The following is a 57,491-nucleotide window of genomic DNA, read 5'->3' as shown; positions in this document are numbered from 1 at the left end:
GGCGTGCGGGTGTGCACAATGTCCCAACCCGACATTGACCCCACCCGCCCCTCGCGGCGCAGCGGAACGGACAGGCACAACAGGAGGCGCTCCCTTGGAGCTCAGCAGACGTACATTCAGCGCCCTCGCCGGCACCACGGCGCTCGGACTCGCGCTGGGCGGCAGCGGCACCGGGGCGACCAGCGCCTACGCGACCCACACCGTGCCGACCGGCCCGGCGCCGGGCGCACCGAGCGCCGACGGCCGGGAGCACACGGTCGGCTTCGACCGGTACTCGCTGCTGGTGGACGAGAAGCGGCTGGTCCTGTGGTCGGGCGAGATGCATCCGTTCCGGCTGCCGAGTCCCTCGCTGTGGCGGGACGTGCTGCAGAAGATGCGCGCCCACGGCTACAACGCGGTCAGCGCCTACGTGGCCTGGAACTACCACTCCCCCGCGCCCGGCGCGTACGACTTCACCGGTGTCCGCGACCTCGACCTGTTCCTGCGCACGGCGGCCGAGACCGGTCTGTACGTGGTCCTGCGCCCGGGCCCGTACATCAACGCGGAGGTCGACGGCGGCGGCTTCCCCGGCTGGCTGACGGCCACCGCGGGCCGGGCCCGGACGGCCGACCCGGCGTATCTGAAGCACGTCGACCAGTGGCTGACCGCGGTGAACACCATCGCCGCACGGCACCTGTTCACCTCCGGCAAGGGCACGGTCCTGCTCTACCAGATCGAGAACGAGTACGACGTCACGGGGGCGGCCGGGCGCGACTACATGGCCCACCTGTACCGCAAGGTGCGGGCCGACGGGATCGACGTACCGCTGTTCCACAACGACGCGGGCCCGAACGGGAACTGGGTGCCCGGGTCCTTCGACACCGGCGGTGAACAGGGCGGCTGGCTGTACGGCTTCGACGGGTACCCCGCGCCGGACCGGACCCCGCCCGACTGGGGGGACTTCGGTGTCGGCGGGGCCAAGGGCGGGGCGACCGCCAGCCCGAAGACCCCCGGTTTCCTGCCGGAGTTCGGCGGGGGCCGGTTCGACGCGTGGGGCGGGGCCGGGCTCCAGGGGAAGGGGTACGCGGAGGCACGGCGGACCCGGGACGCGGCGTACGAGCGGCGCTCCCACTTCACGAACCTCGCCAACGGGATCACCCTGCACAACGTCTACATGACCTTCGGCGGCACCTCGTGGGGCTGGCTGCCCGCGCCGGTCGTCTACACGTCGTACGACTACGGGGCGGCCTTCGACGAGGGGCGCAACCAGACGCCCAAGCTCGCCCCGATGCACCAGCTTGGGCATCTGCTCCAGCGGGTGCCGGACTTCGCGAAGCTGGACCGGGCGGCCCGGGTGAAGGCCACGGACGAGCGGCTCACGGTCTACCACCTGGTCAACCCCGACACGGACGCCCATGTCTACGTCGTGCGCAACGACTCCGAGGAGCCGGTCTCCTCGCCGCTGCCGGACGCCGGGATCGAGGTGCCGGTCACCGTCCCGGCCCGGGACGCCCGGCTGCTCACCACGGGGCTGTCCTTCGGGGAGCGGACGTTCCGGTACGCCACCGTCGAGCCGATGATGTTCCTGCGCGCCGGGCGGCAGGACGTCGCCGTGTTCACGGGGCGGCACGGCGAGATGGCGCAGATCGTCCTGGAGTGCCCGGAGGAGCCGACACCGGCCCGGCTGGACGCGGAGGTCGCCTGGGTGTACGACCGGGGCCTGCTGCGCATCACCGTGCCGCTCGGCGTCGGCGGACTGAGCCGCATCCTGGTCGACGGCGGCGGCTCCGACCGGCAGTTGCTGATCCTCCTCGCCGACGACGCCACCGCACTGCGCCTGTGGCCGTACGACACACCGTCGGGCTCGGTGCTGGTGTACGGCCCCTCGCTGGTGCGGGAGGTCGCGCTGGAGGACTCCACGGTCCACCTCACCGGCGACACCACGGGGCCGACCGGGGTCGAGGTCTGGGGGCCGCGCGGGATCGACCAGGTCACCTGGAACACGCGCGTGCTGGGCACCCGGGTCAGCGCCTCCAGCAGCCTGCTGAGCCTGCAACTGCTGCCCGGCGCCGGGCCGGTGACCCTGCCCTCGCTGGACGGCGGCTGGCGGCGGCGGACGGAGAACCCGGAGTCGGCGCCGGACTTCGACGACTCGCGGTGGAAGGCCGCCGACAGGAGGACGTCGTACAGCACGACCCCGGTGCCCGAGGGGCAGCCCGTCCTGTTCGCGGACGACTACGGCTTCCACTACGGGGACGTCTGGTACCGGGGGCACTTCTCCGCGGACGTGACCGACGTGGAGTCGGTCTCGCTCGCCTACAGCACGGGCACGCAGGGGCTGCTCATGGCGTGGCTGGACGGGGAGCCGCTGGGCACCCACCGCATGCCCGTGCCGGACAAGAGCACGGTGGAGCGCGGAAGTTGGGCGGCGAAGGCCACTCTGGCGGTGCCGGAGAGGCTGCGGGAGGAACTGCGCGAGAAGGCGGCGGACGGGCGTGGCGCCCGTGACTCCCACGTCCTGTCCGTGCTCGTCCGGCGGATGCAGCACGACCAGGACGGCAAGGCGCTCGACACCCACAAGGCCGCTCGCGGGCTGACGGCGGTCACCTTCAAGGGCGCCTCTCCCGAGGTGAGCTGGCGCCTCCAGGGCGAGGCGGCGGCCGACCCGGTGCGCGGACCGCTGAACAACGGCGGGCTGTACGGGGAGCGGGAGGGCTGGCACCTGCCGGGCTTCGGCGACAGCGACTGGGACACCGTCGAGCTGCCGCGGTCCGACCGCCGGCAGGGGGTGACCTGGTACCGCACCACGTTCCGGCTGGCCGTGGACGCGGGCATCGACGCCTCGGTCGGGCTGATCCTCGTCGACGGTCCGGAACGCGCCTACCGCGCGCAGATCTTCCTGAACGGCTGGAACCTGGGCCAGTACATCAACGATGTGGGGCCCCAGCACACCTTCGTCCTGCCGAACGGGATCCTGCGCACACGTGGCGTCAACACACTGGCCCTTGCGGTCCTGTCGGACGGGACCACACAGTCGGGCCCGGGACAGGTACGGCTGACCCTGCTGGGCCACGCGGCCGGCGGAGTGCCGGTGACCCCGGTGGCCTCACCCGGGCGGTGAGGCCCCACGGGGCGTGCGTCACGCGGGCCGGGCGTCGCCCGGGGCGAGCCGGATGACGTTCCAGGACAGCGGTCGCAGGACGGCGGTCAGGACGCCGTCCGCCAGGCCCGTGCCCTCGGCCTGGTACGGCGTGACCCGCTCGGGCTCGGCGAGGGTGTTGCGGGCGTCCGGGTCGGCGTCGGCCAGCACCGTGTGCTCGACGACGGAGGACAGGTCGAGCCCGTGCAGGGCGACTTCGAGCGGCAGCGCGTCGTCACGGCCGCGGTTGACGGCGAACACCGTGACCGTGCCGTCCTCGGCGCGCACCGCGGTGGCGTGCAGCAGGTCGGTCTCGCCGTACTTCTTCGTCTCGTACGTCGGTGAGTCCACGCGGACGTCGAGGACCTGGCCGCGGCCGTACCGGGAGGCCTGGGCGAACGGGAAGAACGTCGTCTGCCGCCAGGCCGGGCCGCCCGGCTCGGTCATGATCGGGGCGATGACGTTGACGAGTTGGGCCAGGCAGGCGACGGTCACCCGGTCGGCGTGCCGCAGCAGCGCGATCAGCAGTGAGCCGAACACGACCGCGTCCAGCACGCTGTAGTTGTCCTCCAGCAGCCGTGGGGCCTCCGGCCAGTCGGCCGGGTCGGCGGTCCTGGCGTGCTCCTCCCAGCGGGAGAGGTACCAGACGTTCCACTCGTCGAAGGAGAGGTTGATCTTCTTCTTCGACTTCAGCCGCGCGCCGACGTGGTCGCAGGTCGCCACCACGTTCTCGATGAAGGACTCCATGTCGACGGCGGAGGCGAGGAAGGAGTCGACGTCGCCGTCGACGGGCTCGTAGTAGGCGTGCAGGGAGATGTGGTCGACGAGGTCGTACGTCTCCTGGAGGACCGTCGCCTCCCACGCGGCGAAGGTGGGCATGGACTGGCTGGAGGAGCCGCAGGCGACCAGTTCGACGCCCGGGTCGATCTGGCGCATGGCGCGGGCCGTCTCGGCGGCGACGCGGCCGTACTCCTCGGCGGTCTTGTGGCCGGTCTGCCAGGGGCCGTCCATCTCGTTGCCGAGGCACCAGAGGCGGATGCCGAAGGGCTCCTTGTCGCCGTGCGCGACGCGCTGTTCGGAGAGCGCGGTGCCGCCGGGGTGGTTGGCGTACTCCTGGAGCTCCAGTGCCTCGGCGACGCCGCGGGTGCCGAGGTTGACCGCCATCATGGGCTCGGCCTGGGGGCCGACCTTCCTGAGGAAGTCGATGTACTCGGAGAGGCCGAAGCGGTTGGTCTCCGTGGAGCGCCAGGCCAGGTCCAGGCGGCGGGGGCGGCCCTCGGCGGGGCCGACGGAGTCCTCCCACTTGTAGCCGGAGACGAAGTTGCCGCCGGGGTAGCGGACGGTGGTGACGCCGAGTTCGCGGACCAGCTCCAGTACGTCCGTGCGCAGACCGGCCTCGTCGGCGGCGGGGTGGCCCGGCTCGAAGACGCCCGTGTAGACGCAGCGGCCGAGGTGTTCGACGAAGGAACCGAAGAGCCGGGGGTTGACCTCGCCGACGGTGAAGGCGGGGTCGAGGGTGAAGCGGGCGGTGCGCATCTTTTCCTTCCGGGGGGTTCGGGTTCGGGTTCGTCTCGGGGATGCGGATTCGCGTGCGGGTCCTGCTTGGCCGTGCGTGGTCGTGCGTGGTCGTGCACGGCCGGAACTGTTCGAGATTTCGAGTGTTGCCCGCAACTTCGAACGGACCGTAGATTTCGCGGCGCCCGCACGTCAATGGGGCGGACGGAAGTCGGGGTGCCCGGACGGCGCGGAAAACGGCGTGTGGCGGATGACCGATTACCGTCCCCCCAGTGATCGTTTCGGGTTCGTTCCCCGTTGAACAACGGTCGCCGGATCACATGACGCGAACACATCCGGACGCGTACTCTCGAACGACCTGCTGGGCGGCGGTGGATGTGAACGGGGGAAGCGATGGACATCGCGGGCGCGCGGGTGACGGCGGCCCGGATCGCCGCATCGCTGCGGCGCCCCCAGGGCGCCTCGGCGATGCGTGGCCTCGCGGCCGACCTCGCCGCGGCGCTGCGGGCGAGACCCCGGCCACCGTCGGACGTACGGGAGTTGTGCCGGGCGCTGTGCGAGGAGATGAGCGCGCGCCGCGGTGGACGGCCCGTCGAGCTGCGCTTCGAGCGGTTCCCGGACGAGATCGAAGTGACCGGTCTGTGGGTGGAGTTCCAGGACTTCGACCTGGTCATCGTCGAGGAGCGAGCCGAGGCCGTACAGCAAGTGGTCATCCTCGGACACGAGTTGTGGCACATGCACGCGGGACACGGCCATCACCACCGGGCCGGCACGGCGGCCGCCCACGCGCTCGCCGACCAGCCGGACTGGAAGGGCGTCGCCCTGACCGTCGCCGCCCGGGACGGCTCCCGCCAGCGGGACGAGGCCGAGGCCGACGACTTCGGCCACCGGCTGGCCACCGCCTGCCGGGCCCTCCTGTCCGGCGGAGCGGCACACCCGCCGCCCGACCCGCTGCAGCGGGCCCTCGGCTACCGCGGACGCGGAGGGACGACCCGGTGACAGCCGCCCACGGTCTCGGCGGCCTGGCGCTCAGCCCCGCCGGAGTCCTCGACGAGTTCTACATCTCCTTCTGGATCCCGGCCGCGATCCTCACCTCGGCCCTGGTGATCAAGCTGCCCACCATCATCAGGCTGTGGAAGGACCCGTTGCTGCGCGCGGTCGGCGGACTGCTGCTGCTGGCCTGCTCCGTGTTCGTGTTCGCGGCCCCCACCACGATCGCCTGGACCAACCGGGTCACCGGCGTGCCGAACATCGCGGCTCCCCTGGTGTACTCCCTGCTCACCGCCTTCTGCGGGTCCTGTCTGCTGCTGATCATCGCCTGGCGCAACGGTCTGTCCGACCGCACGGCCGCCACCCGCCGAGCCATGCGGTGGGTGATCACGCTGTACTCGGGTGTGATCGTCGCCCTGTGGGTGCTGTTCGCCGCCGCGGACGCGCCCGTCGAGCGGGTCCGGGACCTGGACACGTACTACGCCTCGACGCCCTTCATGCGCGAGGAGATCCTGCTCTACCTGCTCGCGCACACGGTGGCCGTGCTGATCACCTCCCGGCTGATCTGGAACTGGGTCCGCACCGACGGGCTCGACGCCTGGCTGCGCTGGGGCCTGAAACTGCTGGGCGTCGGCTACGCGATGAACCTGGTCTTCGACGCCGCCAAGCTCACCGCCGTCGTGGCCCGGTGGACCGGCCACGCCCCGGACTGGCTGAGCACGGACCTGGCCCCGCCGGTGGCGTGTCTGTCCGCCATCCTCATCGCCGTGGGCTTCATCCTTCCGCACGCCGGCCAGTACCTGCACGACCGCTGGCGCGTCCGGCTCGCCCACCACCAACTGCGGCCGCTGTACGTGCTGATGCGGGCCGTCGACGGCGGCGGCGTGCCCTTCGTCCTGCACGCCACGCCCGAACTGCGCCTGATCCGCAGGGAGACGTTCATCCGGGACGTCCTGCTGCCCCTGGCCCGGCATCTCGACGAGGACCGGCGCAGGCAGGCGTACGACGCCGCGCTCGCCCTCGGCTTCGAGCCGGACCGGGCGAAGGCGCTCGCGGCCGCCGTGGCCGTCCAGGACGCGGTGGAGGCCGGGCGGCGCGCGCCGGACGGCGACGGCTGCGGCGACCCCGACACCACGGACCTGCTCCAGGAGATCGCGGCCCTGTCCCGAGCCCTCCGCCACCCCGACGAGATCGCGGCGGTGCGCACCCGTGCGGCCGCCCCCGCAGAGAGCGTGCCCGTACATGAGTGACCGCCCCACCACCGCCGTCGTCCTCGGCGGCTCCCTCGCCGGCATGCTCGCCGCCCGTGCCCTGACCTCGGTCGCCGACCGTGTCGTCGTGGTCGAGCGCGACGCGCTGCCCGCCGGGCCGGAGCCGCGCCGGGGACTGCCGCAGGCCCGGCACGTGCACCAGCTGTGGTCGGGCGGTGCGCGGGCGCTGGAGGAGCTGCTGCCCGGTGTCACCGGGCGGTTGCGGGAGGCGGGCGCGCACCGGCTGCCGGTCACCACCGACATGGTGGCTCTGTCGCCGAAGGGCTGGTACCGGCGCTGGGCCGAGTCGCACTTCATGCTGCTGTGCGGCCGGGACCTGCTGGACGCGACCGTGCGGGCCCAGGTGCTCGCGGACGACCGGGTGGAGCTGGTCGACCGGGCGGAGGTGCTCGGCCTGGAGGGTACGGACGCCGCCGTCACCGGAGTCCGGATCCGGGCGCACGACGACACCGAACGCACCCTCGTCGCCGGTCTCGTCGTCGACGCCACCGGGCGTACGTCCCGTGCCGCGCGGTGGCTGACGGGGCTCGGGCTGCCCGAACCCGACCGGCGGGAGGTCGACTCGGGTCTGGCGTACGCGAGCCGCCTGCACCGGGCGCCGGAGGCGGCCAGGGACGGCTTCCCGGTGGTCACCGTGATGGCCGATCCGCGCTCGGGCGAGCCCGGCCGCGGTGGCGTCCTCATGCCCGTCGAGGACGGACAGTGGCTGGTCACCCTGCTCGGCACGCGCGGCGGCGAACCCTCCGCCGACCCCGCCGACTTCGACCGGTACGCGCGCGAGGAGCTACGGCATCCGATCCTGGCCGAGCTGATGGACCGCGCCGAGCCGGTGCCCGAGGTGGCGTTCACCCGCACGACCGCCAACCGCCGTCACTTCTACGAGCGGATGCCGGCCTGGCCGGAGAACTTCGCCGTCGTCGGCGACGCGCTGGCCGCCTTCAACCCCGCCTACGGTCACGGCATGTCGGTCGCGGCACAGGAGGCGGTGGTTCTGCGGGACGTCGTACGGCGTCATGGCTGGGGTTCGCCCGGACTGTCGCGGCGGGTGCAGAAGGCGGTCGCCCGGCCGGCCGGGGCGGCGTGGGACCTCGCCGTCGGCCAGGACGTGTTCTTCCCCGGGGCGACCCAGGACGGACCCTCCCGGTGGGAGCGGCTGCTGGCGGCCTACATCGACCGTCTGACCCTCACGGCCACCGGCAACGGGCGGATCGCCCGAAAGGTGACGGACGTGATGTCGCTGGAGCGCGGAGCGGAGGTACTGCTCGCTCCGCGCGTCCTGCTGGCCGCGGCGCTCGGCCCCCTCAAACCACCCCTGTCGGAACCACCCCTGACACCGGAAGAACGCAAGGCGGCGGGCTTGCCGTAGGCCCTCGCGGGCCGGGAGCTCGGCGCCCCAGGCGCTCACCCGCCGGGTCCACGAAGCCCGACGCCACGCGGTCGCCGTAGGCGCCCGCCGGGCGGAAACCGCGAGGCCCACGGGGCCCGGCACCGGGGGGGCAGTCACAGGCACTCGCGGGGGCGATCGCCGGAAGCGCGCACCGGGCGGGGACCGCGAGGCCCGGCGCGACGCGACCGCCGTAGGCGCTCCCGGGCGGGCCGGAACCCCTCGGGGCCCGGCACCACTGGGCAGTCACAGGCACCCGGGGCTCGGCGCCGCGCGGCCGCCCTGGGCGCCCACCCGCCGGGGCCGCGCACATCCGATGCCGCGCGACGGGACCGCCGTAGGCGCTCCCGGGCGGGCCGGAGCCCCTCGCCGGCCCGGCACCGCTGGACAGTCACAGGCACGCGCGGACCCGGGGCTCGGCGCCGCGCGGTCGTCGTGGGCGCCCACCCGCCGGGGCCGCGTGACCCGATGCCGCGCGACCCGATGCCGCGCAGTCGCCGAAGGGGCTCCCCGCGTCGGGGGGTGTGCCGCGTTCAGCCCGTGAAAGGCGGCTGGGTCAGGCCCTTGCCCGCTCCGGGGAGTACGAGCACCGATCCCGCCAGCGGGTGCGGGGACCGGAGGTCCGTGCGGGCCGTGGTGATGTACAGGTCGGTGAGGTCGGCGCCGCCGAACGCGCACGCGGTGATCCGTGGCACCGGCAGGTCGATCACCCGGTCCAGCTCGCCGTCCGGGGTGTAGCGGCGCACCGCGCCGCCCTCCCACAGCGCCACCCACACGCATCCGTCGGCGTCGACGGTGAGTCCGTCGGGGAAGCCCGCGCCGTCCTCGATCCGCGCGAGCGGGCGCCGGTCGACGGGCCGTCCGTCCACGAAGTCGAAGACGTCGACGCGGCGCGTCGGCGAGTCGATGTAGTACATCAGCCGGCCGTCGGGGCTCCACCCCGTGCCGTTGCTGACGGCCACGTCGTCGAGGACGACCTCGACCGAGCCGTCGCCGGTGACGCGGGAGAGGGTGCCGCCGCCCGGTGCCTCGTCGTAGCGCATGGTGCCGGTCCACAGCGTGCCGTCGGGCGCGACGGCGGCGTCGTTGGCGCGGCGGCCGGGGACGGGGTCGCGGTGCAGCCACCGGAAGGATTCGTCCGGGTCGAGCAGGCCCACCCCGTCCCGGAGGTTGAGGACGAGCCCGCCGCCCGCGCGCGGCTTGGCCGCGCCCACGTGCTGGTCGGTCGTCCGGACCGTGCGACGGCCGGACGCCGGGTCGTAGGTGTGCACCCGGGAGCCGAGGATGTCGATCCACAGGAGCCGCCCGGCGACCGCGTCCCAGGTCGGGCCCTCGCCGAGGGCCGCCTCGGCCCGTATCGCCACTTCGTAGGTCATCCCACGCTCCGGTGACCGAGGCGCTCCGACAGCTCGACCGCGCCCTTGGCGGCGAGCTGCTCCAGCTCGATGCGGCGGTCGTCGCTCCAGCGGATCATGGGTACCGAGATGGACAGCGCGGCGACGACCCGGCCGGTGCGGTCGTGCACCGGGGCGGCCACGCAGGAGACGTCCGGGTTGGACTCGCGGCGCTCGACCGCGATGCCCCGCTGACGGATCTCGGCCAGGGCCTCGCGCAGCGCGCCCGGGTCGGTGATGCTGTTCGGGGTCATCGCGATCAGCGTGCTGTCGTCCGGGATGCGGGCGGTCAGTTCCGGCGCCGGGAGCGAGGCGAGCAGCATCTTGCCGACGGAGGTGCAGTGGGCGGGCAGCCGGCGGCCGGCCGCGGACACCATGCGCACCGCGTGGGTGGAGTCGACCTTGGCGATGTAGATGACGTCGGTGCCCTCGAGTATCGCGACGTGCACCGTCTCGTCGCAGGTCTCGGCGACCGAGCGGGCGACCTGCTGGCCCTCGGCGGCGAGGTCGAGCTGCTCGGCGTAACGGCTGCCGAGCTGGTACGGGCGCACTCCGAGCCGGTAGCGTCCGGGCTGACCGGGCACCTGGACGATGTACGACCGGGCGGCGAGTGTGGTGACCAGCTCGTGCACGGTGGTGCGCGGGAGCTGGAGCCGCCGCACGATGTCGGGGGCGGAGAGCGTCCCGTCCCCGTCGAGGAAGAGCTCGAGAATGTCGAGAGCCCGGGTCACGGCAGGTACTAGGCGTCCCACGACCGGCCCCCTCCCTTGGGTTTAAGGCGTCTGTGTTCGAAATTTCAACAGACGATCGGCATGACGAACACAGGCTAGTCATAGTGGTATGTCCGGGCAATGGGCTGGCGTGTACCACCTGTGACTCCGGGTGAGTCAGGGGTGGTTTTGGGCCGGTTCGCACGGGGGTGGCCGCCCCACCGGTGACGCCCGGCCGGGCCGACCGGCCCGCCTAGCCCCGGCTGTCCCCCAGTGTTCCGCGCAGCCGCTGGGCCCTGAGCACCAGTTCCAGTTCGAAGCGGCGGTCCGGGTCGTCGATCTCGTCGCCCCACAGTTCGCGGATCTGGCGCAGGCGGTAGCGGACGGTCTGCGGGTGGACGCCCAGCCGCGCGGCCACCTCCGGCGCCCCGCCGCGCGTCTCCAGCCAGGCGAGGAGTGTTTCCGCGAGCCGCCGCCCGTGCGTGGGCCCGCAGCGGGTGAGCGGGGCCAGACAGCGGTGGGACAGGTCGTCGATCAGCTCCTGGGGCTGGAGGAGCACCAGCGCCTCGGTGTGCTCGGTGCAGTACAGGACCTCTCCGGCCGGCAGCAGCCCGCGCTCCATCAGGTGAACGGCCGCCTCGGCCCACCGAAGCGACTTCGCGGCGTCGGCCAGCGGCACCGGCGGTCCGATGGCGCCCGCCCAGCCGGTCAGTGCCCGGTGCAGCAGTTCGGGGCGGCCGGCGGCGTCCGGCTCGGGCACGACCATGCGGGGCCGCTCGTACTCCAGGTCAAGCAGCACGCCCTGCCCGACCGCGGGCGCCACCGCCTCCCGCGCCGGGCGCAGCAGCACGCCCACCGCGACCTTCCGCGGCAGCGTCCAGCCGATGCGGGCGGCCCGTTCGGTGACCGCGTCGGCGGGGTCGCCCCGATGGTGTTCGGCGAGCAGCAGTTCCGTCAGCCGGCGCTGCAACCGCAGCCGTTCTCCGGCCTGCCGGGCGGCCGCCTCCGCGTAGCCGCGTACGGACTGGTCGACGAGGCCGTCGAGGTACTCGTAGCCCGCGTCGACCAGTTCGTACATCGCCGGCGGCGGGATCTCGACGCGCTGTCCGATCTCGGCGAAGCGGCGCCAGGCCAGCCGTACGCCCATGCGGTAGATGGCCTGGAGCGAGTCGAGGCTGCGGCCGCCCAGGCCCTCGCCGCGGCCGAACTCCTGGAAGACGCCGGGCGGTACGGTCGGGCGGCCCTCGGCGGTCTCCAGGTGCTGGACGAAGACCTCGATCGCTCGCCGGATGCCCACCAGTGCCATCGGCTCGCCCGACTCGTCGAGGACCGCGGGCAGGTGCGGGTACTCGCGGCGGATCTCGCGCAGGATCTCCTCGGCGAGCGCGGGCGCCTCGGCCATGGCGATCGCCGCGAACCGGCGCACCTGGAGGCGGGGCACGTCGTGCCAGGCGGAGCGGTGGGCGGCGGCCGGCGGGCGGGAGCGCGGCGCCTGGTCGGTCGCGGGGGCGCTGTTGCGGCTCGTCACCGCTCAACTCCCCTGGTCTGCTTGCTCGTACGTGATCAGGGGGGTGTCGGGCTGGTCGGGCGTGGCCTCGAGCAGGGCGACGATACCGAACGCGGCACCCACGGCGAGGGCGGCGGCCAGCGCGACGGTGAGTACGACGGCGAGCAGTCTGGACATCGCAGGGTCAGCCTCTCTGTACGGAGGTCGTCCTCACCCCGGCGCCCGGCCCCTGCCCGTCGACCCCAGTCTCGGCAGACATTGACACTCCGTCAAGAGCCGCCTACGGTTCCCGGCCCATAGAGCGGCCCGAGCTCCGTCATCCCACGCCCTGGAGTGCCCGGATGCGCCGTACAACCTCACCCCTTTCGCTGATACTGCTGGGTCTCGGCACGTTTCTGCTGGTCCTGGCGCCGCTGCTCGCGTGGTACGTGACGCCGCGCGCCGCGGTGAACCCCATCGACATCGACACCACCGCCGTCTACTCCGGCACCGGCAGTTACTTCGACACCGCGGAGATCGAGACCGTGCACGACCGGCGGATCACGGTCACGCAGCAGGTCCGCGGGGACGTCGAGGACAGCGAGCGCAGCGGGCGCGCGGTGTGGGACGTGACGACGACCGTCGACACGGACGACTCGCTGCCGGCGGCCGATCCGCACGACGCGCTGGAGTTCTTCCCCAACCGCTGGGTCACCGACCGCCGCACCAACGAACCGGTGCACTGCTGCCGCGAGAACCCGTACTTCGAGGGCGACGCCTACCTGAAGTTCCCGTTCGACGTGCGCAGACACTCCTACCAGTGGTGGGACAATTCCCTCGGTTCCACGGTCACTCTGCGATACGCGGGTACCAGGAAGGTGCAGGGGTACACGGGTTACCGGTTCACCGGGACCGTCGCCCCGACGAGGATCGACACCCGGCTGGTGCCGGGCAGCATCGTCAAGCGGCCGAACCGGCCGCAGGTGCTGGCCGAGGAGTGGTACTCCAACCACGGCATCGAGCTGGTGGTCGACCAGCGCACGGGCCGTGTGGTCTACGCGCAGGTGGGTCCGCGCCGCACGCTGCGCGCCCCCGGCGCGAAGAAGGACGCGGTGGTGCTGCTGGACAGCCGGAAGCTCGCGTTCACCGAGGACACCCAGAAGGACCAGGTCGAGCTGGCGAAGGACGAGAGCGGTCAGCTGCGCATGGTGAGCGAGACGTTGCCGATCGGTGCCGCTGTGACCGGATTCGTCCTGGCGACCGTGGGGAGCGTTTTGGTGGCACGCGGGAGGAAGCGTCCGGAAACGTCCGGGACATCCGGGACCACGCTCACGATGTGACGTGACGTCAGCTACAACAAAGCCCGAACTTGTCACGCCGGTGAGTAGCCGTCACGAACCCGTGGGCGAAAACTGTCCCATCCCACCCGGACACAACCGGTCCACATCCCCCTCCCAGGAAAAGCTCGGACACCCCACAGAAATCCGCACCGCGAGTCCGCCCGACTCCGCACCGTGCCCTGTCCCCCCACGCTGAGTTCCGCACCCCGAGACGAGTTGGAGCACGCATGCCCCAGCACGTGCCGTCTTCGCTGCGCGCCGCGTTTCCCCGGGCGCCGCAGCACCTTCCGGCGCTCCCCCCACCGCGCCGTATCGTCTTTCTCGCCCATCGTGACCTGCGCAGTCCGGCCGCCGGCGGCTCCGAGCTGCTGGTCGACCGGCTGGCCGACGGCCTGACCCGGCTCGGTCACCAGGTGACCCTGCTGCACGGCGGCCCCGCCCTTCCGGCGGCCGGTTCCACCCGACCGGACGGTGTCCCCGAACGCGCCTACCGCGTCGTGTCGGCGGGCGGCGAACTGGGCCACTACCTGCGCGCCCGCTCCGCCTTCGGCCGCCGCGTCGGCGACTGCGACCTGCTGGTCGAGGTCTGCGACGGAATGCCGTACCTCGCGCCCCTGTGGCACCACGGCCCGACCCTGTGCCTGGTCAACCACGTCCACACCGACCTGTGGCGGATGCGGTTCGGCGGTCCGCTGACGCCGGCCGCCCGGATCGGCCGAAGACTCGAACACTGGGCGCTGGCCGGTACCCGGCACCGGCGTCTGCTGGTCGCCGTGTCGCCGTCGACGGCCCAGGCGCTGCGCGCGATCGGCGTCGAACGCGAGCGCATCCGCGTCGTGCACAACGGCGTCGAGGAACCGGGCCCCCGGGCGGACCGTTCGCCCGAGCCGCTGTTCCTGGCGGTGGGCAGGCTCGTCGAGTACAAGCGGATCGACCTCCTGCTCAGACTGTGGGAGCGGGTCCGCCCGGTGACCGGTGGCCGGCTGCTGATCGTCGGCGACGGGCCGGAACGCGAGCGGCTCGAACGGCTCGCCGGACCCGGCGTCGAGTTCACCGGCCATGTCTCCGAGGCGGAGAAGCACCGTCTGCTGTGCGCGGCCTGGCTGCTGCTGCATCCCTCGGCGGTGGAGGGCTGGGGCCTGGTGGTCACCGAGGCGGCCGCGCGCGAGACCCCGGCCGTCGCCTTCGACGTGCCCGGACTGCGTGACTCCGTGGCGGACGGCGAGACAGGGGTCCTCGCCCACGGCGAATCGTCCTTCGCTGCGGCCTGGTGCACGCTCGCCCTGTCCGCGCACCGCCGCGAGCTGATGGGCAAGGCGGCCCGCGAGCGCGCGGCGCGCTACCGCTGGGACCGTACGGTCGGACAGTTCCGCGCGGTGGCCGCCGAGGCGGTGCGGAACCCGGCGCCATGATGCCCGCGCGCCGCCTCAAGGACGCCGTCCTGCGCCTGCGGGTCCGACCACGCCCACGGCGGGGGTGCCCCCGCACGGGCGACGCCGGGAGCGGGGGCGGAGCGACACCCGCCACGGCCCCGCGCCCCTTCCGGGACGCCGCACAGCGCCGGAGCCCCATGAAGGACCCCTCCTTCCGCCGGTCGCTCACCCTCTTCCGCGCCTTCCTGCACGAGCAGGACGACCCGGAGTCCTGCTACACGCTGCTGGCCCGGGACGCCGTCGACCAGGTCGAGTCCTACGACGGCCCGGTCGCCGGCCGCACCGTGGTGGACGTCGGCGGCGGCAGCGGCTGCTTCACCGAGGAGTTCCGGCGCCGCGGCGCCCACGCCCACCTCTTCGAGCCGGACCCGCGGGAACTCGGCCCGAAGCCGCCCGGCGGGACGGTGATCGCCGACGGCTATCTGCTGCCCCTCCCCGACGGGGTCGCCGACGTCACCTTCTCCTCCAACGTGCTCGAGCACGTGGCCGACCCGCAGACCTTCCTCAGCGAACTGGCCCGGGTGACCCGGCCCGGCGGGCTGATCTACGTGTCGTTCACCAACTGGCTGTCCCCCTGGGGCGGTCACGAGTGGGCGCCCTGGCACTACCTGGGTGCCGAGCGGGCCCGCGCCCGCTATCGGCGCCGTACCGGAAGGGCCGCCAAGCACACCCTCGGCGAGAACCTGTTCGCCGTGCACATCGGGCCCACCCTGCGGCTGGTGCGCGCCCGCGACGACGTCACGGTCGTCTCGGCGCGCTCCCGCTACTGGCCGTTCCTCGTGGAGACCGTCGTCAAGGCGCCCGGCATCCGCGAGCTGGCCACCTGGAACCTCCTCCTCATCCTCCGGCGGTGTCCACCATGACGACGTCCACGGTCCAGGCCCCTCCTCCGTCAGCCGTCCCCGCCACCGCGGTCATGGTTGGCCCGCCGGAGGGCCCGCGGTCCCGGCGCTGGCTGCTGGGTTTCTGGGCCGTGGTGTTCGTGCTGTTCCTGGCGGCGCACCCGGGCCGGCAGACCTTCGACACCAAGCTCGGCGTCACCGTCGACCCGGGGCGGTTCCTTGCCGACCTCGGCCAGTTGTGGCACGACCAGGGCTCCTTCGGCGGCATCCAGGACCAGTACGCCGGCTATCTGTGGCCGATGCTGCCGTTCTACTGGCTGTGCGAGGTGGCCCTGCATCTGCCGGTGTGGCTGGCGGAGCGGCTGTGGCTGTCACTGGTCGTCTCGGTCGCCTTCTGGGGGGCGCTCAGGCTGGCCGAGCGGCTGCGGATCGGCAGCGGCGCCTCCCGGCTGCTCGCCGCCGTGGCGTACGCGCTGTGGCCGGTGTTCACCGTCGTCGTCGGCTCGACCTCGGCGGCGGCGCTGCCCGGCGCCTTCCTGCCGTGGGTGCTGCTGCCGCTGACCGACGACCGGTACAGCGCCCGCGTCGCGGCCCTGCGTTCGGCGCTCGTCGTCCCGTTCATGGGCGGCGTCAACGCGGGCTCGACGCTCGCCGCCCTGCTCCCGGTCGGCCTCCATCTCCTCTCCCGCCCGCCCGGCCCCCGGCCGCGCAAGCTGATCGCCTGGTGGGTGCCGGCCGTGCTGGTGGCGACGGCCTGGTGGTGGATACCGCTGCTGCTGCTCGGTGTGTACGGGGAGAACTTCCTGCCGTACGTGGAGAGCGCGCGGACCACGACGGAGACGATGTCGGCGACGGAGGCACTGCGGGGCGCCGGGAACTGGGTCGCCTATCTGCACTTCGGCGAGGCGTGGCTGCCGGCCGGCTGGACGGTCGCGTCCTCGGTGATCGTGACCGTCTGCTCGGCGCTCGCGGCGGGACTGGGCCTCGCGGGCCTGGCCAGACGGGACCTGCCGGAGCGCCGCTGGCTGGTGCTGACCGTCCTCACGACGGCGCTGCTCCTGCTCGCCGGGTACGGCGGCGCCTTCGGTGCCCCCTTCCACGGGGTGGTGCGGGACTGGCTGGACGGCTGGCTGGTGCCCTTCCGCAACATCTACAAGTTCCAGGTGGGCACGGCCCTCGCACTGGTTCTGGGCCTCGCCCACCTGGTGGGCGTGGCGGCCGAGCCGCGCGGGGCACGCGCGGTGCGCGGCCGGCGGTTCGCTCCGCTGGTCGCGGCGGTCGTGATCCTGCCCGGTCTTTTGTGGCCCTACCTCAACGGCTCCATCCTGAACCCGGGCTCCTTCCAGAAGCTCCCCACGTACTGGCAGGCCACCGCGGGCTGGCTGGAGAAGTTCTCCCCCGACTCCCGCGCCCTGCTCGTCCCGGCCACCGCCCACGGCCTCTACACCTGGGGCTCGCCCGTGGACCAGCCCCTCGACGTCCTCGCCGAGTCCCGCTGGGCGCAGCGCGACTACGTGCCGTTCGGCACTCCGGGCAACCGGCGGGCCATGGACGCGGTCGAGCAGGCCCTGGCGAGCGGCGGCCAGGTTCCGGGGCTGGCGGACTATCTGAGCCGGGCCGGCATCCACTACGTCGTCGTCCGCAACGACCTCGACCCCGACCAGATCGGCTACGTCCCGACCACCACCGTGAAGCGGGCCCTGGAACAGTCCGGCTACGTCCGGACGAAGGGCCTCGGCCCGGTCATGACCGGCGGCCGGATCGCCCACGACACCCCGCTCCAGGTCGAGGGCCTGTACCCGCGGCAGCGTGCCGTGGAGATCTACCGGCCGCCCGCCGACACGCCACGGCCGGGGCAGGCCGGGCTGGCGCCGGTCGCCGACACCGCCGTGGTCTCCGGTGGCCCGGAGGCGCTGCTGCCGCCGGCCTCCGAACTCCGCGGCCGTCCCACGGTGCTGACCGGCGACAACCATCCCGGGGTCGGCTCCCCGCCGCTCCAGGTGGCCGGCGACGGCCTGCGCCGAGCGGACACGCGGTTCGGCCTGGTCGGCGCGAACACCTCGTACCCGTACACCCGCGACGAGCGCAACGCGCCGGACGCCGCCCAGGACGCGGGCGCGAAGCCGCACCAGATCCTGCCCACCGAGGGAATCGGCCACCAGACGGTCGCCGAGTTGCGCGGCGCCCGCTCCGTCACGGCGTCCTCCTACGGCAACTGGCTGTTCCACCTGCCGCAGTTCGACCCGGTGAACGCCTTCGACGGCGACCCGGACACCGCGTGGGCGGAGGGCGCGCCGGGTTCGGCGAACGGCCAGTGGCTGCGGATCGCCTTCGCCGGCGGCGGGTACGACATGCCGTCGTCGGTCAAGGTCACCCCGCTGCCGCAGCAGAGCGTGCGGTCGGCGCCGACCCGGGTGCGGGTGGAGACGGAGAAGGGGACGGCGACGAGTTTCCTCCGCCCCGACGGCATGACCCAGGCCATCAAGTCGCCGCCTGGTGAGACACGTTGGATGAAGCTGACGATCGTCGACTCGGTGGCCCGCCGCTCCGGCCTGACCGGTGCGGGCTTCGCCGAGATCGGCCTGCCTGACGTGCAGGTGACCCGCCTGCTGCGACTGCCCACGGACACGGACGACGCGGCCGGCGCCGAAGCCACCCTCGTCTCCCTGCACCGCACGCCCGACCCCACCGGGCTCTCCCCGACCGGCACCGAGACGGGCCTGCACCGCCGCTTCTCGACGGCCACGGCGGGGACGTACGAGGTGCGGGCCAGCGCGGTACCGGTGCCGGGCGAGGCCCTCGACAAGCTGCTCTACCAAGCCGCGCCCGACCAGCGGAGCCGGGTGACCGCGACCGCTGACTCGACGGCGGGTCTCGGCGCCGGCCTGTCGGCACGCAACCTCACCGACGGCGATCTGACCACGGCCTGGATCGCCGGCGACCGCCCGACGATCCACCTGCGGTGGGACGTCAGGCAGCCGATCGGCGAAGTGGTGCTGGCCCCGGCGGGCGGCCTGTCGACCCGCCCCACCGAGGTGCACATCAGCTCCCCCGACGGCGCCACGATCGCCGGCGCCGACGAGAACGGCGTGGTCCGCTTCGACCCGATCATCACGGACCGGCTGGACATCACGATCACCAGGACCGCCGCGCTGACGCTGCACAACCCGGTGGCGGACGAGGACCTGCAACTCCCGGTGGGCCTCACGGAGGCGTACCTCCCCGCCCTCCAGGACCAGTACCGCACGCCGCAGCCGAAGGGCACCCGGAGGTTCTCGCTGCCCTGCGGGCAGGGCCCGGTGCTGGCGGTGGACGGCAAGCTGTACCGGACCGGTGCGCGGGGGACCGTCCGGGACCTCACGGAACGCCGCCGGGTCGAGGTGACGGTCTGCCAGGGCAGGCGCGCCGACAGCGCGTTGTCGCTGGGCTCGGGCACACACCGGCTGGAGGCCGGCGACACCGGCCCGCTGGCCCTCACCGACGTCACGCTGACCCGCGGCACGCTCACCGAACCCGCCCCGGGCGCCCGTGAGCTGCGCGTCCGGGACTGGCTCGGCGACCGCCGCGAGCTGAGCGTCGGCTCGGGCCCGGCCACCTACCTGACGACGTACGAGAACTACAACGACGGCTGGCGGGCGACACTGAACGGCCGGGAACTCACGCCGCTGCGGCTGGACGGCTGGCAGCAGGGCTGGCGGATACCGGCCGGAGCCGGCGGCACGGTCAAGCTCTCCTACGACCCCTCGACGACGTACAAGGCCGGGCTGATCGGCGGCGGAGCGGGCCTGGTCGTCCTGGTGGGCCTGGTCGTGTGGCGGCGGCGCGCCCCGAACCCCGACAAGCCGCAGCCGCTCCCGCCGCCGCCCGGCCTGTGGCTCGGCACGGTGGCGCTCACGCTGGTGGGCGCGGTGATCGCCGGATGGCTCGCCCTGCTGGTACCGGCCCTGGCCCTGCTCGCGTACCGGCGGCACACCCTGCTCGTCCCGATCGCGCTCGCCGCCCTCGCCGGCGCGGGGATCGCGGCGGCGACCGGGGCCGGGGAGCCGGTGGCCGCGAGCGGCGGGGCGTTCGGGCACACCGCTCAACTCCTCGCGCTGATCGGCCTGTTCGCGGCGGTGGTGAGCGTGCGGGAGCCGTCGCCCGAGCCTGGGCCCGGGTCGGCACCGGAGCCGGAGAGGAAGCCGGATCCGCACCCGTACCCGCACCCGGATTCGCGCCCCTACCCGAACCCGAACCCGTATCCGCGCCCGGAGGAGAGGGGTGAGGGCGTATGACCGCGGCTGGGCAGCCGGTACGTGTTCCGTTCCCGGTGGTGGACGAGGTGGCACGGCACTGCATGCAGGAGGAGGAGCCGGAGACCGTCCACATCGAGATCCACCTCCCCGGCCCGCTGGACGCGCCCCGCCTCCGCAAGGCGTTCACCGAGGCCCTCCACCGCCACCCGCGCGTCCTCATGCGCGAGGCACCCGGCCCCTGGTACCGGCGCCGCTACGAGTGGGAACTCACGGCGGAGCCGGACGTGGAGGTCATCCGCTTCGCACCGCCGGGACCGAACGCCCTGCGGGACGCGAGGACACGGGCACTGACCGGCGCACCGCCCCTGTCGACGTCACCACCGATACGGCTCGAGGTGGTGGAGGTGGCGGGCAACGAGGCCACGGGCCTGGCCGGCGGTGGCGGACCGACGAGGCCGCCCGCCGTCGGCGCGACCGGTCGACGGCCGCACGGCACGGTCCTCTTCCTCACCATCAACCACACCGCCCTCGACGGTCCGGCCTGCCTCCGTGTCCTGGCCACGGCCGCGGAGCTCTACGGCGGCAGGGACAACGCGCCCACCGCACCACCCGTACGCCCTCCCGACGCGCCCCAGGAACCCGTGGACGCCCCGTCCAACTGGTCGCCGCCCGCCCGGGTCGCCCCCGGCACCCCGGGGACCATCCCGGGCAACGGCCTCCTGGTCACCGAACTCGCCCTCCCCCACCGCCCCAAGGGCTCCCCGTACACGGTGAACGACCAGCTCATGGTCACCACCGCGCTGACGATCGCCCACTGGAACCGGGAACACGGCGCCCGTCCCCGCCCCCTGCGCATCACTATGCCCGTGGACGACCGCCCGCGCGACGCGGACATGCCCATCGGCAACGGCACCCGCCTGGTGGAAGTCACCTTCGCGCCTGAGGAGTTGGCCGGCGCCCCGGACGGCATGCCCGCGCTCCTGGGCCGTACGGCGACCCGTACCCGCGCCCTCAAGGCCCTCCCCCGTCCCCAGCTCGGGCACGGCGCCGCCCTGCTCACCACCCCGGTCACCCCGGTGGCCTGGCGGGCCGCGCTCACCCGGGGTCTGCGTCGCGCGGCCGCGCCGTGGACGTCCACCACGCTGCTCAGCAACATCGGCCGCGTCCCGTACGCGCTGGACTTCGGCGAGGAGGCCGGCCGCGCGCTCGCGGTGTGGTTCTCGGCCCCCGCCCGGATGCCCCGCGGCCTCACCGTCACCACCGCTTCCACCGCCGGCCGGCTGCATCTCGCCCTGCGCTGGTCGTGCGCCCTGCTCGGACCCGACGACGGCGCGCACCTGAGGGACCTGTTCGAGCACCACCTGCACGCGACGGAGGTGACCCCGTGACGGCCACCGCCCCCGTCCGGCGCACCGGACTGCGCGACTTCTACGAGAACCCGGCCGTCCCCGTCGCCTCCGGCACCCCGCGCAGCCTCCGCCAGGCCCGCATGCTGGCCGCCGCCCTCGGCCCGGCCGGCCGGACACCGCGCACGATTCTCGACATCGGCTGCGGCGACGGCACCGCCGCCGCGACCGCCGCCCCCCTGCTGTCCGGCCACCGCCTCGTCGGCGTCGACTGGTCGCAGGACGCGCTCAGCCGCGCCCGGACCCGCCTGGCGCACGCGGTGCGCGGTGAACTCGGGGGCGGGGGGCTGCCGTTCGGATCCGGCTCGGTGGACGCCGTGCTGTTCAGCGAGGTGATCGAGCACCTCGTCGACCCGGACGCCGCCCTCGACGAACTCCGCCGCGTACTGCGCCCGGGAGGCCACCTCATGCTGTCCACGCCGAACCTGGCCGCCTGGTACAACCGCGCCCTGCTGCTGGCCGGTGTGCAGCCCGTCTTCTCCGAGGTCAGCCTGCGCGCGATCCACGGCCGGCCGGGCCGGGAGGTCGTGGGGCACCTGCGGCTCTACACGGCCCGCGCGCTGCGGGAGTTCGTCGCCGCGGCCGGCTTCGAGGTCGTACGGCTCGAAGGGGCCCCCTTCCACGGCGTGCCGCGCCCGCTGCGCCCGCTCGACCGGCTGGCCTGCGCCAGACCGCAGCTCGCGTCGATCCTGCTGCTGCACGCACGGAAGACCTAGGGGGCCCGGCGCATGTGGTGGGGAGTGACCGCGGCCCTGCTGGCGAACGTGCTCTACAGCACCGGGTTCGTGCTGGAGAAACGGGCGCTCGCGGCCCTGCCGGAAGTCAGCATCCGGCAACCCGCCCGGCTGCTCGGACTCGTGCTGCGCAGCCCCCTGTGGCTCGGCGGGTCACTCGCTCTCGCCTCCGGTTTCGGCGCGCAGCTCGCCGTCTACCGCACGCTGCCGATCGCCGCCGCCCAGGGCATCTTCGTCTCCGGCCTGGTACTGCTGGTGCTGCTCTCCGCCCGGTTGCTGGGCGAGGAGACCACCGGCCGGGAGCGGTACGCGCTGGCCGCGATCCTGGCCGCGCTGCTCATGGTCGTCCTGTCCCTGCGGGAAGGCTCCGACACGGCGGGGCGCGACGCCCCGTACCCGCTGATCCTGCTGGTCTGCGTGCCGTCGCTGGCGGCGGGCGTGTGGCTGTACGGGGCGGCCGAGCGCCGCTCCCGGCACCGCCACCGGGTGCCGACCACGGGGGTGGAGTACGGCGTGGCGGTGGGCCTGCTCTACGGCGTCAGCTCGCTCGCCATCAAGGGCGTCTCCACCTACCTGAGCGGCGGCGATCCGGCCGGTGCGCTGCTTGCCGTGCTCCGCTCCCCGTACCCGTACCTCCTGCTGTTCACCGGCGCGTTCGGCCTGGTCATGTCGCAGGCGGCGCTGCAGCGCTGCCGGGCCTCCCTGATCGTGCCCGTGTGCACGACGGTGACCTGTCTGTTCACGGCGGTGCTCGGCACGCTCTCGTTCGGCGAGGCGCTGCCGCACGACCCGCTGCGGCTGGCACTGCGGCTGGCGGGCACCGCGCTCGCCGTGACCGTCCTGCTGGCCATGCCCAGGCACGACTCCGCGCCTGAACCCGCCCCCGTCACCGAGGAGTTGACGCCACCGTGAACCCGGACGACCCACTGCTGAAGATTTTGGCCTGCCCGCTCGACAAGGGACCACTGCACCTCCTCGCCCCGGACGAACCGAACACACCGGCTGGACCGGCTGGACCGGACGACCCCGACGGACCGGCCACGGCCGAGGCCCTCTACAACCCGCGCCTGCGCCGCCGCTACCCGATCCTCGACGGCATCCCGCAACTCCTGCCCTCCTCCGGGGAGCAGGTCTCGGACGACGAACACGAGGACCTCCTCAAACGGATGAGCCCGTGACGGCCCGCACCACGCCGGCCGCCCGGGTGGCCCGGCTGCTGCCGAACCGTCTGGTGGCGGCGGCCGCCGTGGCCGTCTACCCGCGGTTCGAACCGGAGCTGGCCCGGCTCGCCGACCTGTGCCCGGCCGACTGCGGCACGGCCGTCGACGTCGGCGGCTGGTACGGCCCGTGGACCCGGCGCCTGTCCGCGCGCGCCCGCCGGGTAGTGACCGTCGAACCGGTCCCCCATCTGGCGCGGCTGCTGACTGCCGGTGCCCCGGCGAACGTCCGCGTGATCCAGGCCGCCGCCGCGGACCGCCCCGGCACGGCCCGCCTGTGGCTGCCGCCGGGCGACGCGGGCGACCGGGGCGTGTCGTCCCTGGTCCGGCGTGACATCCACGCCCACGCGCTCCAGGTCCCGCGCGTCACCCTCGACGGCCTCGGACTGCGTGACGTCGGCTTCATCAAGATCGACGTGGACGGCAGCGAGCTCGCGGTGCTGCGGGGCGCGACGGCACTCCTGGCCCGCGACCGCCCCGCCCTCTTCGTCGAACTGGAGGCCCGCATCCAGCCGATCGCCCCCGTGGTGACCCACCTCGCGCTGCTGGGGTACTCCGGCTGGGTGCTGCCCGGCGACACCTGGGTGCCGCTCGCCCGCTTCCCGCTGGAGGCCCACCAGGCGCGCACCGCGCACGTCGCGTCCGCCGGCCTGCTGCGCCGCGTCCTGCCCTTCCGCAGCCGTCCGCGCTACGTCAACTCGGTGCTCTTCCTCCCGGACGGCCGCCGTCCGGGCGCCCCCGCCGAGCCGGAGGGCGCGCCGGTGTCGAAGGGCTGAGGGTGGCCGCCGTCCCGGCACGGCCGAGGCACCCGGACGGAGCACCACGGAGCGGGGCCCCGTCCAGGGGAGGCGGCGCGCGACCAGGGGCCGTGGGCGACGATGGTTCCCATGCCGCCCTCCGCGAAACGCCCCGCCGGAACCGCCGGTCCCTTCACTCCCCGCGATTTCCAACTCGTCCTGCTCCGTCGCATGGCCGACCACAACCCCGACCTGGTGGACGACGCCCGCCGCGGGCTCGGCGCCTCGCTCGCGGACATGCGTGAGGCGAACAAGCGGTGGCAGGCGATGCTCCGTTCCCCGCGCGCGAGGGCGGCCGCCTCGCGCTACCGCTCGGTCCTCGGCCCGCCCGAGTCGGTGACCGCCCGGACGATCGGCGACCTGGAGTGCGAGGCCCGGCAGTGGCCGCTCTCCCTCTGGCCGGATCTGCGCTTCGAGGTGCTGGTCGCGCCGAACGGCGTGGTCTGGAACGAGTGGCTGGTCCGCGCGCCGGGCGCCCCGGCCCCCGAATTGCGCACCCTGGAGGACCTGACCCCCTGGTCCTGCGTGGTCGACGAGGCCGCCCGCGCCTTCGCTCCCGCCCGGCCCCTGGAGGGCACGGCCCCGACCCGCTGGGGTCTGGCGTTCACGGCACCGGACGCGGACGGTGTCCGGCGCAAGGTCGCCGCCGAGTTCACCTGGGGGCTGCTGCAACGCACGGCGGTCGGCCCCGTCCCCGTCCCCGCGACCGACTCCACGGACGACTCCGTCACCGACCCTGGGCAGCCGCCGTCAGAATCGCGGTGACGACCGCCGGCACCGAGTCCGGGTGCAGGAACAGGAAGAGGTTCGGCTCGACCAGCTCCAGTTCCATCACCCGCGGGGCGCCGTCCTCCCCGTCCACGAGGTCGACGCGGGCGTACAGCAGCTCCGGTGCGTCCGGTACGGCGGCCAGGGCGTCCCGCGCCACGGCCAGTTCGGCCGGGGCCGGGGTCCAGCGCTCCAGGCCGGGGTGGGCGACCTTGTCCGCGTCGAAGGCCGTGCCGGGGGACAGGACGGCCCGTTTGCGGCTGGCGTGCAGGAGCCGGCCGCCGAAGAACTGCAGGGCCCGCTCGCCGCCGGTGTCGATGCTCCGCATGTACGGCTGGATCATCGCCGTCAGCCCCTCCGCGTGCATCCGCGCGAGGTGCCGTACGGCCGTCTCGTGCTGCCCGGGCGTGTAGCGGGCGGCGTACCGGGCGCCCGCCCCGGAGGTGGGCTTGACGACGTACTCGTGGTCGTCCGGCAGGTCGGCCGGGTCGCCGGGGGCGAGGTAGCGGGTCGGGACCACGGGCACCCCGGCCGCCGCGAGGTCACCGACGTACCGCTTGTCGGTGTTCCAGCGCACCACTCCGGCGGGGTTCGCGAGCCGCGTCGCCTTGCCGCACCGCTCCGCCCACGCCGCGAACTCGGCCGCCCGCCAGCTGTAGTCCCAGGTGGAGCGGATGACGGCGAGGTCGTAGGCGGCCCAGTCCGCGTCGGCGTCGTCCCAGCACACCGCGTCCGCCTCGGCCCCTGCCTCCCGCAGGGCCCGCAGCAGCACGGGGAGGTCCGCGTCCCTGCTGGGCTCCGGGCGGGGGTCGTAGGTGACAAGGGCGACTCGGGGCACGGGGGCTCCATTCGGGGTCGGTCGTACGGCCGGGTGTCCCGGCAGGCTAACCGCCGCCCCCGCAACCACGACAACCCGTTTGACCTTCCCCTTCGGTGAAGCCCCAGCATCGGTGGCGAGGAACCGCGGCGCCGGGAACGGCCAACACGGAACAGGACGGAGTGCACATGGAGTGGCTGACGATCGGCGCCTTCGCGAGAGCGTCCCGGCTGTCACCCAAGGCGCTGCGGCTGTACGACGAGCTGGAGCTGCTGCCGCCCACGCGGGTCGACCCGGACACCGGATACCGGTACTACACGGTCGAGCAACTGGAGCGGGCCCGTCTGGTGGCGTGGCTGCGGCGGCTCGGGATGCCGCTGGCCCGCATCCGTGACGTCTGCGCCCTCGAACCGGCCGCCGCCGCCCGGGAGGTCCGCGCCTACTGGGCGCGGGTCGAGGCGGAGACGGCGGCCCGGCGGGATCTCGCCGCGTTCCTCGTCCATGAACTGATGGCAGCACCGAGGAAGGACACCAGCATGCTGGAACTGCGCTACTCCGCCCACTCGGACCGGGGCCGGGTCCGCCCCGCCAACCAGGACACGGCGTACGCGGGCGGGCGACTGCTCGCCGTCGCCGACGGATACGGTCCCGCGGGCGGGCCCGCGAGCAGCGCCGCCGTGGAGGCGCTGAGGTTCCTGGACACACGGGAACTCCCGGCCGGGGACGTCCTCAACGTCCTCCAGGACGCGGTGCGGGGCGCGACCGAGGCGGTACGGGACGCGGCCCGGGGTGAGACCGAGGCGGGCACCACACTGACCGCCCTGCTGTGGACGGGCTCCGGGCTCGCGCTGGTCCACATCGGCGACTCGCGCGCGTATCTGCTGCGCGAGGGCGGGCTGTTCCGGATCACCCACGACCACACCGTGCTCCAGTCGATGATCGACGAGGGCCGGCTGACGGCGGCGGAGGCCGCGACCCACCCCCGGCCGGCCCTGCTCCTCAAGGCGCTGACCGGCGACGGCACCTCGGCGCCTCCGGACCTCCGCCTGCACGACGCCCGCCCCGGCGACCGCTACCTCCTGTGCTCGGACGGCCTGTCGAACGTCGTCCCCGACGACCGCATCCGGCAACTCCTGTCGGACGTCCCGGCACCGGACGACGCGGCCCGCACCCTGACCGACACGGCGAACGAGGCCGGCGGCCCGGACAACGTCACCTGCGTGGTGGCCGACGTGGTGGAGACGGCGGCCTGACCCGACCTGACCCCTGCGGAGCGGACGGGTGGTGCGCGGCCGTTCCGCAGGGGGACGGCCGAGAAACCGGCACCCCCCGTCGGGGCCGGACCTGAGCGTGACGTGACGAGGATCAAGTCGTGACGGCGTTGGACAACGCGCGCGCTGGTGTAGGAACGGTGTGTTGTTCCAGGTTCCGACCTCGAGGAGTGCGCCGCGTGACCTCCCTTTTTCCGGCCCTGACCAGCGATCCGGGTGACCTGGTGGCCCTGCGGTTCGGCGATCGGTCGCTGACCTACGCGCAGCTCGCGGCGGCGGCCGGGGCCGTCGGTGACCGGGTCCGCGGGGCCGCGGGGGTCCCCCCGCAGGAGCGAAGTCGGGAGCGGGTGAGGGTCGCCGTCTGGGCGACGCCCTCGCTGGAGACGGCCGTCGGGGTCGTCGGCGCGCTGCTCGCCGGGGTGGCCGCCGTGCCGTTGAACCCGAAGTCGGGCGAGAAGGAGCTCGGGCACATTCTGTCCGACAGTGCACCGACGGCGGTGCTGGCGGCCCCCGGCGACGAACTCCCGCCTGCTGTGCGGGACTTCGCACGGGTCGACGTGGACGTGCGGGCCACCGGTACCATCCCCGACGACCGGACCGCCGGCGACCTGGACCCCGCGCTGGTCGTCTACACCTCCGGCACCACCGGGCCGCCCAAGGGCGCCGTCCTGCCCCGGCGGGCGGTCGCCGCCACCCTGGACGCGCTCGCCGACGCCTGGCAGTGGACCGGCGACGACGTGCTCGTGCACGGGCTGCCGCTGTTCCATGTGCACGGCCTGGTGCTGGGCGTCCTCGGCCCGCTGCGGCGCGGCGGTTCGGTACGTCATCTGGGCCGGTTCGACACCGAGGGCGTGGCGCGCGAGCTGAACGCGGGCGCGACCATGCTGTTCGGGGTGCCGACGATGTACCACCGGATCGCCCAAGCCCTGTCCTCGGAGCCGGAGTTGGCGGCCGCGCTGGGCCGCGCGCGCCTGCTCGTCTCCGGGTCGGCCGCCCTGCCGGTGCACGACCACGAACGCATCACGGCGGCGACCGGACGGCGGGTGATCGAGCGGTACGGCATGACGGAGACCCTCATGAACACCAGCGTCCGCGCCGACGGGGAGCCCCGTGCCGGCACCGTGGGCGTGCCGCTGCCCGGCGTGGAGCTGCGGCTGGTGGAGGAGGACGGGGCGCCGATCACGTCGTACGACGGCGAGACGGTGGGCGAGATCCAGGTGCGCGGGCCCAACCTGTTCACCGGGTACCTCAACCGGCCCGACGCGACGACGGCCGCCTTCACCGCCGACGGCTGGTTCCGCACCGGGGACATGGCGGTGCGCGATCCCGACGGATACGTCCGGATCGTCGGCCGCAAGGCCACCGACCTGATCAAGAGCGGGGGTTACAAGATCGGGGCAGGTGAGATCGAGAACGCGCTCCTGGAGCATCCGGGGGTGCGGGAGGCCGCCGTCACCGGTGAGCCGGACGCCGACCTGGGTGAGCGGATCGTCGCCTGGATCGTCCCGGAGGACCCGGAGAAACCGCCGTCGGCCGCGGAGTTGGCTGACCATGTGGCCGGCCGTCTCGCCCCGCACAAGCGGCCCCGGGTCGTCCACCATCTCGACGCCCTCCCCCGCAACGACATGGGCAAGATCGTGAAGCGGGCGCTGAGCCATGACTGACCGCCACTCCGCCCGCGAGATCCTCGCCCTCGTCACCGACGACTCGACCTTCGCCGAACTCCCGTACCCCGCACGGGACTCCGGGCCCGACGGCCCGCTCTCCTGGCCGGGCTACGACGCCTCCCGCACCCGCGCGGCCGGGCGCACCGGCGAGACGGAGTCCGTCGTCTGCGGCACGGCGGACGTCGGGGGCACCCGGGCCGTACTGATCGCCTTCGAGTTCGGCTTCCTGGGCGGCTCCCTCGGCGAACGCACCGGCGACCGACTGGAGGCGGCGTACACCCACGCCCGTGAACACCGCCTGCCCGTCGTCCCGTTGGTCGCCACCGGCGGCAGCCGGATGCAGGAGGGCATGCTGGCCCTCACCCAGCTCCAGCGGGTGGCACGGCAGTCCGTCCTCACCCGGGAGGCCGGTCTCCCGCAGCTCGCGGTGCTGCGCGACCCGACGACGGGCGGCGGCTGGGCCACACTCGGCGCGGGCGCCGACGTCGTCCTCGCCCTGCCCGGCGCCCAGGTCGGCTTCGCGGGTTCCCGGGTCCGGCCGCCGGACGCGGACCCGGCCGCGTACACGGCGGAGGCGCAGGTGGCGGCGGGGGCGGCCGACGCCGTCGTACGGCCGGAGAACCTCCGGAAGACGCTGGGGCGTTGGCTACGGCTGCTGGCGTCCCCCTCCCGCACCCCGGCCCCGCCCCCGGCCGCACTCGGCGCCGGGGTGAGCGAAGCGACCGCGGGCACCGGCCTCCCCGCCACCGGATGGGAGGCCGTCCAGCGTGCCCGCTCCTCCATGCGGCCGCGGGCCGAGCGGTACCTGGACGCCTACTTCACCCACCGGGAGGCGATCGACGGCGACCGGTGCGGCGGCACCGACGCCGGGATGCTCTGCGGTTTCGGCGAGCACGAGGGGCGGACCGTCGCGTACGCCGCCCAGACGGGGTCCGCCACCCGGCCCGCCGGCTACCGCACCGCCGCCCGGCTGATCCGCCTCGCGGACCGGCTCGGCATCCCGGTGCTGACCCTGGTGGACACCCCGGGCGCGGCCAACGACGCGGAGGCCGAGCGGCAGGGTGCGGGCGCCGCGATCGCGGACCTGTTCGGCGCGGTGGCGGCGGCACGCACACCGGTCACCACCCTGGTGATCGGCGAGGGCGGCTCGGGCGGCGCCCTCGCCCTCGCGGCGCCGGGCAACACCTGGGCCACATCCGACAGTTACTTCTCCGTCATCGCCCCCGAGCTGGCGGCCGCGATCCTCAAGCGGCCGCCCAACGAGGTGGAGGCGACCGCGGACCACCTGCACATCCGTCCGCAGGACCTGGTGGAACTGGGCGTGATCCGGGGCGTCATGACCGGTGACGTGGGGTGAGACGGACCCGGGTGCGCGAGCGCCACGCGGGGTGGCCGGTTTCCGCCCGGCCGAGAGGCCCGGGCACGCGGGCCCAGGACGGTCCGCGGGCGCGAACCCGGGACACCACCCAGCACCGTCCGTAACAATGGAGGTCGCCGGAGTCACCCGGCACTGGTCAACCGCACGGGGGAGCAACCGGTTCATGGACGGGTTAACGCAGTTCAAGACGGAGGACGGCGCGCTGGTCGTCGTGGAGGGCGTCGACGAGGAGCCCGGCGCCCGCATGGTGTCGCGCGGCGACGCGCCCCTCCAGGCGACGCGCACCTTCGAGGGTGCGCTGGACGGCGTCCGGGCGGCGGCCGAGTCGGCGCTGCGCGTCTTCCGGGACGGCGCGCTCCAGCCGGACTCCGTGGAGCTGGAGTTCGGCGTGAAGCTGAGCGCGGAGGCCGGGGCGGTCATCGCGAAAGGTTCGGCGGAAGGCCATCTGGTGGTGAAGCTCAGCTGGTCACCGGGACGCGCCACGGCGGAGCCGGAGGCCGCCGGCCCGTCATGAGCGACGCAGCCTGGCACGCCCGGATCGTCTGCGGGAACGAGGTCGGTGCGGGCTTCCTGATCTCCGCGCACCGAGTCCTCACCTGCGCCCACGTCGTCCGGTGGAGCGACACGTCGGCGGTGACGGTGACGTTCCCGAACCACCGGGAGCTCGGCCCGCTGTCCGCCACCGTCGCCGTGCACGGCGGCTGGTCGGGCGACGCGGCCGACCCCGGCGACCTGGCCGTCCTCGAACTGGACCACGAAGTCCCCCTGGAACCGGCCACGTTCGCGCCACCCGGCGCCGAGCTCGGCGAACCCGCGCCCACCCTGGTCGCGTACGGCTTTCCCCAGGGCTACGACGAGGGCATGCTCGCCCGGTACCAGGCCGTGCCCGGCGCGCTGGTCTCGGACGAGTGGCGACAGCTGGAGGCCGCCACGGCCCACGGACAGGCCCTGGCACCGGGGTTCAGCGGCGCGGCGGTCGCCCTCGCGGACGGCAGGGTGGTCGGCATGGTGACGACGATCGCGGGCACGCGGGACGGCCGGGTCGGCCGGATGCTGCCCACCCAGGTCATGGCCCGCCACTGGCCCGAGCTGGGCGCCCTGGTCCCCACGCCCGACCACGGTCCGGACGCGGTGCGCCGGCTCTACACGCTGGTGCGCCGGGCGGTGGCCGAGGGGGCGGACTGCGATCCGAACCGGCTGTACGTCGACGCCGTGGGCCCTTTCGGACCGCCGCTGCCGGAGGGCGGCTTCGCCTCGCTCGGGGCGGCGGCCGGGTACGTGCAGTGGGAGGTTCCGGAGGGTGAGGCGGTGACCCGGTTCGCCGACCGGCTCCGGGAGGCGCTGGACGCGGGGCCGGTGCCGCCCGCCGCCGCTTCCTGGTCCCCGATCCTGGTCGAGCTCGACCACAGCGGCGCCGGTGCCGACCAGGTCACCGTCGAGGTGTCCGCGTACCGCGACGGGCAGCGGCGCCGGGTCGGCTCGCACCGCCTGCCGCGCGGCGCCGTACGGACGTACGTCCAGGAGCGCATCGACGAGGCGTTCACCCAGCTCGCGCCGGACGCCGACGAGTTGATCACGTTCGTGCTGCCCCGCGACTGGCTGAACGAACCGGTGGCGCACTGGGAGTGCGGTGTCGACGACTCCACCCCGCTGGGCTGCGCCTATCCGCTCGTCGTCGTGGACCGCTCCCGGCACCGCAGCGGCCGGCTGCGCCACCAGCTGGCCAAGAAGTGGCAGAAGCTGGACACCTGTCCCGGGGCGCGGCTGCACCGCGTCGACTGCGGCGTCCCGGAGCGGCCGCCGAGCCTGCGCAAGCGGCTGCGCGACGACGACGCCGACCTGGCGGGTTTCGCCTTCCCGCCCGCCACCGCCCAGCCGCACTTCGAGGTCGGCCTCAACACCCCGGTGCCGGTCCTGCTGTGGCCGCGCACCGGCTGCCCCGACACCGACCGGCACGGCGGCCCCTGCTCCGGCACCACGTTCCTCGACGAGCTCGCCGGCTCCCTCACCGGCGTCCCGCCCACCGAACTACCGCGCCACGTCATGGCGTTGCGGGAGACCGCGGCGGCCGACGACGAACCCGACCGGCACTGGGCGAAGGACCTCCAGCTCCTGTGGGACGACCCGCGCTGTTTCCCGGAGCCCGCCGCCAGCCTCCACTCACCCGTCGCCTGAGCCGAGCCGACCGCCCCCACGGAGAGAAGATCCATGCCCTTGTGGCCCGTCTACACCGGCACCAGCGAGCCGCACGACGGCATCAGCCGGCTGCCCCCGCCTCCGCCCTGGCGTGCCTTCGAGGGCACCCCGGTGCTCGGCCTGCCGCAGGACGGCGACGGCGCCGCCACCTCACCCGACCGCACCCACCGCGCCGAGACGTACCGGGCCACACCGCAGACCGTCCAGCTCGTCAACGCGGCGCTCTACCTGCGCCGCCCGCTGCTGGTGACGGGCCCGCCCGGCACCGGGAAGTCCTCGCTGGTCTACGCCGTCGCCCGCGAGCTGCGCCTCGGCCCGGTGCTGCGCTGGAACGTCACCAGCCGCAGCACCCTGCACGACGGCCTCTACCAGTACGACCCGCTGTCCCGGCTGTACGCGGCACGCCAGAGCCCCGCGCGCACCGCCGACGGCACCCCCGAGACCGGCATCGAGGACCATCTGCGGCTGGGCCCCCTGGGCACCGCCCTCCTGCCCTACGCCCGTCCCCGTGCCCTGCTCATCGACGAGATCGACAAGAGCGACCTGGACCTGCCGAACGACCTCCTCAACGTCCTGGAGGAGGGCCAGTACGAGATCCCGGAGCTGGTCCGCACCGCTCGCCGCACCCCCACGGCGGAGGTGATGATCGACGGCGCCGACGAGCGGGTCCCGGTGGCCGGCGGCCGGGTCCGCTGCCGTGCCTTCCCGTTCGTCGTCCTCACCAGCAACGGCGAGCGCGAGTTCCCGCCCGCCTTCCTGCGCCGCTGTGTCACCCTGCGCCTGCGGCAGCCCGAGGACGGCCACCTCGCCGCCATCGTCCGCGCCCACTTCGACGAGGAGCCCGACGCCTACGCGCAGACCCTGATCACCCGCTTCCTGTCCCGGGTGGGCGGCGGCGACCTGGCCACCGACCAGCTCCTCAACGCGATCTACCTGGCCCGTTCCTCCGACCTCGGCACCGAGTCCCTCGACGAGCTGGCGGAACAACTGATGCCGTACCTGGGCGAGACCCCGCAGGCCGATGCCTTCTGAGCGGCCCGGCTCCCCGGAAGCCCTGATCCGCCTCGCCCAGGTCCTGGCCGAGGCGGGCTCGGGCGTCCGCCCCACCCCGCTGGAACTCGCCGAACTCCTGTGGCTGGCCCGCCACATGGAGTCCCCGGCGGCCGACCCCGCGGCGCCGCCCGCCCCGGACCCCCGCCCCGAGGACGTACGACCGCCCGAAGCCGCCGAACAGCCGCCGCCCCCGCCCGCCGACGCCCGGTCCACACCCCCGCCCGGGCAGCCGCACGACCCGCCGCCCCGGCCGCCCCGCGCCCCGCTGCACCTGCCCGCCCAGCGGCCCCCCGACGCCACGGCCCGGCCCCACACCTCCCTGCTCGCCCCCGCGCCCCCGATGCTGCGCCACCCCCTGGGGCTGCAACGTTCCCTGCGTCCGCTCAAGCGCCGCGTCGACGCACCCCAGGGCCACGAACTGGACGAACGTGCCACCGCCGACCGCATCGCCCGCCTCGGCGCCGCCCCCGAGTGGTGGCTGCCGGTCATGCGTCCCGCGCGGGAGCGCTGGCTGCGCCTCAACCTGGTGTACGACGACGGGCCCACGATGCCCGTCTGGCGCCCCCTGATCCACGAACTGCACACCGCCCTGGCCCAGTCGGGCGTCTTCCGCACGGTGACCCCGTACCGGGCCTGCCCCGACGGCACGGTCCGCGGCCAGGGCGCGCACAGCCCCGCCGACGGCCGTACCGTCACCCTCCTGGTCAGCGACTGCATGGGCCCGCAGTGGCGGGAGGGTCCCGCGGGCACCCTCTGGTACGACACCCTGCGCCGCTGGGCACGCCGGATGCCCCTGGCCGTCGTACAGCCGCTCCCCGAGCACCTGTGGCGGGACACCGCTCTGCCGACGACACCGGGCCGGCTGACGGCGCCTCACCCGGCGGCTCCGTCGGCGGCGCTCACGTTCGAGCCGTACGAGCGGGACGTCCTGGCCGAGCGGGAGGCCGGGTCCGAAGGCCGGGTCCCGCTTCCCGTGCTGGAGCCGGGGCCGCGGTGGCTGGCGAACTGGGCCGCACTGCTCGCGGCGCCCGGGGGCAGCGGCTTCCCGTCCGCCGTCGCCCTGTTGGGCCGTCCGCCCGCCGCCTCCGACGAGCGCACCGACATAGGCCGGCTGTCCGCCGAGGAACTGGTGCTCCGGTTCCGCGCGACCGCCTCCCCGGAGGCGTTCCGCCTCGCCGGGCACCTCGCGGTGGGCCGCCCCGACCTGCCGGTCATGCGTCTGGTCCACGCCGCCCTGGAGCCGGACCCGCGTCCCCGGCACCTGGCCGAGGTGATCCTCAGCGGCATGCTCACCAGCGTCCCCGGACCGGCCGGCTCCTACGCGTTCCGGCCCGGCGTACGGGACCTGCTGCTGCGCGGCCTGCCCCGCACCGCCCGCAGCCGCACCACCGAACTCCTCGACCGGGTGGGCGGGTTGATCGACACCCGGGCCGGGCGGGCCCGCGGCGAGTTCCGGGCCTCGACCCCGTCGGCGTCCGGCACGGAGACAGGGACGCCGGACGAGGCGTTCGCCACGGTTCGGCCGGAGAGCGTACAACGGCTGGGGGGTCCGTCACCGGACTCGCTGGATTCCCAGGATTCCCCGGATTCTTCGGACTCGCCGGAGTCACCGGAGTCACCGGAGTCACCGGAGTCACCGGACCGGCGTCCGGCGCTTCGTGACCGCTATCGGCTGGGGGAACAGCGCGGCGGCAGCAGTTCCCTGTGGCGGGCCGAGGACGTCGAGCGGGGGGAGCCAGTGGCGGTACGGCTCCACCTCGCGCCGAGCACCCCCGAGCGCCGCCGGGCCTTCCTCCGGGCCGCCGAGGCCCTGGCAGCCCTCGACCACCCGAACGTGGTGGCCGTCCACGACTACGGAGTCGAGGACGACACCCGGTACCTCGTCATGGAGCACCTCGACGGCATCCCCCTCAACTCTCTCGCGTCCACCGGTGGTTACCGGCTTCCGGCGCCGCTTCTGGTGTCGCTGGGCGCGCAGCTCGCGAGCGGTCTGGAGGCCATGCACGAGGCCGGCGTCCCGCACGGCGGCCTCGGCATGCCCCGCGTGATGCTGCTGCCCGACGGAACGGTCAAGCTGACCCTCTTCGACCTCGGAGACGAGCGGGCCGGGCCGGGGGACGATCTCCGGGCGCTCGGCGGGCTGCTCTTCCACCTGGCGTCGGGCGTGCCGGCCAAGTCCGGGCTGCGCGTCACCGCCGACCGGCTCATCGCCCTTCCGGCCGGCCTGCGGAACCCGTACGCGAGGATCCTCAACCGGTTGATGTCCCCGGACCCCGCCGATCAGCTCCAGCAGAACCTGCACGACCTGCGCGATCCCGGCCCCCTCTCCCTGGCCCGATCCGCCCACACCCCGCTCCGCTACACCCTCCTCGGCCCGCCCTCCGTCAGCCGGGGCACCGGCCACCCCGTCGCCACCGGCTCCCCGCAGGAACAGGCCATGCTGTGCATGCTCCTGCTGCGGCACGGCCGCACGGTGACGCGTGCGGAGCTCACCGAGGGGATCTGGGGCCGGGCGGCGGCGGCCCCGGACCGATCCGCCGGCCTCCTGGGCACCTACGCGTCCCGGCTGCGCAACGCCCTGGGCCCCGGTGTCCTGGCCGCCCTTCCCGACGGCTACGCCCTGCACACCAGCGCGGACTTCGTGGACGTACCGCACTGCCGGCAACTCGCCGAGCGGGCCGAGGCGGAGCGCGCCGCGGGGAACACCGAGGCCGCCCGCGCCCACGTGGGCGAGGCCCTCGGCCTCTGGCGCGGGCCTGCCCTCGACGGCGTCCCCGGTCCGGCCGCGGACACCGCCCGCACCCGGCTGCTCCGGCTCCGTCTCTCCCTCTGCGCCACCCGCGCCGAACTCGACCTGGAACTGCGCCGGTTCGAGCAGGCGGCGGCGGACCTGACCGGCCTGGTCCAGGAGTATCCGGACCGCGAGGACTTCCGCCGTCTGCACGCCCTCGCACGCGAGGGAGGACCGCCCGCCCCCCGGCCCGCCCCGGCCGGGCAGCTGCGCCCGGTCGTCGTCTTCGAGGCCGACGACCTCACCGGCCGTCCCGAGGCCCGGATCACCCTCGAATACGCGGTGCACCAGATCCTCGACCGGGCCGCCCTCACCCCCCGCGAGATCCACGTCCGCGACAACGGCTACGTCGTGCTCGCCGAGCCCGGCGCCTACGTCCTGCCCGTGCTGGTGGCGGTCATGCGGGGGCTCGTCGAGGCCCTGGCCGGGCTGCCGGACCCGCCGCGGTTCCGGGTGACGTTCTGGCACACGCCGCTGTTCGCCGACGACACGGAGGACCCCGCCGTACCGCCGGAGGTGCTCGCGGTGCGGGAGCGGTCGGCCGCCGACGTCGTGGTGGTCGTCTCCCCCGCCTGGTACGAGGAGTTCGCCGCCAGTTCCGCCGCCCTCGCCTCGCCGCGCTTCCAGCCGCTGCACCACGACGCGCCGGACGGCCCGCCGGTCGCCTGGTACTGCCCGCTGTCGGACTCCGGCCCGGACGCCGAGGAACGGGACCTGGTGCGGGGTCCCTACATCAGTCACGATCTCGGCGCCCTGGGCATCCCCGCACCCGGCCGCACCGCCATCGTCCACACCCAGCCCGACGGCCCGCTCACGCTGCTCAACCCCGCCCAGCCGCACGGCATCCGGCCGCCGCGGCCGACCACGTACTACGAGGTCGACCTCACCACCCACCAGGCCTTCCACAGCGTGTCCCTGCCGAGTTCCGGCAAGGGCGCCTTCGCCGCCGCGGTCGAGCTGTCCTGGCACGTGGACGATCCGGTCGCCTTCGTCCGGAGCGAGACCACCCGGGTCTCCGAGCGGCTGCTCGACCATCTGCTGGAGGCGGCCGCGCGCATCACCCGCCGCCATCCGCTGCGCCGCGCGGGCGCGGCCCAGCGGTCGGTGAACGCGGGGCTGGGCAAATGGCCGGTACCGGGCCTGTCGGTGACCTACGCGGTCCAGCTGACCACGGAGGGGGCACCGCCACCGGCGCCGCAGCGGTCGGCTCCCTCACCGCGCCCGCCGTCGGACCTCCTCGCCGACGCCGAGGCCGTGCTGCTCGGCTTCGACGGGCCCGTCACCCGCCTGTTCTCGGCCCACGCCGCACGCGAGGCCGCCCTCGACCTGCTCGCCGTCGCCGCCGAACACCGGGCCTCGAAGGACGGGCCGACGGGGCGTGAGGTGTTCGTGCACCCGCTGGAGGTGCTCCGCGCCTTCGCCCACGACGACCTCGCGCCCCTCCTGCGGGATCGCCTCGACCAACTGGAACTGACGGCCGTCCCGGACGCGCCCACGACCCACAACTCCATCGCCCTCGTCCGCACGCTGCACCACTCCGGGCGCCGGGTCGCCGTGGTCACGGACGTCTGCGAACAGGCCGTACAACGCTATCTGGAGCCCTACCGGCTCCCGCTGGACGGCATCCACGCCCGCAGCGAGAACCTGGAACTGCTGATGCCCCACCCCGACTGCCTGCTGCGCGCCCTGCGTTCGCCCGGCGTGCCGGCGCCGACGGGTGTACTGATCGGCTCCACGGTCGCCGAACTCACCGCCGCCCAGCAGCTCGGCGTGCACTTCATCGGCCTCGCCCGCAATCCCACCATCGACCAGCGCCTGCGCGAGGCCGGCTGCGAGGTCACGGTCCCCTCGCTGGCTCCGCTGCTCGAAGCCGCCCGTTCCCTTTGACCTTTACCTGAGCCTTACAAGGGATACGGCAGGCAAAGCCCCCATTCAGCGGCCCCCCGCCCGGCCCTCCTCAGCGCGCGCCCGTCTCCCCGCCCCCGCACGATTCCCAAGAGGCCCGCCGCTCGGCGGCCCCCACGGTCTGCGCACTCGGGAGGACCTGCCATGACCGCCAGTCTGGAACAGCTGCGCCGCTGCCACTTCGCCGTCGACCTGGGAGCGGCGAGGACACGGGTGTACGTGAAGGGCGCCGGGCTCGTCGTCGACCAGCCGTCGGCCGCCGCCGTGAACACCCGTACCGGCGCGCTGATCGCGGTGGGCGAGTTCGCCGAGAAGATGACCGGGCGCACGCCCCACTACATCCGCGTGGTGAGGCCCGTCTCCGGCGGCACGGTCGTCGACATCGAGATGGCGCAGCGCATGCTGCGCCACCTGCTCGGCGACAAGATCCGCCGCTCGCTGCGCCGCAAGCCCCGGCTGCGGGCGGCCGCCTGCACCCCGCACGACGCCGACCCGCTGGCCCAGCGCGCCGCGATCGAGACGCTCGTCGGACTCGGAGCGCGCCGGGTCGAGCTCGTCGACACCCTGATCGCCGCCGCCGTCGGCTGCGGACTGCCCGTCGAGCGCCCCGAGGCCACCATGATCATGGTGTGCGGGGCTGCCGCGACCCAGGTCGCCGTCCTGTCCCTCGGGTCCATCGTGACCGCCGAACGCATCCCCGTCGGCGGCGAGGCCGTCGACCACGCGATCGTGCAGCACCTGCGCCACGAACACGAACTGATGCTGCCCAGCCAGTCCGTACGGCCGCTGCAACTCGCCCTCTCCGGCAACGGGCTCACCCCGCTGGGCCCCGCCTCCACGGAGATCCACGGGCGGGACGTGGCCACCGGCCTCGCCCGTTCGGTGCGGGTCGACACCGCCGCCGTCCGCGACGCCATCGAGACCCCGCTGACCGCCGTACTCGACGGCATCGGCAGAGTGCTGCGGGACTGCCCGCCCGACCTGGTGGCCGACCTCGCCGACCGCGGGATCATGATGGTCGGCGGCAGCGCCCTGCTCCCCGGCCTCGACCAGATGCTGCGGCACGCCACCGGCATGCCGGTGCACATCGCCGAACGGCCCGACGTGTGCGCCGTGCAGGGCCTGGGCGCCATGCTGGAGGGCAGGATCGAGCCCCTGGTACTGACCCCGCTGTCCACCTGAACCGGGGCCGGCCGGCGTCCCCGCCGGCACGAGTCGGGCCCCCGCGAGTCGGGCTGTCAGCGGGCGAACCAGCACCTCACGGTGGTGCCGTCCTCGTCCGTGTGCACGCGCACCAGGTCGGTCACCAGGTTGACCAGGAGCAGCCCGCGGCCGCCCCGCTGGTCACGGGCGGGGGGCCGGCGCCCGGCGAGCAGATCGGCGAGCCGCCCCTTGTCGCGCACCTCGCACAGCACGTACCCGTCCTCGGCCCACACCCGCAGCGTGCCCGAACCGCCGCCGTGCACCACGCTGTTGGTGGTCAGCTCCGCGGTGACCAGCGTCAGGTCCTGCAGCCGGGTGCCCGCGAGCCCGAGCCGGGCGCCCTCGTCGGTGGCGATGTGCCGGGCCCGCGAGAGCGACTCCGCGTCGTACGACAACGACAGCGCGTCCGTCACGGGCGGCAGCGGCTCGTTGTAGCGGGCGACGACGTCCGCGGGGTCGTACGCGGTGCTGTCCTGCTCCAGCCCGGAGGAGAGGACCAGGGTGGGATGGGTGGCGTGGGCGTCGGCGATCACGCGGGGGTCGAGGCGCCGGGTGTCGTAGGGGCACAGGATGCTGACCGTGCGGCCCCGGAAGGCCGCGTTGATCAGGGCCTCGTGCTGGACGCAGGCCGGGTACTCGGTCTCCGTCCGGCCGGCCCAGATCGGCTCGCCGATGATCCGCGCCCGGCGGCCGGCCGGCTGGGCGTCGGCGAAGGCGCGCAGCACCCCGGGGATGATCCGGCCCGGGTTGCGCCCGGCCTCCCGCATGTCCAGCCACCGCACGCCGTCGGCGGCGTCGCCCAGCTCGTCCTGGATGAGCCGGAGGTTCTCCCCGGGCACCGCCACCGCCACGGGGTCGCCGGCCGCCAGGCCGGCCCGGACGAAGGAGACGGTCCCGGCGACGTACTCCCGCTCGTCCTCGTAGAACAGGGCGGGATGGAGGAAGGGGTCGGCGGAGTCGCTCGGCTCGACAGGGTCGCTCGGCAGGTCGGAGCCGCCCGGGACGCCGGGCTCGGAGGAGTCGAAGGCCTCGAAGGGGTGCGCCGCGGCACTCATGACATCGACACCTCGATCGCCGCCAGTTCGGGCCAGAACATCTCCAGTACCCGTTGCAGGGTGGCCGGAGGCCGGTTCAGCACGATACGCCGACCGTCCTCGAGCCGCTGAGCGGCGGCCGCGAGCGCACCGGCGCCCGCGACATCGACGAAAGTCACGGCAGACAACTCCAAGTGGTACACGTCTTCGTCCTCGCGCACGGCCCGCTCCAGCGCGCGCTCCCAGATCACCTGTGTCGCGAGGCCGACCTCTCCGGCCACCCGCAGACCGCTCCGCCCGGTGAGCGGCGACACGCTCAGTGCCGGGGTCACAGCGACGGCCCCGGACAGGGCCTGATACCGGTTACCCACTCCGTCTCCCCACTCCCCCTGCCCGAGCCCGGCAGTTCACACCCGTCTCCACGGTTTTTCCTCATTCCCCGGAACATGTGTACTACGCCGGACGCCGGGCAGGCGACTCGCGCAGTCATGCGGATCGACCGCACCGCCCCGCTGCCGCAGCCGTCCGCCGCCTCCGCGGGGTGCCCGGAGAACGCCGAACACCTGGACGTGCCGCGGGACGAGCTCGGGCAGTTACGCCACGCGCTGTGGTCCTTCCTGTGGTCGCGAGTCGGCCCGGTGGTGCGCGCGGCCGAGGTACGGCGGAGCCGAGGTGCGGCAGCGCCGAGGTGTGGCGCGGCCGAGGTGTGGCGGGGCCGATAAGGGTGACTCGGTCGGTGCCAGCCATCCGACGGCCGAAGCCGCGGGTCCACCACCGCCACCGACGGGCGCCCCGAGCTCGCAGAAGGCGCCGACGGCAGCCGACGGTGGATGACGGCGCACGGTCGAGGGCCGCCGCTCGACGTCGTCCGGCCGCCCGTCACGACGAGGGGATCATCCGATGCAGGACCGCCCGGAAGACCAGCCGGACACGGAGGACACCCGTACCGATCTGCTGGGCATCTACCTCAACGACCACCTCGCCGGCGCCACGGCGGGCGTCGAGCGAGTCCGGTACGTGGCCGAGGCCGAGCCGGATCCGGCCCTCGCGGCGGTCGTGGGGCGACTCGCCGAGGAGATCGCCGAGGACCGGGCGAGCCTCCTGGAGATCATGCGCCGGCTCGACATCCCCGTACGCCGGTACAAGGTCGTCGCGGGCAGCCTGGCCGAGAAGGCGGGCCGCCTGAAGAGCAACGGCCGTCTGGTACGCCGCTCGCCGCTCACCCCGCTGGTGGAGCTGGAGGTGCTGCGCACCGGCGTGACCGGCAAGGCCGCCTGCTGGGAGACCCTGCGCCGCCTGACCGACCACGAGGAACGCCTCGACGCCGGACAGCTGGACCGCCTGCTCGAACGGGCCCACGACCAGCTGGGCAGGCTGGAGGAGCTGCACCGGTACCAGACCACGAAGACGTTCGGACCGACCGCCGGCCGACGCCTTCAGGAGGAGGCAGCACGATGAGCGACCACACCCCGTCCCAGGCCGAGGGCGAGCCCGACGAACCCGATACCCGAAACCGCACCGACCACCCCGCCCCACCCCACCCCACCCCGTCCCAGGCGGAGGGCGACCGCGACGACACGGACGCCGACTCGCAGGACAGCGAGCAGAAGTAGGCGGCAGCGCTTTTTCGAAAGCCGGACGAGGGCCAACGGTCCGCTCAGGCGTCGGCGGTGGTCGGCGGCGTCGCGGCCGGGACCGCCGTCGATGCGACCTCGTCGACCACCGCGCTCGCCCGCTTCTCCGGCACCCCGGCGGCGATGAGCGTGGCGACCGCGGCCCGGCTTCCGTCGTCCTCGACCAGCGCCCCGGTGTTGACCTCCTCCAGCAGGGCGACCGTCATGGCCTCCAGGCCGGCACTCAGCACCGCGGGCGGCAGATGCGAGTGGAAGACGCCGTCGCGCTGCCCTCGCTCCAGGATGGCCGTGGCCCGCTCGCGGGCCGGCGCCAGAACCTCCGCGACGCGTTCGGCGCCGAGATCCCGCCGGGCCAGTGCGAGGAGCATCCGGTAGCGGTCCCCCACGGGCCACAGGGAGAACACGAAGTGCGCGAGCGCCCGCTCGGCGGGCTCCGTCGTCGTCCCGGCCGCGACCGTGCCCCGGATGGTGTCCGCGGCCTCCTCGGCGAGGGCCTCCAGAAGTGCCGCGCGCCCGGGAAAGTGCCCGAAGAGCGTGCGTCGTACGACCCCGGCGGCCCGTGCCAGCTCCTCCAGGGTGACGTCGGGGTTCCGGCCCAGTTCCTGGCGGGCCGTGGCCAGGATGCGCGCCCGGTTGGACCGCGAATTGCGTCGCATCGGCTCGCGGGCCACGGGCTTGGTCACGGAGCACCTCGAAGGGTCAGTACGGGAAACGGCGGAGGGCACGTCCATTTTGACACGGGGGCACGTCTCCCGATCCGGTCCGCCGCCCGTGCGAGCGCCCGGCCCGCGGGCGCCGATTAGGGGTGAGGCCCTCACCTTGGGCAGGATGGGCGCCATGACCGAGATCCGCACGCCCCGCCTCCTGCTCCGCCGCTGGGACGACGACGACCTCGTGCCGATGGCGGACATCACCGCGGACGAGCAGGTCATGCGCTGGATCGACGACGGTTCGGTCCGCGACCTGGAGCAGACCGCCGAGGCCATCGAACGGTGGGAGGAGGAGTGGGACGAGGAGGGCTTCGGTCTCTTCGCCGTCGAGCTGTTGGGCTCCGGCGAACTGGCCGGCTGCGTGGGCCTGTCCGTGCCCGAGTTCCTGCCGGAGGTGCTGCCCGCCGTGGCGATCAGCTGGCAGCTCGGCTCACAGTTCTGGGGCCAGGGGTACGGGTCCGAAGCCGCCCAGGCCACGCTGGAGTTCGCCCTCCAGGACCGCGGTCTCGATCGCGTCATCAGCATCAGCCGGCCGGGCGACGACGCCTCCGAGAACGTCATCCGCAAGCTCGGCATGACGCTGGACCACGACACGACCCACCCGGTGTACGGCTTCCCGCTGCACATCCACCACATCGACCTCACCGAGTTCCAGGCCTGACCCGACCGGGCCGGGGCGTCGGACCGCCCCCTTCGCGCACCCTTCGACCAGCCCCCGTCCGTCCCGCCCGCTCCACGCGGACCCCCGCGGTCCTCCGCCGTACTCGCGTCGAACTTCCGCCGCCGAAAGGCCAGTTACCGCGCCTCCGAACACACGCTCGTTACGATCCTCCGTGTGTACGCAAACATCATGGTCGCCGAAGACGACGCGAAGCAGGCCGAACTGGTGCGCCGCTATCTGGAGCACGAGGGGCACACGGTCACGGTCGTCGAGGACGGACGCGCGGCACTCGACGAGGTGCGGCGCAGCGAGCCCGACCTGCTCGTCCTCGATGTGATGATGCCCCGGGCCGACGGCCTCGACGTGGTGCGGATCCTGCGCGCCGAGCGCCGGGAGATGCCGGTGCTGATGCTGACGGCCCGCAGTACCGAGGACGATCTGCTGCTCGGTCTGGACCTCGGCGCGGACGACTACATGACCAAGCCGTTCAGCCCACGTGAGCTGGTGGCCCGGGTGCGTACCCTGCTGCGCCGCAACCGGCGTGCCGCCGGGCCCGTCCCGGTCCCGCCTCCCGCCGCCGTGGAGGACGAGGCGTTGACGGTGGGCACGCTCAGGGTCGATCCGGCCCGGCACGAGGTGTCGGTCGAGGGGACTCCGGTCGAGTGCACGCCCGGCGAGTTCCGTATCCTCGCCGCGATGGCGGCGGAACCCGACCGGGTCTTCACCAGACAGCGGCTCCTGGAGGAGCTGCACGGCTTCGACAAGTACATCAGCCGCCGCACCGTGGACGTGCACGTCATGCATCTGCGCAAGAAGATCGAACGGGCCCCGCGGCGCCCGGACCGGCTCCTCACCGTCTTCGGCGTCGGGTACAAACTGACGGACCCCACGAGGAACGTACGGCATGCGTCGTCGTGACCGGGGGGTACGGCTGCCGCTGCGCCGGAGCCTGCTCGGCCGGCTGCTGACCGTGTCGGCGCTGGTGGCCTCCTGCTCGGTCGCCGCCACCGCCTGGCTCGCCGTACAGACGACCTCCGGCGCGATCCGCCAGGAGCAGGGTCAGAACCTCAGCGCCGACGCCAAGATCTACAACACCCTGCTGGGGTACGCGGCCACCCATCCCGGCTGGGAGGGCGCCGACGCCACCGTGCGGAAGCTGGCCCGCCAGTCCCAGCGCCGGATCGTGCTGACCACCCAGGACCGGCGGCCGCTCTTCGACTCTTCCGGCGCCGGCTCCGCGGCCGCCTCGTCCGTCGCGCCGCTGCCCCCGCAGGCCTCGGCGGTCGTCGACCCGCTCTCCGTCGATCCCGTGCTGGTGCCTGAGGCCGCCGCCGGCACGGACCGCGTCGATCCGCGCGCCGTCGGGCCGTTCCTGCTGCCCGCGACCGAACGGGCCCAGCTGCGGCGGATCACCACCGAGGGCATGGCCTGCCTGAGCAAGGTGGGCATCGCCGCGGACGTCGTCGAGAGCCCGAGCGGACGGCCCCGTATCCAGTTCGTGAGCAACGACAACGACCGCCTCATGGAACTGAAGTGCCTGGCTGTCGAACCGCCGGCAGCCACCCCGACCGAGCGGAAGGCGCTGCGTGCCCTCGACCGACTGGCCGACGCCTGCCTGAAACGCCAGGGCCGCGCGGGCGTGCACCTGAACCTGGACCTGTCCTGGGACCGCGGCTACGCGCAGGACGCGGCGGACTCCGGGACCGGATACGACCTGGCCGAGGAGAAGTCGGGCCTCGCGAGGACCGCCGCGCAGAAGGCGGCCGAGCAGAAGGCGGCCGCGGCGCGCAAGGCCCCCGAGCGTGTGACCGCGCCCCGCGACAGCGCGTACGACCGGGCCGTCGCCTCCTGTGTCGGCAGCGCCCGCCGCGAACAGCTCACCTCCTATGTCGCCGCGCCCGCGCTGCTGTTCATCGACGACCCGGGTGCCGTCAGCGTGCCGGGTTTCGACCTCTCGCCGGGCAACACCGCGCGCATCGCCGGCGTCACGGCTCTCGTCCTCGCCCTCACCGTCGGCGCGTCGATGATCGCCGGGGCCCGGCTGGTACGTCCGTTGCACGCGCTCACCGGCGCCGCCCAGCGGATGCGGGACGGTCTGGGCCCGGTGCCCGTGCCGGTCGGCCCGGACAACGAGATCGGGCGGCTCGCGGCGGCCTTCAACGACATGGCCGTGCACCGCGCCCGGCTCGAGGAGCAGCGCAAGGTGATGGTCAGCGACGTCGCCCACGAACTGCGGACCCCGCTGAGCAACATCCGTGGCTGGCTGGAGGCGGCGCAGGACGGTCTGGCCGAGCCGGACCCGGTGTTCGTCTCCTCGCTCCTGGAGGAGGCCGTGCAGCTTCAGCACATCATCGACGACCTCCAGGACCTGGGGGCGGCCGACGCGGGGGCGTTGCGCCTGCACCTGGAGCCCGTACGCGTCGACGACCTGCTGGGCCAGGTCGTCGCGGCGCACCAGGCGCTGGCGGAGACCGCGGGCGTCACGCTGTCGGTCGCCGCGGCGCCACCCGGCACGCCCGCGCCGCCCCTGCTCGACGCCGACCCGGTGCGGCTGCGCCAGGCCGTCAGCAACCTGGTCTCCAACGCGGTACGTCACACGTCCTCCGGCGGCCGGGTGACACTGCGCTCGTACGTCTCCGGTCCCGGTCCCACGGACACCGAAGCCCCGGGGACCGCCGGGGCTGCCGGGACCGCCCCAGCCGCCGGCACCGCCGCGGAGACGGTCGCCGTGGAAGTGGCCGACACCGGCAGCGGTATCCCGGCCGACGACGTTCCCCATGTGTTCGACCGCTTCTGGCGGGCGGAGAAGTCCCGCAACCGGAGCACCGGCGGCAGCGGCCTCGGTCTGGCGATCGTCCTGAAGCTCGCCGAGGCCCACGGCGGGACGGCGAGCGTGACGAGCGTCGAGGGCCGGGGCTCGGTCTTCACCCTCCACCTGCCGGCCTCGCCGGGCGACACCACGGCCGGCGGACCGGGCGGCGGTACGGCCCGGGAGCCCGGCGACGACACGACGTAGAGGTACGGCCGCGGACCGCTCCACCGCTTCCGGCCACCATGCGACGACCATGGCTTTCTGACAGCTTCCTCACAAGCTGTCTCCAGTCTTGCCCCATGCCCGGAACCTGGTGCGGCTAGGCATCCAGGTACCACCAAGGCCGGGCCGGAACTGGAGCGATACATGTCCCGCCATCTCACCCTGCGTCTCGCCGTGCTGACCGCCGTCGCGGCCGGCGCGCTGCTCGTGCCGGCCACCGCCGCCGTCGCCGACGACCCGAGCGCCGCGCCGTCCGCGTCCGCGACCGACAAGCCGACCGCCTCGCAGAAGGCCGCCGCCGACCGGAAGCGGGCCGAGGCCGCCAAGAGGGCCTCGGCCTCGAAGAGCCTGTCGCCCGAGGAGCTCAAGAAGCTCGAGGCCATCAAGGCGGGATCGGGCAAGGACGACACCCCGCGCGGCGGCGTCGCCGCGGGCGAGGCCCCGGCGGACGACAGCGACGTCGCCCCCCTCGTCGGTTCGGCCACCGGCGCACTGCTGCTCGCCGGCGCCGGCACCTTCGTACTGCGCCGCCGAGCGGCCGGGCGCCGTAACGGCTGACCCGCCGCCACACCTTCGACCCGCACATCAGTGGCGTCGCCCCTCACCGGGCGACGCCACCGCGTCTTCACCCGGTCCTGCCCTGGAGCCCGCCTTGTCCCCTGCACCCCGTCCGGTACGGCGCTACGGCACCCCGCCGGCCCTCGCCCGCCTCGCGCTCGTCGTCCCGTTGACCCTCGCCGTACTCACCGGCTGCTCGTCCACGGCACCCGCCCCGGCCGGCCACGACGCGGCCGACCCCGCTCCCGCCGCCGCCAGGGGCACCGCCTCCCCCGAAGCTCCGCGGGCCGGGCGGGTCGCGGCCCCCGCCAGGGTCGCCGTCCCGTCGATCGGGGTGAGCAGCTCGCTGATGGAACTCGGCCTCAACGCGGACAGGACCGTCGAGGTCCCGCCGGCCGAGAAGGGGATGACCGCCGGCTGGTACACCGGAGGTGCGGTGCCCGGTCAGGCCGGTGCCGCCGTCATCATCGGCCACAACGACACCCGCTTCGGCAAGGCCGTGTTCCACGACCTGAAGAAGATCGACAAGGGCGCGGACATCACCGTCACCGACGACCGGGGGAAGGCCTCGCACTTCACCGTCACAGCCACCGAGAGCGTCAGCAAGAACTCCTTCCCCACCGAGAAGGTCTACGGCCCGACCGAGGACCACGCGCTCCGACTGATCACCTGCGACGGCGACTTCGACGCCCAGGGCCACCCGGTGAACAACCTCATCGTCTACGCCACGTTGAACTGACCCGCTTGTTCGACCGTGAGAACACGCGGAATCGAGGTACCCGGAAGCGCCGGGAACCCCGGAACTTACGGCAGCGCTGGGTTAGCCTCGTCTCCTCTTCGTGGCGAACTGGCGTACGACGTGAAGCATTTCGGGGGATCCGTGTCAGAACTGCGGCCGGTGCCGCCGGAACCGGCGACGAGCGAGGCCGCCGCGCTGCGGCGGACCGGCGCCTCACCCCTGCACTCCGGTGACCCGGCGCAGGTGGGCCCATATGTGCCGCTGGCCCTGCTCGGCAGCGGCGGTATGGGGCGGGTCTATCTGGCCCGTCCCGTGGACGGCAGCCCGGGTCTGGTCGCGTTGAAGGTGATCAGGCCGGAGTACGCGGAGGACGCCAGGTTCCGGCACCGCTTCGAGCGCGAGGCGTCGGTGCACGCCCGGCTCCGCACCCCGCACACGCCGAGACTGAGCGGCACGGGGTTCCGGGACGCGGTGCTGTGGATGGCCACCGAGTACATCCCGGGGCTCGATCTGACGGAGGCCGTACGGGAGGACGGCGCCCTCGACACGGCGACGGTCTGGCGGCTGACGGCCGAACTGGGGCGTGCGCTCGCCGACCTCGCCGCCGCGGAGATCGTGCACCGCGACCTGAAGCCGTCCAACGTCCTGCTGTCCGTCCGGGGCGCCCATGTGATCGACTTCGGCATCTCGAAGGCCGTGGACGCGAGCGCGATCACCGGTACGGGCAACCGGGTCGGCACTCCGGCCTACATGTCGCCGGAGCACCTGCGGACGGGCAGGTCCGACACGGCGTCGGATGTGTTCTCGCTGGCCGGAACGCTGGTCTACGCGGCCGCGGGGCGGGCTCCGTTCGGCGACGGCACGGGCGTGGACGTGATGCACCGGGTGGCGTTCGAGGAACCGGATCCGGAGCTGCTCGGCGAGATATCGGCGGCGGACGCGGAGCTCGGCTCGCTGCTGTCCGCCTGTCTGGCCAAGGAGCCCGGGCGCCGGCCCACCCCGCAGGACCTCGTCGAGGCGGCCGGGGCACGGGCCGTGGCACCCACCGAGACGGCCGGCTGGGCCGAGCCGCTGGGGGCCAAGGTGCTGGCCCGGCAGCGGGCGTACGAGGTGCTGCACCGCCTCCCCGCCGAACGGAAGGCCCGCTTACGCGCCCCGGACGCCCGGCCGGAGGTGGCCTCTCCGGAGCCGTTACGTCCGGCGGAAAAGCCCCGTGCCCGGACCCGGAGGAAGGCGGCGCTGATTGCCGCCGCCGGCATCGCCGTCTGCGCGGTGGCCGTGACGGCCTTCGTCCTCACCCGCCCGGACGCCCCCGCCACCGCCCACTCCCCGGCGACCGGCCGAACGGCCTCGCTCGCCGCCGCACCCGGCGATCCCACGGCCGCTCCGACGCCCGGACCCTCGGACGGGACATCCGCCGAGGGCACGTCCGGCAAGAGCGTCGGCACCGCGACCGGCCCGGACCACGACCCGACACGTCCCGAGGTCTCCGGGGCCGCGACCGGCGGCCGACCCGACGCCGCCTCCGCTCCGGCCGCCTCCGCCGGCACCTCCACCGACGTCACTCCGACCCCCAGCGACACACCCTCGGAACCCGCGACCCCGCCCTGGATCTCCGACTGCACCTACTACTCCGGCAACGGACGCACCCGCCCAGGGGACAGCGGAGAACACGTCCTGCAAGTGCAGTGCATGCTGACGAAGCGCGGCTACAGCGTGGGAGGCAGCGGCGTGGACGGCGAATTCGGCCCCGGAACGGAGTCCGCGGTGCGCGGCTTCCAGAGCGACAAGGGACTGGACGCCGACGGCATCGTGGGCCATGAGACCTGGACCGCGCTGCGCGGCTCCTCGTGAGCGTCGCCGTGCCGGACCCCCGCCGAGGCCGGCCTGATCCAGCAAGGGTCTAGGAGTCGTCCGGTTCCAGTGACCGGACGGCGCTGTCGATCTCGGAATCGATCAGCCGCTGCGCCTCCAGGGGGTGGTTGTCGAAGACGCCGGTGAGCTCGAGGCTCACGATCCCGTGCACCCGCGACCAGATCAGGATGGCGGCGCGGGCGGCGCGGGGTGGGGTGTCCGGCCGCTGCTGGGAGCGGGCCCACTGCCGAAGCTGGCCGTCGAGTGTTCGGTCGCCGCTGCCACGGTCGGCCGGCGAAGTGCCCTGCACGGCCGTCAGCAGGTCGATGAGCAGGGCCATCGCCTGGTCCAGCGGGGTCTGTCCGGTGACGTCGCCGGGCAGGTCCCCGGCCTGCTCACCGAACAGCATCCCGTAGCGCCGCCGGTACCGCAGGGCCCAGTCACGGTAGGCGGCGACCAGCAGCCGTACCCGCGCGCGGGGCGCCCGCCTGCTCCCTTCCACCGCCTGGCTCATCGCCGCCACGAGCTGCTGGTAGGAGAGCGTGACCAGGTGCGCCACCAGCGCGTCGCGCGACGGGAAGTAGCGGTAGACGGCCGGTGCGGACATCGCCATGCCCCGGGCCAGCGCCGCGATCGACAGCGCGTGGACGCCGTCCGCGTCGATGATCGCGAACGACGTGTCCTCGATCTCCTGGAGGGTCTGCGCCCGAAGCCGCTCGCGCCTGCTCATGGTCTGCGGTGGGTTAGTCATAGTCACATCGTAAGGGCCCGTCGAACTTCGGGCAGCCCCCGTCATCCGTTACGACCCGTAGCGCTTTCGCTTGACATCCCTGACGGCCAGACACATAGTTACGGTCATTAACAGAGCGACGCAGGGTCGCAACTGCTTGAGGAGTCGACCATGACCGAGTTGGACGCCACCACCGAGGGCACCACGACCGCCGCCGAGATGGTGCTGCCGGGCAAGGTCGCCCCGACCAGCCTGCGACGGGTATGGCGCTCACTGCCGGCACCCGCCGCCGGCCAGGCGCTGGTGCGGGTCGAGTCGACCGCGGTGTCCTTCGCGGAGAGCGCGATGCGCCGGGGCCGCTACTACGGCCAGCCCGCCTTCCCGTTCGTTCCCGGCTACGACCTCGTGGGCGTCGTCGAGGCCGTCGGCCCCGGCGTGGACCGCGCCCTCGTCGGCCGCCGGGTCGCCGCGCTGACCAAGACCGGCGGCTGGGCCACGGCCGTACTGCTGGCCGCCGCCGACCTGGTGGACGTACCCGACGGCATCGACCCGGACGAGGCGGAGACGCTGATCGTCAACGGCCTGACCGCCTACCAGATGCTCCACACCAAGGCGAAGGTGCGGGCCGGGCAGACCGTCCTGGTGACGGGCGCCGCCGGGGGCGTGGGCTCGATCCTGGTCCAGCTCGCCCGGAACGCCGGCGCCCACGTGATCGGCACGGCAGCTCCACGCCATCACGAGGCGCTGCGCGCACTCGGCGTGGAGCCGATCGACTACCGCGACCCCGACCTGGCCGCCCGCGTCCGCGCGCTGGCCCCCGACGGCGTGGACGCCGTGTTCGACCACCTCGGCGGCGCGAGCGTCACCCTCTCCTACCGACTGCTCAACCGCACCGGCACGCTGGTCTCGTACAGCATCGCGGCCGCGCTCGACGACACCCGCCCGGTCCTGCTCGACTTCCTGCCCCTGCTGGCCAAGCTGGCGTTCTGGAACCACCTGCCCACGGGCCGACACGCGAGCTTCTACGACATCTGGGCGGGCTCCGGCAAGCCGGACTCGGCCAGGCGCGAGGCGTTCCGGGCCCGGACCCGCACCGACCTCACCCACGTCCTCAACCTGCTGCGCGACGGCGTGCTCACCGCGCAGATCGCCGCCCGCTTCCCGCTGGCCGAGGCGGCCGCGGCGATGGAACTGGCCGAATCCTCCTCCCGCACCACCCCCGGCAAGATCATCCTGACGCCCTGACCCGTCGAATGCGGACGGCGGCCCGAACGAGTTCACCCATGGACCCATCAAATGAGTTAATTTATTCATCTGTAAGTGCGCTGTGATCGTGGTGGCGACACGCGCCGGCACCCGGGAGGAGACGAGCATGGGCCGACTTGGACCCTGGACGCCGACGACGGTCGAGGAGCGGCTCGACCGCATGGAGTCGCTGGCCGAGATCCGCCAACTCCCCTACCGGTACGCGCTGGCACTCGACTCACGGGACATGGACGCCGTCGCGGACCTGTTCGTGCCCGACGTGCGGGTGGGACGCGAGGAGTTCGGCCGCGCGGCACTGCATCGCTGGTACACCGAGGCCATGCGGGCCTCGAGAACCACGATCCACCAGGTGACCAACCACATCGTGGACTTCGACGACGCGGACCGTGCCCGAGGCGTCGTCTACTGCCGGGACCAGCTCGAACGGCCCTCGACGGGCCAGTGGGAGGTCGGGGAACTGCAGTACTGGGACGACTACCTGCGCGTGGACGGCGAGTGGTGCTTCCGGCGGCGGAAGTTCCACCGCTGGTACCTGGCCGACGCACTGACCAGACCCGCGAACGGCACCGGCGTGAACGACGGCAGCGACCCGCTGGGCGCCCGCCAACTCCCCGAGTCCTTCCCGACCTGGGCCCCGTACTGGGACTCGGCCGACAACCACTCCCCTCACGCCTGACCCGCCCCGCCCCTGTTGCTCCTGCTCCCAGACCTGCGCCCCCTTGCGGCCGTCACCGCGCCTCAGTCGGTCCGCGTACCCCGGCTCGTCCCGTCGCCCAGCTCGGAGCGGGCCTGGAGGACGGCGAGGGCGGCCCGCGACGTGACGCCGGTCTTGCGGTAGATGCGGCCGAGGTGGGACTCGACCGTGCGGGGGCTGAGATAGAGCCGGGCCGCGATGGCGGGAGTGGTCAGCCCCTCGGCGACCAGCGCGGCGATCTCCTGTTCGCGAGGGGTGAGAGACGCCCTCCCGGCCGCGGACAGGCCACCGGCCGCCGACGTACCGAACACGGCGGGGCGGATCTCGTCCGCCAGCCCGGTCAACAGACGGGCACCGCCGGTCGCGGCCAGTTGCCGGGCACGTTCCCACATGGCGCCGGCACGGTCCGGGTGACCTGCGGCGCCGGTCAGGGTCGCGCCGAGCAGCAGACCGAACGCCTCCCACAGGACCGCGCCCCCGCGAGCCGCCTCCTCCGCGGCCTCCTCGAACAGCTCGGCCGCCGCCGCCGTGTCACCGTCGGCGACCCGGCAGTGGGCGGTGCTGCGCAGGGCCGAGGCCCACTGCGACGACAGGTCCAGTCGCTTCGCCTCCTCGCGGGCCCGTTCCGCCCACGTCGTGGCGGAGTCCGTGTCGCCGGTCATGACGGCGGAGGTCACCAGGATCTCCAGGATGAGCGGGCGCATGGACGGGTGGAGTCCCTCCAGGTCATCGCCTCCCCCGCGGAGAACGGCGGCCCGGGCGCGCTGCGGGTCGCCGGCGTGGATCGCCGCATGGCCGAGCATGCACCAGGCGATGGACGCCCACCAGTTCATGCGCGTACCGGCCGCCGCGACGGCCTCCTCGGCCACCGCCAACGGGGTCCGGTCGTCGGACGGACACGCGTACATCTGGGCGTACGCCTTGTTGGCGAGGACGAACACGAGCAGTTCGTCGCTGCCGATGCCGCGGGCGATCGTCTCGGCCTCGTCCGCGAGTTCCCCGGCCGAGTCGAGCCGGAGGGTCTGTATGTGGACCTGCGCCTTGCACAGCAGCAGGTGCGGCAGGACGTGGAGCTGACCGCCACGCCGGGCGATGGCCAGGCCGCGGTCGGCGTGCCGTTCGGCGTCGGCGTACCGCTCCAGGAACGCCTCCGCCCAGCCGAGGCGGGCCAGCGGCTCGCACAGTCGCGCGAGGTCGTGATCCGTCAGTGCGTCGACGAGTGCCGCCGCCCGGTCGGTGGCCTCCCGCGCGGCGGACATCTCGCCTTCGTACGTCTCTCCGAGGGCGGAGATCGCGAGCGCTCCCGCCTCGGCGACCTCGTCGCCCAGCGACCGGGCCAGGTCGAGGGTGCGGGCCACCTCGGCCCGCACCTCGGGGTAGGCGGTGGCGTGCGGCGCGGACGAGCCCAGTTCCAGGCCGAGTTCGACGGCTTCGACGGGAGGCGGGCCCGGCGTTCGGGAGAGCTCACGGCGGAGCAGCGCGACCGCCTCGGCATAGCGCCCCAGTTGACGCTCCATCAGTGCGCACAGCGTCACGGCGGAGGCCCGCACGCCCGCCGCCCCCCTCTCGCCCGGCGGCGACATGGAGATCACGTCGTGCAGCAGGTCCCGGCTCTCCTTCAGTCCTCCGCAGACGCCCAGGGCGCGGGCCCGCCGCAGCATCAGATCGCGGCGCAGCGTGGTGTGTCGCGGATGGTCGGGCAGGTTGGCGAGGGCGACGCCCAGCCAGTGGGCACTGCTCGCGGGCGCGGTGGTGGCGTACCGCTCGGCCGCTTCGTCCAGTACGGCGACGGCCTCCGGGTCCCAGCCGGTCAGTGACCGCTCGACGTGGTGGGCGCGTTCGGTGGCGGGGGCGCCGGCGGCGGCCAGTCCGGCCGCGGCCAGGCGGTGCAGACGGACACGCGACAGCGGGTCGGTGCCCTCGTGCACAAGTGCCCGCAGTACCGGGTGGCGCAGTGTCCACCGACCGCCGGGACCGTGGCGCAGCAGATCCCGGCCGGCCAGCGCCTCCAGATCCGCGTCGACGTCGGCCTGCTCCTGGCCGGTGACCACGGCCAGCAGGGCGGCGGTGCCGTGGTCGCCGAGGACGGCCACCGCCTCGGCCGTACGGCGCTGCGCGGGGGTCAGCGGCGTCAGTTCGTCCAGCAGGACGGAGCCGAGCCCGGTGACGTGCCGTGGCGATCCGTGCCCCGGGTCCTGTCCGGTCTGTCCGGCCTGAAGGAGGGCGAGGAAGTACAGCGGATTGCCGTCGCTGGCGGCGTACAGCTCGGCGACCCGGCCGGGCGGCATGTCCGGGGCCAGTCCGGGAGCCAGGACCTCGACGCACGCGCGCTCGCTGAGCGGTCCGAGGTCCAGCCGGAGGACCGTACCCAGGTCGATGCCGCGGGCGAGGGCGGCGGCGAGGGACGCCGTGGTCTGGCGGTCCCGGCGGCCCACGACGATCACGACGGGGGCGTGCGGGGGATGGCGGACGAGGTGGTCGACGAGTTCCAGGGACGCCGGGTCCGCCCAGTGCAGGTCGTCCAGGGCCACGACGAGCCCGGGCCCGTCCCCCGCGATCCGTGCGAGCAGCCTCGCGACGGACCGGTGCAGCCCGAACCGGTCGCCACGGCGCCCGTCCCCGACGCCGTCCGGATCGGTCAGTTCCAGGTCGTGGTCGGCGAGCGCGTCGTTGAACGGCTGGTACGGGATGTGCTGTTCGTACTCCGTGGCCCGGCCCCGCAGCACCGTCATCCCCCGGTCCCGCGCCCGCCGGCAGAACTCGGACATGAGCCGGCTCTTCCCGATGCCCGCCGCCCCTGCGAGGTCCACGACGGCCGAAGCGCCGTCCCTTCCGAGTGTCCGGTCGAGCACCTCGTCCAGGCGCTCCAACTCGGCGCGTCGGCTCACCAGCGGAGTCACGTCCCCCCTCACCGCCCCGGCCACACGGCCGTCGGGGCCTCCCGAACGACGATCTTACGTAACCGATTTGCGTGACTTCACGGATACTCGGTGTCCGTCGCCTCGGGCAGTGTGACCAGGCGCGAAGGGAAGCGCGGGGAGAACGAGGGGCCGACGCCCCGCCTCCTCGCGCCCGTCTCCTCGCTCGACTCACCGCTCACACGCTGGACGCTCGCGTGGTACCCCCTGTTCATCTCCGTCCTTGGCATCGGCGCCCTGCTCAACAGCCCCAACGTCCGGAAGAAGCCGGGCGGTCGGCGGCCGCACCTCTTCGAACGTGACCGACGACGGACAGAAGCCGGTTCTGTCCGGCGCCACCGCGGGGACCGCCGCCCATGGTTTGATCGGCATGCGCGAGCGTTTCGGGATCTACGGCGGGACGGTGACCGCCGGCCCCGGCCCACAGGGCGGGTTCGAGGTGGAACCGACCGTTCCCGTGGCCCGCGACAGGTGAGGAAGTGTCCCGGCCCCCGGCCGGACAGCCGCGAGGAGGGGAAATCCCGCATGCCCACAGTGCTCGTCGCAGACGACCAGTTCCTCATCCGTTCGGGACTCGTCGCGCTCCTGCGGGCCGCACCGGGGATCGAGGTCGTCGGGGAGGCGCAGGACGGTGAGGAGGCGATCGAGCTGGCCGCGAGGACCAGACCAGACGTCATATTGATGGACATCCGGATGCCGGGGGTCAACGGGATCACCGCGACCGAGCGGATCCTCTCCCAGGCGTCGACCCCGCCGCCCAAGATCCTCGTCCTGACGACCTTCGATCTCGACGAGTACGTCCACGGCGCGCTGAAGGTCGGCGCCTGCGGCTTCTTGCTCAAGGACACCCCGCCGGAGCGGCTGCTCGCCGCCATCGACACCGTCCACGCCGGCGACATGCTGTTCAGCGCCCCTGTGATCAAAGGGCTCATCGAGACCTACACCCCCCGCCCCGCCGTACCCGAGCCGCACTCCGGGCTGGAGAACCTGACCCCCAGGGAGCTGGAGGTCCTCGAGCTGGTCGGAGCGGGCATGTCCAACTCCGACATCGCCCAGCGACTCGTGCTCAGCACGGCGACCATCAAGACACACGTCCACCGCTGCATGAGCAAGCTCATGCTGAACAGCCGGGCCCAGGCGGTCGTCTTCGCGTACGAGACCGGACTGATCTCCCGCGGCCCCGCGACCTGGGGTACGGAGACCCCCTGACGGAGCTCCGGATGCGGACCGAGACCTGACCGCACTACACCCCTGGTGGTACACCGACGACCACTGTGGTTGCAGGCGCGGTTCAACCCCTCGTTGGGCGAGAGGGACCGGCCCTTCCGGCTAGCTTGCTGTCGATGCACCGGTGCACACGGGAAGTCGTCGAGTCCCACAGACGCGGCGGACAACCGGGGTGCCGGTCAACGACTGCACACGGGGGATCACCATGCGTACCGCACACAGGGGCTGGAAGGCCCACGCCCTGGGAGCCGCGGCCCTCACCGCCCTCCTCTCCGCCACGGCCTGCGAGCCGGGCGGCACGAACAACGGCACAGGCACCACCCCGTCCGCCACTCCGAGCGCGACCGTCTCCACCCAGCCCGGCGGCGAGGACACCGGCTCGGACGGCGAGAACGCCGGCACGGGCGGCGAGGACACCGCCACGGACGACAGCTCGCAGGACTCAGGCGGCGGCTCGGGGAACTCCGGCGGTTCGGGCAGCACAGGCGGCGGGACCGCCACCGCCACCTGCCGCGCCGCCGACATCTCGATCACCACGACGCTCTACGCACATGACCAGGCCCGGCACCTCCTCCTCACGGCCACCAACACCGGGAACAAGGAATGCGCCCTCTACCGCTACCCGGTCGTCCGCTTCGACGACGGGCGTGAGGACCAGGTCGGCCCGATGGAGTCCGAGATGAAGGGAGCCACGATCGGGCCGGGCGAGAAGGCGTACGCGGGCATGCTCCTCTTCCGCATCGGCGTGCCGACCGAGGCCGTGGAGACGATGACCGTCAGCCTCCAGGGCCGCGTCTCCAACGCCGATGCGGACAGCGGGCCGATCGAGGCCGCGCTGCCCGACGAGGCCGACTTCCTCAACATCGACGACAACCCCCTCGTCTCGTACTGGAACATCAGCCGCGAGAAGTCCGAGAACTACATGTTCAAGGCAGCCGGCGGCAACTGACGGTGCGATGTGTCAGGCCGGCTGCCCGGCGGAGTGCGGCAGCGAGTCGAGAGCGGGCGCCGGGTCCTCGGGCGGGTGGGGGTAGGTGGCTGACCGGTGCTGGAAGGAGAGGATCTTCGGGTTCTGGACGACGCCGTCGCGGATCTCGATGGCCTTCCTCACCGTGATGTCGGTGTCCCATGCCCCGGGGCCGCTCATGACCTTGCGCAGGTAGGGAAGGAGCGCCTCGCTGATCTCCCAGGTGGCGGAGTTCCACAGGTGGGACGGGCTGTGATCCACCGCGTAGTAGTGGCAGCCCGCTCCCACCGTGGGCATGGGCTCGCCGAAGGTGGTCGGGCGGGCCCATTCGAAGCCCATGCCCTCGTCGCAGGCGACGTCGACGAAGAAGGTGCCCGGCCGGAACAGGGCGAGTTCCTCGTCGGTGACGAACATGAGCGGTGCGTCGGTGTCCTGGAGGACGCAGTTGACGATGACGTCGAACCCGGCCAGGTACTCCGCCAGCGGCATCGAACCGGCCGCGGTGACTGCCCGCAGGCGCGACGGATCGTCCTCCTGCTCCTCA

Annotated in this window: 49 protein-coding genes (1 of these 49 only partly in view); 36 read left to right on the top strand and 13 right to left on the bottom strand. The window is 73.6% G+C overall.

The annotated features are described in order from the left end of the window. The first annotated feature begins 94 nt into the window (after positions 1-94). Positions 95-3,100 carry a beta-galactosidase gene (locus OG985_RS31710; protein ID WP_371671767.1) on the top strand — a complete coding sequence of 1,002 codons (3,006 nt, stop codon included), beginning with the start codon at positions 95-97 and terminating at the stop codon, positions 3,098-3,100. Between the two features lie 18 nt (positions 3,101-3,118). Here OG985_RS31710 and OG985_RS31705 read toward each other — a convergent pair whose 3' ends face one another. Further along, positions 3,119-4,654: an alpha-N-arabinofuranosidase gene (locus OG985_RS31705; protein WP_371671766.1), complete on the bottom strand. Its 1,536-nt coding sequence runs from the start codon at positions 4,652-4,654 to the stop codon at positions 3,119-3,121. A gap of 372 nt (positions 4,655-5,026) precedes the next feature. Here OG985_RS31705 and OG985_RS31700 point away from each other — a divergent pair, with 372 nt between their 5' ends. Genes OG985_RS31700 through OG985_RS31690 form a run of 3 tightly spaced genes read left to right on the top strand, consistent with a single transcriptional unit; the run spans position 5,027 to position 8,260 of the window. Then, positions 5,027-5,632 (top strand): toxin-antitoxin system, toxin component family protein, encoded by a 606-nt coding sequence (locus OG985_RS31700; RefSeq protein WP_371671765.1) that lies wholly within the window; start codon positions 5,027-5,029, stop codon positions 5,630-5,632. Further along, complete coding sequence (locus tag OG985_RS31695) at positions 5,629-6,873, top strand: MAB_1171c family putative transporter (RefSeq protein ID WP_371671764.1); 1,245 nt, start codon at positions 5,629-5,631, stop codon at positions 6,871-6,873. The genes OG985_RS31700 and OG985_RS31695 overlap by 4 nt, the downstream gene beginning before the upstream one ends. After that, positions 6,866-8,260, top strand: coding sequence for an FAD-dependent oxidoreductase (locus OG985_RS31690; protein ID WP_371671763.1), 1,395 nt, complete (start codon positions 6,866-6,868; stop codon positions 8,258-8,260). Before OG985_RS31695 ends, OG985_RS31690 begins: the two co-directional genes overlap by 8 nt. 551 nt (positions 8,261-8,811) lie before the next feature. On the opposite strand, the gene OG985_RS31685 is transcribed toward OG985_RS31690, so the two are convergent. The 4 genes from OG985_RS31685 to OG985_RS31670 form a co-directional block, all read right to left on the bottom strand. Then, a complete protein-coding gene (locus tag OG985_RS31685; RefSeq protein WP_371671762.1) occupies positions 8,812-9,654 on the bottom strand; it encodes an SMP-30/gluconolactonase/LRE family protein in 843 nt (280 codons plus the stop codon). Beyond that, the gene (locus OG985_RS31680; RefSeq protein ID WP_371671761.1) at positions 9,651-10,424 is read right to left on the bottom strand and encodes an IclR family transcriptional regulator; all 774 of its coding nucleotides are present in this window, start codon (positions 10,422-10,424) and stop codon (positions 9,651-9,653) included. Before OG985_RS31680 ends, OG985_RS31685 begins: the two co-directional genes overlap by 4 nt. A 211-nt stretch (positions 10,425-10,635) precedes the next feature. Further along, positions 10,636-11,823: a PucR family transcriptional regulator gene (locus OG985_RS31675; protein WP_371674554.1), complete on the bottom strand. Its 1,188-nt coding sequence runs from the start codon at positions 11,821-11,823 to the stop codon at positions 10,636-10,638. A gap of 90 nt (positions 11,824-11,913) precedes the next feature. Continuing rightward, entirely contained in the window at positions 11,914-12,066 is a 153-nt protein-coding gene (locus tag OG985_RS31670; protein WP_371671760.1) for a hypothetical protein, read from the bottom strand. Positions 12,067-12,230: 164 nt separating this feature from the next. Between OG985_RS31670 and OG985_RS31665 the strand changes: the two genes are divergently transcribed. The 10 genes from OG985_RS31665 (at position 12,231) to OG985_RS31620 (ending at position 24,637) form a co-directional block, all read left to right on the top strand. Then, on the top strand, positions 12,231-13,208 hold the full coding sequence (locus OG985_RS31665; RefSeq protein WP_371671759.1) for a DUF3068 domain-containing protein: 978 nt from the start codon (positions 12,231-12,233) through the stop codon (positions 13,206-13,208). Positions 13,209-13,435: 227 nt separating this feature from the next. Next, positions 13,436-14,620: a glycosyltransferase family 4 protein gene (locus OG985_RS31660; protein ID WP_371671758.1), complete on the top strand. Its 1,185-nt coding sequence runs from the start codon at positions 13,436-13,438 to the stop codon at positions 14,618-14,620. Positions 14,621-14,778: 158 nt separating this feature from the next. Next, positions 14,779-15,504, top strand: a complete 726-nt coding sequence (locus OG985_RS31655; RefSeq protein WP_371671757.1) for a class I SAM-dependent methyltransferase — start codon at positions 14,779-14,781, stop codon at positions 15,502-15,504. Further along, positions 15,501-19,757 carry an alpha-(1->3)-arabinofuranosyltransferase family protein gene (locus OG985_RS31650; protein WP_371671756.1) on the top strand — a complete coding sequence of 1,419 codons (4,257 nt, stop codon included), beginning with the start codon at positions 15,501-15,503 and terminating at the stop codon, positions 19,755-19,757. Before OG985_RS31655 ends, OG985_RS31650 begins: the two co-directional genes overlap by 4 nt. After that, positions 19,754-21,106: a condensation protein gene (locus tag OG985_RS31645; RefSeq protein WP_371671755.1), complete on the top strand. Its 1,353-nt coding sequence runs from the start codon at positions 19,754-19,756 to the stop codon at positions 21,104-21,106. Before OG985_RS31650 ends, OG985_RS31645 begins: the two co-directional genes overlap by 4 nt. Further along, a complete protein-coding gene (locus OG985_RS31640) occupies positions 21,103-21,840 on the top strand; it encodes a methyltransferase domain-containing protein (protein WP_371671754.1) in 738 nt (245 codons plus the stop codon). Before OG985_RS31645 ends, OG985_RS31640 begins: the two co-directional genes overlap by 4 nt. Before the next feature lie 24 nt (positions 21,841-21,864). Further along, complete coding sequence (locus OG985_RS31635) at positions 21,865-22,770, top strand: hypothetical protein (RefSeq protein WP_371674553.1); 906 nt, start codon at positions 21,865-21,867, stop codon at positions 22,768-22,770. Then, positions 22,767-23,036 (top strand): Trm112 family protein, encoded by a 270-nt coding sequence (locus tag OG985_RS31630; protein WP_371671753.1) that lies wholly within the window; start codon positions 22,767-22,769, stop codon positions 23,034-23,036. Before OG985_RS31635 ends, OG985_RS31630 begins: the two co-directional genes overlap by 4 nt. Next, positions 23,033-23,851 carry an FkbM family methyltransferase gene (locus OG985_RS31625; RefSeq protein ID WP_371671752.1) on the top strand — a complete coding sequence of 273 codons (819 nt, stop codon included), beginning with the start codon at positions 23,033-23,035 and terminating at the stop codon, positions 23,849-23,851. Before OG985_RS31630 ends, OG985_RS31625 begins: the two co-directional genes overlap by 4 nt. 102 nt (positions 23,852-23,953) lie before the next feature. After that, positions 23,954-24,637: a hypothetical protein gene (locus OG985_RS31620; RefSeq protein WP_371671751.1), complete on the top strand. Its 684-nt coding sequence runs from the start codon at positions 23,954-23,956 to the stop codon at positions 24,635-24,637. Here OG985_RS31620 and OG985_RS31615 read toward each other — a convergent pair. Continuing rightward, positions 24,600-25,478, bottom strand: a complete 879-nt coding sequence (locus OG985_RS31615; protein ID WP_371671750.1) for a RimK family alpha-L-glutamate ligase — start codon at positions 25,476-25,478, stop codon at positions 24,600-24,602. The two genes, OG985_RS31620 and OG985_RS31615, sit on opposite strands and share 38 nt — an antisense overlap. Before the next feature lie 167 nt (positions 25,479-25,645). Here OG985_RS31615 and OG985_RS31610 point away from each other — a divergent pair, with 167 nt between their 5' ends. From OG985_RS31610 to OG985_RS31575, 8 genes are all read left to right on the top strand, one after another. Continuing rightward, complete coding sequence (locus OG985_RS31610) at positions 25,646-26,710, top strand: MerR family transcriptional regulator (protein ID WP_371671749.1); 1,065 nt, start codon at positions 25,646-25,648, stop codon at positions 26,708-26,710. Positions 26,711-26,907: 197 nt separating this feature from the next. Next, positions 26,908-28,392, top strand: a complete 1,485-nt coding sequence (locus OG985_RS31605; protein WP_371671748.1) for an acyl-CoA synthetase — start codon at positions 26,908-26,910, stop codon at positions 28,390-28,392. Continuing rightward, complete coding sequence (locus OG985_RS31600; protein WP_371671747.1) at positions 28,385-29,752, top strand: carboxyl transferase domain-containing protein; 1,368 nt, start codon at positions 28,385-28,387, stop codon at positions 29,750-29,752. The genes OG985_RS31605 and OG985_RS31600 overlap by 8 nt, the downstream gene beginning before the upstream one ends. Before the next feature lie 184 nt (positions 29,753-29,936). Next, positions 29,937-30,287, top strand: a complete 351-nt coding sequence (locus OG985_RS31595) for a CU044_2847 family protein (RefSeq protein ID WP_371671746.1) — start codon at positions 29,937-29,939, stop codon at positions 30,285-30,287. After that, positions 30,284-31,948 carry a trypsin-like peptidase domain-containing protein gene (locus OG985_RS31590; protein WP_371671745.1) on the top strand — a complete coding sequence of 555 codons (1,665 nt, stop codon included), beginning with the start codon at positions 30,284-30,286 and terminating at the stop codon, positions 31,946-31,948. The genes OG985_RS31595 and OG985_RS31590 overlap by 4 nt, the downstream gene beginning before the upstream one ends. A gap of 33 nt (positions 31,949-31,981) precedes the next feature. Further along, positions 31,982-33,001, top strand: a complete 1,020-nt coding sequence (locus tag OG985_RS31585) for an AAA family ATPase (protein WP_371671744.1) — start codon at positions 31,982-31,984, stop codon at positions 32,999-33,001. Beyond that, on the top strand, positions 32,991-37,700 hold the full coding sequence (locus OG985_RS31580; protein ID WP_371671743.1) for an SAV_2336 N-terminal domain-related protein: 4,710 nt from the start codon (positions 32,991-32,993) through the stop codon (positions 37,698-37,700). The genes OG985_RS31585 and OG985_RS31580 overlap by 11 nt, the downstream gene beginning before the upstream one ends. A 162-nt stretch (positions 37,701-37,862) precedes the next feature. Beyond that, positions 37,863-38,900 carry a rod shape-determining protein gene (locus OG985_RS31575; protein WP_371671742.1) on the top strand — a complete coding sequence of 346 codons (1,038 nt, stop codon included), beginning with the start codon at positions 37,863-37,865 and terminating at the stop codon, positions 38,898-38,900. Between the two features lie 56 nt (positions 38,901-38,956). On the opposite strand, the gene OG985_RS31570 is transcribed toward OG985_RS31575, so the two are convergent. Together OG985_RS31570 and OG985_RS31565 are read right to left on the bottom strand one after the other, a co-directional pair. Then, positions 38,957-39,976 carry an anti-sigma factor RsbA family regulatory protein gene (locus OG985_RS31570; protein ID WP_371671741.1) on the bottom strand — a complete coding sequence of 340 codons (1,020 nt, stop codon included), beginning with the start codon at positions 39,974-39,976 and terminating at the stop codon, positions 38,957-38,959. Further along, positions 39,973-40,326: an STAS domain-containing protein gene (locus tag OG985_RS31565; RefSeq protein ID WP_371671740.1), complete on the bottom strand. Its 354-nt coding sequence runs from the start codon at positions 40,324-40,326 to the stop codon at positions 39,973-39,975. The genes OG985_RS31570 and OG985_RS31565 overlap by 4 nt, the downstream gene beginning before the upstream one ends. Positions 40,327-40,443: 117 nt before the next feature. On the opposite strand from OG985_RS31565, the gene OG985_RS31560 reads away from it, so the two are divergent. The 3 genes from OG985_RS31560 (at position 40,444) to OG985_RS31550 (ending at position 41,568) form a co-directional block, all read left to right on the top strand. Then, positions 40,444-40,677 (top strand): hypothetical protein, encoded by a 234-nt coding sequence (locus OG985_RS31560; protein ID WP_371671739.1) that lies wholly within the window; start codon positions 40,444-40,446, stop codon positions 40,675-40,677. Positions 40,678-40,855: 178 nt separating this feature from the next. Further along, positions 40,856-41,413 (top strand): hypothetical protein, encoded by a 558-nt coding sequence (locus OG985_RS31555; protein WP_371671738.1) that lies wholly within the window; start codon positions 40,856-40,858, stop codon positions 41,411-41,413. Beyond that, positions 41,410-41,568, top strand: coding sequence for a hypothetical protein (locus OG985_RS31550; RefSeq protein WP_371671737.1), 159 nt, complete (start codon positions 41,410-41,412; stop codon positions 41,566-41,568). Before OG985_RS31555 ends, OG985_RS31550 begins: the two co-directional genes overlap by 4 nt. A 44-nt stretch (positions 41,569-41,612) precedes the next feature. On the opposite strand, the gene OG985_RS31545 is transcribed toward OG985_RS31550, so the two are convergent. Further along, a complete protein-coding gene (locus OG985_RS31545) occupies positions 41,613-42,272 on the bottom strand; it encodes a TetR/AcrR family transcriptional regulator (protein WP_371671736.1) in 660 nt (219 codons plus the stop codon). Positions 42,273-42,426: 154 nt separating this feature from the next. Here OG985_RS31545 and OG985_RS31540 point away from each other — a divergent pair, with 154 nt between their 5' ends. From OG985_RS31540 to OG985_RS31515, 6 genes are all read left to right on the top strand, one after another. After that, complete coding sequence (locus tag OG985_RS31540; RefSeq protein ID WP_371671735.1) at positions 42,427-42,960, top strand: GNAT family N-acetyltransferase; 534 nt, start codon at positions 42,427-42,429, stop codon at positions 42,958-42,960. A 189-nt stretch (positions 42,961-43,149) separates the two neighbouring features. Beyond that, positions 43,150-43,878 (top strand): response regulator transcription factor, encoded by a 729-nt coding sequence (locus tag OG985_RS31535; RefSeq protein ID WP_371674552.1) that lies wholly within the window; start codon positions 43,150-43,152, stop codon positions 43,876-43,878. Then, entirely contained in the window at positions 43,865-45,976 is a 2,112-nt protein-coding gene (locus OG985_RS31530) for a sensor histidine kinase (protein WP_371671734.1), read from the top strand. The genes OG985_RS31535 and OG985_RS31530 overlap by 14 nt, the downstream gene beginning before the upstream one ends. A 162-nt stretch (positions 45,977-46,138) precedes the next feature. Then, on the top strand, positions 46,139-46,552 hold the full coding sequence (locus OG985_RS31525) for a hypothetical protein (protein WP_371671733.1): 414 nt from the start codon (positions 46,139-46,141) through the stop codon (positions 46,550-46,552). Between the two features lie 94 nt (positions 46,553-46,646). Then, on the top strand, positions 46,647-47,291 hold the full coding sequence (locus OG985_RS31520) for a class F sortase (RefSeq protein ID WP_371671732.1): 645 nt from the start codon (positions 46,647-46,649) through the stop codon (positions 47,289-47,291). Positions 47,292-47,432: 141 nt separating this feature from the next. Next, positions 47,433-49,145 (top strand): protein kinase, encoded by a 1,713-nt coding sequence (locus OG985_RS31515; protein ID WP_371671731.1) that lies wholly within the window; start codon positions 47,433-47,435, stop codon positions 49,143-49,145. Positions 49,146-49,194: 49 nt separating this feature from the next. On the opposite strand, the gene OG985_RS31510 is transcribed toward OG985_RS31515, so the two are convergent. Continuing rightward, the gene (locus tag OG985_RS31510; protein ID WP_371671730.1) at positions 49,195-49,896 is read right to left on the bottom strand and encodes a TetR/AcrR family transcriptional regulator; all 702 of its coding nucleotides are present in this window, start codon (positions 49,894-49,896) and stop codon (positions 49,195-49,197) included. A 150-nt stretch (positions 49,897-50,046) separates the two neighbouring features. Between OG985_RS31510 and OG985_RS31505 the strand changes: the two genes are divergently transcribed. Next, positions 50,047-51,120 (top strand): medium chain dehydrogenase/reductase family protein, encoded by a 1,074-nt coding sequence (locus OG985_RS31505; protein ID WP_371671729.1) that lies wholly within the window; start codon positions 50,047-50,049, stop codon positions 51,118-51,120. Between the two features lie 127 nt (positions 51,121-51,247). After that, positions 51,248-51,817: a nuclear transport factor 2 family protein gene (locus tag OG985_RS31500; RefSeq protein ID WP_371671728.1), complete on the top strand. Its 570-nt coding sequence runs from the start codon at positions 51,248-51,250 to the stop codon at positions 51,815-51,817. 62 nt (positions 51,818-51,879) lie between these two features. Here the strand turns inward: OG985_RS31500 and OG985_RS31495 are convergent, their stop codons facing one another. Next, positions 51,880-54,726 (bottom strand): AAA family ATPase, encoded by a 2,847-nt coding sequence (locus tag OG985_RS31495; RefSeq protein WP_371674551.1) that lies wholly within the window; start codon positions 54,724-54,726, stop codon positions 51,880-51,882. 86 nt (positions 54,727-54,812) lie between these two features. Next, positions 54,813-54,968, bottom strand: a complete 156-nt coding sequence (locus OG985_RS31490; protein ID WP_371671727.1) for a hypothetical protein — start codon at positions 54,966-54,968, stop codon at positions 54,813-54,815. Positions 54,969-55,051: 83 nt separating this feature from the next. Here OG985_RS31490 and OG985_RS31485 point away from each other — a divergent pair, with 83 nt between their 5' ends. From OG985_RS31485 to OG985_RS31475, 3 genes are all read left to right on the top strand, one after another. After that, complete coding sequence (locus tag OG985_RS31485) at positions 55,052-55,228, top strand: hypothetical protein (protein ID WP_371671726.1); 177 nt, start codon at positions 55,052-55,054, stop codon at positions 55,226-55,228. A 50-nt stretch (positions 55,229-55,278) separates the two neighbouring features. Then, positions 55,279-55,962, top strand: coding sequence for a response regulator (locus OG985_RS31480; protein ID WP_371671725.1), 684 nt, complete (start codon positions 55,279-55,281; stop codon positions 55,960-55,962). Positions 55,963-56,185: 223 nt separating this feature from the next. Then, positions 56,186-56,929: a DUF4232 domain-containing protein gene (locus tag OG985_RS31475; protein ID WP_371671724.1), complete on the top strand. Its 744-nt coding sequence runs from the start codon at positions 56,186-56,188 to the stop codon at positions 56,927-56,929. Positions 56,930-56,941: 12 nt separating this feature from the next. Here OG985_RS31475 and OG985_RS31470 read toward each other — a convergent pair whose 3' ends face one another. Further along, positions 56,942-57,491 carry the 3' portion of a N(5)-(carboxyethyl)ornithine synthase gene (locus OG985_RS31470; RefSeq protein WP_371671723.1) on the bottom strand. Its footprint extends 644 nt past the window's final position, so 550 of the gene's 1,194 nt are visible here — the last part of the coding sequence; its start codon lies off the right edge, out of view — the gene reads right to left on this strand; its stop codon occupies positions 56,942-56,944.

Origin of the sequence: Streptomyces sp. NBC_00289 (assembly GCF_041435115.1) — a bacterium.
In the GTDB taxonomy this organism is placed as follows: Bacteria; Actinomycetota; Actinomycetes; order Streptomycetales; family Streptomycetaceae; genus Streptomyces.
Note: the sequence above shows the minus strand (reverse complement) of the source record. Positions and strands in the feature narration are given on the sequence as shown.

What these genes read in the sequence shown, in the direction of transcription:
- OG985_RS31705 (WP_371671766.1), bottom strand. Translation starts at nt 4,654, where the DNA reads ATGCGCACCGCCCGCTTCACCCTCGACCCCGCCTTCACCGTCGGCGAG.
- OG985_RS31700 (WP_371671765.1), top strand. Translation starts at nt 5,027, where the DNA reads ATGGACATCGCGGGCGCGCGGGTGACGGCGGCCCGGATCGCCGCATCG.
- OG985_RS31690 (WP_371671763.1), top strand. Translation starts at nt 6,866, where the DNA reads ATGAGTGACCGCCCCACCACCGCCGTCGTCCTCGGCGGCTCCCTCGCC.
- OG985_RS31685 (WP_371671762.1), bottom strand. Translation starts at nt 9,654, where the DNA reads ATGACCTACGAAGTGGCGATACGGGCCGAGGCGGCCCTCGGCGAGGGC.
- OG985_RS31670 (WP_371671760.1), bottom strand. Translation starts at nt 12,066, where the DNA reads ATGTCCAGACTGCTCGCCGTCGTACTCACCGTCGCGCTGGCCGCCGCC.
- OG985_RS31665 (WP_371671759.1), top strand. Translation starts at nt 12,231, where the DNA reads ATGCGCCGTACAACCTCACCCCTTTCGCTGATACTGCTGGGTCTCGGC.
- OG985_RS31660 (WP_371671758.1), top strand. Translation starts at nt 13,436, where the DNA reads ATGCCCCAGCACGTGCCGTCTTCGCTGCGCGCCGCGTTTCCCCGGGCG.
- OG985_RS31655 (WP_371671757.1), top strand. Translation starts at nt 14,779, where the DNA reads ATGAAGGACCCCTCCTTCCGCCGGTCGCTCACCCTCTTCCGCGCCTTC.
- OG985_RS31650 (WP_371671756.1), top strand. Translation starts at nt 15,501, where the DNA reads ATGACGACGTCCACGGTCCAGGCCCCTCCTCCGTCAGCCGTCCCCGCC.
- OG985_RS31645 (WP_371671755.1), top strand. Translation starts at nt 19,754, where the DNA reads ATGACCGCGGCTGGGCAGCCGGTACGTGTTCCGTTCCCGGTGGTGGAC.
- OG985_RS31620 (WP_371671751.1), top strand. Translation starts at nt 23,954, where the DNA reads ATGGTTCCCATGCCGCCCTCCGCGAAACGCCCCGCCGGAACCGCCGGT.
- OG985_RS31610 (WP_371671749.1), top strand. Translation starts at nt 25,646, where the DNA reads ATGGAGTGGCTGACGATCGGCGCCTTCGCGAGAGCGTCCCGGCTGTCA.
- OG985_RS31600 (WP_371671747.1), top strand. Translation starts at nt 28,385, where the DNA reads ATGACTGACCGCCACTCCGCCCGCGAGATCCTCGCCCTCGTCACCGAC.
- OG985_RS31595 (WP_371671746.1), top strand. Translation starts at nt 29,937, where the DNA reads ATGGACGGGTTAACGCAGTTCAAGACGGAGGACGGCGCGCTGGTCGTC.
- OG985_RS31590 (WP_371671745.1), top strand. Translation starts at nt 30,284, where the DNA reads ATGAGCGACGCAGCCTGGCACGCCCGGATCGTCTGCGGGAACGAGGTC.
- OG985_RS31585 (WP_371671744.1), top strand. Translation starts at nt 31,982, where the DNA reads ATGCCCTTGTGGCCCGTCTACACCGGCACCAGCGAGCCGCACGACGGC.
- OG985_RS31580 (WP_371671743.1), top strand. Translation starts at nt 32,991, where the DNA reads ATGCCTTCTGAGCGGCCCGGCTCCCCGGAAGCCCTGATCCGCCTCGCC.
- OG985_RS31575 (WP_371671742.1), top strand. Translation starts at nt 37,863, where the DNA reads ATGACCGCCAGTCTGGAACAGCTGCGCCGCTGCCACTTCGCCGTCGAC.
- OG985_RS31570 (WP_371671741.1), bottom strand. Translation starts at nt 39,976, where the DNA reads ATGAGTGCCGCGGCGCACCCCTTCGAGGCCTTCGACTCCTCCGAGCCC.
- OG985_RS31560 (WP_371671739.1), top strand. Translation starts at nt 40,444, where the DNA reads ATGCGGATCGACCGCACCGCCCCGCTGCCGCAGCCGTCCGCCGCCTCC.
- OG985_RS31555 (WP_371671738.1), top strand. Translation starts at nt 40,856, where the DNA reads ATGCAGGACCGCCCGGAAGACCAGCCGGACACGGAGGACACCCGTACC.
- OG985_RS31550 (WP_371671737.1), top strand. Translation starts at nt 41,410, where the DNA reads ATGAGCGACCACACCCCGTCCCAGGCCGAGGGCGAGCCCGACGAACCC.
- OG985_RS31540 (WP_371671735.1), top strand. Translation starts at nt 42,427, where the DNA reads ATGACCGAGATCCGCACGCCCCGCCTCCTGCTCCGCCGCTGGGACGAC.
- OG985_RS31535 (WP_371674552.1), top strand. Translation starts at nt 43,150, where the DNA reads ATGGTCGCCGAAGACGACGCGAAGCAGGCCGAACTGGTGCGCCGCTAT.
- OG985_RS31530 (WP_371671734.1), top strand. Translation starts at nt 43,865, where the DNA reads ATGCGTCGTCGTGACCGGGGGGTACGGCTGCCGCTGCGCCGGAGCCTG.
- OG985_RS31525 (WP_371671733.1), top strand. Translation starts at nt 46,139, where the DNA reads ATGTCCCGCCATCTCACCCTGCGTCTCGCCGTGCTGACCGCCGTCGCG.
- OG985_RS31510 (WP_371671730.1), bottom strand. Translation starts at nt 49,896, where the DNA reads ATGACTAACCCACCGCAGACCATGAGCAGGCGCGAGCGGCTTCGGGCG.
- OG985_RS31505 (WP_371671729.1), top strand. Translation starts at nt 50,047, where the DNA reads ATGACCGAGTTGGACGCCACCACCGAGGGCACCACGACCGCCGCCGAG.
- OG985_RS31500 (WP_371671728.1), top strand. Translation starts at nt 51,248, where the DNA reads ATGGGCCGACTTGGACCCTGGACGCCGACGACGGTCGAGGAGCGGCTC.
- OG985_RS31490 (WP_371671727.1), bottom strand. Translation starts at nt 54,968, where the DNA reads ATGAACAGGGGGTACCACGCGAGCGTCCAGCGTGTGAGCGGTGAGTCG.
- OG985_RS31480 (WP_371671725.1), top strand. Translation starts at nt 55,279, where the DNA reads ATGCCCACAGTGCTCGTCGCAGACGACCAGTTCCTCATCCGTTCGGGA.
- OG985_RS31475 (WP_371671724.1), top strand. Translation starts at nt 56,186, where the DNA reads ATGCGTACCGCACACAGGGGCTGGAAGGCCCACGCCCTGGGAGCCGCG.